This window comes from Cellulomonas sp. ICMP 17802, from assembly GCF_041295535.1.
Taxonomy (GTDB): domain Bacteria; phylum Actinomycetota; class Actinomycetes; order Actinomycetales; family Cellulomonadaceae; genus Cellulomonas.
This window is the reverse complement of the sequence record NZ_JBGFQZ010000005.1, coordinates 52,229-107,077: the sequence shown is the minus strand read 5'-3', so window position 1 is coordinate 107,077 and position 54,849 is coordinate 52,229. Positions and strand designations below refer to the sequence as shown.

The following is a 54,849-nucleotide window of genomic DNA, read 5'->3' as shown; positions in this document are numbered from 1 at the left end:
GTCTCGACGGCGAGCCGTGGATCGCGCCCGTCGTCGACGGCCTGGACGGGACCGAGCCGTCGGCCCTGGTCACGGTGGTCGGCGTGGTGGTCGCGCTGCTCGGGCTCTGGCTCGTGGTGCTCGCCCTGGGCCGCCGGGTCCGGACGCGCCTGGCCGTGACGTCGTCCACCGGGACGACCATCGGGATCGCCGACGCCGCGCGCCTGGCGGCCTCCGCCGCCGACGACGTCGACCTGGTGCTCTCGGCCAGAGCGTCGGCCAGCCGGCGCTCGGTCACCGTGACCGTCACGACGCTCGAGGGCGACGACGTCGCCGACGACGTGCGCGCGGCCGTGACCGACCGCCTCGCGCCGCTGGTGCAGCCGCTGACCGTGAAGGTGGTCACCCGCGTGACCTCCGGCCTGCACTCGGGCGGTGACGGGCGATGAGGCGCTCGATCCTCGCGTTCGACCGCGTGCTCGTGCTGCTGCTCGGCCTGGTGCTGGTCGTGGCGGGCGTCGCCGCGGTCGGCTGGCAGGTGGGCTTCCTCGCCGACGTGTGGCCGGACGTCCCGTCGTCGGTCGACGTCGACACCTCCCGCGTGGCCGACGCGCCGAACTTCGCCGTCCTCGCGGGTGTCGTCGGGGTCGCGCTCGTGGTCATCGGCCTGTGGTGGTTGCTCGCGCACCTGCCCCGGCGTGCCGTCGGCTCGCTGCGGCTGCCGTCCGGGTCGGTGCCCGGCCGCGTGGTCGTCGAGCCAGGTCCCGCGGTGGCCACGGCCGCCGAGGTGCTCGCCGACGACCCCCTGATCCGGTCGGCCAGCGGCGCCGTCCTGTCCGACCGCGGCGAGCTCGTGGTCCGGCTGCGGGCGACCGTCGACCCGGACTCCGACCTCGACGCCGTCGTCGCCGCGTGCGACGGGGTGCTCGCCGACCTCGCCCGGGTGCTGCCCGCGGACCAGCTGCGGTCGCGCGTGGAGCTGTCGGTGCTGCGGCGCGGGGAGGCCGGACCCCGCGTGCGCTGACCGGTGCCGGGTGGAGACTTGGTGCATGGGCAGGGACGCGGTCACCGGCTGGGTCGAGCGGTACGAGCAGGCGTGGCGCGCGCAGGACGTGGACGGGCTGGACCGGCTGTTCCACGAGGACGCGCGCTACCTGCGCTCGCCGTACGACGCCGAGCCGCTGGAAGGCCTCGACGCGATCAGGTCCTTCTGGAAGGACGACACCCCGTTCGAGATGACCGCGAGCGTGATCGCCGCCGACGGGCCCGACGCCGTGGTGCGGGTCGAGGTCCGGTACGGCGGGGACAAGCCCCAGGAGTACCGCGACCTGTGGGTGCTGCGGTTCGGGCCCGACGGGCGCGCGGAGCTCTTCGAGGAGTGGGCGTACTGGCCGGACAAGCCGTACACGGCATCGGGCGTCGGCTGACCGAAGGCGTCCTCGGCGATTCGGCCCTCGCGTGAAGAGTCCGTTGCGCTGGGCGCAAACAACCCTGCACACGAGCCCTTCGACAACCCGACGTCCTCGGCCGTCAGCCGTTGCGGCGGTTCGGGGGCTCGAAGTGGATGCCGTCGTGCCCCGCGCTCTCCTCGGCGCGGATGACGTGCATGACCGCGTTGATGAGCGCCAGGTGGGTGAAGGCCTGCGGGAAGTTGCCCAGGTGCCGGCCCGAGCGCGGGTCGATCTCCTCGGCGTAGAGGCTCAGGGTGCCGGCGAACGAGAGCAGCCGCTCGCACAGGGCGCGGCCGCGGGCCAGCTCGCCGATCTCGACCAGGGCGGAGACCAGCCAGAACGAGCAGATGGTGAAGGTGCCCTCCTCGCCGGCCAGGCCGTCGTCGGTCTCCTCGACGCGGTAGCGCAGCACCAGGCCGTCGGTGGTGAGCTCGTCGGCGATCGCGAGGACGGTGGCGCGCACGCGGGGGTCGTCGGCCGGCAGGAACCGCAGCAGGGGCACCAGCAGCAGCGAGGCGTCGAGGGCGTCGGACCCGTAGCGCTGGACGAAGACGCCGCGCTCGTCGACGCCGTTGGCGCAGATGTCGGCGTGGATCTCGGCCGCGAGCTTGCTCCACTGGGTCGCGAAGTCGTGCTCGTCGTGCATGCGCGCCAGGCGGGCGCCGCGGTCGAGGGCCACCCAGCACATGAGCTTGCTCGACGTGAAGTGCTGGGGCTCGCCCCGGACCTCCCAGATCCCCCGGTCGGGCTCGTGCCAGTGCCGGATCGCCGCCTCGACCTGGCGCTTCAGCACGGGCCACAAGGACTCGGGCAGCTGCTCGCGCGAGCGGGTGTGCAGGTAGACGGAGTCGAGCACCGCGCCCCACACGTCGTGCTGCGCCTGGTCGTAGGCCGCGTTGCCCACGCGCACCGGCGACGCGCCCTCGTACCCGGAGAGGTGGCCCAGCTCCTGCTCCTCCAGCCGCTCCTCCCCGCCGACGCCGTACATGATCTGCAGGTCCTTGTTGTCCCGGCAGACGTCGTGGATGAACGCGAAGAAGTCGTTGGCCTCGCGGTCCAGCCCGAGCGTGTAGAGCCCCCAGAGCGCGAAGGTCGAGTCGCGGATCCACGCGTACCGGTAGTCCCAGTTGCGCTCCCCGCCGGGGGTCTCGGGCAGGGACGTGGTCGCCGCGGCGAGCAGGGCGCCGGTCGGCGCGTAGGTGAGACCCTTGAGGGTCAGGGCGCTGCTCTGCAGGTAGGTGCGCCACGGGTGGTCGGGGAAGACGCCCTGCGTGATCCACTCGCGCCAGAACTCCTGGGTTCGCCACAGCTGGTCGGCGGCGGCCTCCCACGTGGTCGGCGCCGGCAGGGTCGACCACGACAGCGCGACGTAGGCCTTGTCGCCGTTGACCATCCGCGTCCGCGCCGACGCCGTGCGGCCGTCGATGCCCATCCGCAGGCTCGAGGTGAGGCGCAGGGTCGGGCACCGGCTGCCCTCCGGAGGGGTCGCGTGCACGGCGTTGTAGCCGGCGCCGTCGTACTCCCAGTGCGCGTCGCTGCGGCCGTAGTCCGGCGACGGGTCGCACTCGATCTGCAGGTCGACCGTGCCGCTCACGCAGGTGACGGTGCGCAGGAGGATGTGCTCGGCGTCGTCGTCGGTCGGGGTACGCCGGTGGGTGGCGGAACGCTCCTCCTGGTTGTGCCACGGGCCCATGACCATCGCGTCGCGCACGATGAGCCAGCCGGTCGGGGTCTGCCAGGTGGTCTCGAGGACGAGGGTGCCCGGCAGGTAGCGGCGGGCCGTCGGCACGCGGATGCCGTGCGGCCCCACGCGGAACGTGCCGGCACCGCGGTCGAGCACGGCGGCGAAGATGCTCGGGGAGTCGGGCCGGGGGACGCACATCCACTCGACGGCGCCGGAGGGGGAGATCAGGCAGTTCGACTCGCAGTCGGACAGGAACGCGTAGCTCGCGATGGGCGGGAACGCGGACCGGTGGGAGCCGTCCCCGTCCGGGACGGCGCGCACGACCGAGGCGTGGTGGCCGGCGGGTGACGAGAGCGCCATGCTCCAGCGTGACCGATCCGGCCCCGCCTGTCAGTACAGGAGGCTGACGATCTCGTAGGTCTCGGGGTCGGGCTGGGCGTCGATGCGCGCGCGGGCGAGCTCGAACGCCTCGGCGGGCGTCGCAACCACCTCGCTCGCATGGAGCTCAGGCGCGCAGCTCAGCACGCTGTACAGCGGGCCGAGCGGGTTGCCGTCGTCGTCGCACTTGCCGACGGCGACGACGAACACCTGGTGCAGGACGTCGGGGGCGGAGTCGGTGATGAGCGTCACACCGTAGACATCGGCACGTCGCCGACGATCCTGCAACGAATGCGCGCGGCAAGTGCCTGCGGACCCGTGAGATGGTCGTGCTCATGCCCGCTGTCATCCGGCCGTACCACCCGTCCGACCTGCCCTCGATCTACCGGATCTGCCTGCTCACGGGCGAGGTGGGCGGCGACGCGACGTCGCTCTACCGGGACCCCGACCTGCTGTCGCACCTCTACGCCGGGCCGTACCCGGTGGCCGATCCGGGCCTCACGTTCGTCGCCGTCGACGAGCTCGGGCTCGTGGGCTACATCGTCGCGACCGCCGACACCGCCCGCTTCGAGCAGTGGCTCGAGGAGGCCTGGTGGCCCACCCTGCGGGCGCGCTACCCGCTGCGCGAGGATCCTCGGGACGGCACCGAGGACCACGCGCTGGTGCAGCGCATCCACGACTGGCCGCGCGCCGACCCGGCGCTCGCCGAGCGGTTCCCGGCGCACATGCACATCGACCTGCTGCCCCGCGCGCAGGGCCAGGGGCTCGGGCGCCAATTGGTCGAGACCCTGTCGGCCGCCCTGCGCGAGCGGGGCGTGCCGGGCGTGCACCTGGGCGTCGACGACCGCAACCAGGGGGCGATCGCCTTCTACCACCGCGTCGGGTTCACCCTGGGCGTCCAGCACCAGTGGGGCCGGACCCTCACGCTCGACCTCAGCTGACGGGACCGTCGCCCTCCGACGGCGTGTCGCGCTGCAGCCCGAGGACCCGGTCGACGTCCGCGAGGCTGGCGCCCGGGAGCGCGAGGAGGGCGCGCAACCGCTCGATCGGCGCGGCGGCCTCGTCGTCGGGCTGCTTCGCCGTCTTGCGGGGCGCCAGGAAGAGGTTGGCCAGGTAGCCGGTGAACGTCCCGAAGATGCCGACGCCGACGACGATGATCATCGCGCCGATCACCCGCCCCCCGTTGGTCACCGGGTAGCGGTCGCCGTACCCGACGGTCGAGATCGTCACGATGGTGTACCAGAGGGCGTCGGACGCGTCGGTGATGTTCGCGTCGGGGGCGTCGGCCTCGACGCTCAGCATCGCCATGCTGCCGAACTGGAGCACGAGGATGCCCGTGAACAGCAGCGTGTACAGCGCGCTCCCCGCGCGGTCCCGCACCAGCCTCCGCAGCACGGCGCGGCCGCCGACCTCGCGCAGCAGCCGGAACACGCGGACCAGCCGGAAGATGCGCAGGAACTTGAGCTGCGGGAACGGCAGGCTCGCCAGCAGGTCGGCCCAGCCGAAGTGCCGGAAGAAGTAGGCGCTGCGCGACGGGGCCGTCGCGAGCCGGTAGCTGAAGTCGAGGAGGAACACGGCGCTGAAGATCGCGTTCATGACCAGCAGGACCTGGTCGAGGTCGCCGCCCCGACGGGCGAAGCCGATCAGGATCAGGTTGAAGATCGACAGCAGCGACAGCGCACCGATGAAGATCTCGTAGCCGGTGCTCTTCAGCTCGCTGCGCGGCGCGCTCACGATTCGGAGTCTTGCAGTCCGGGGCCGGTTCGTCGTCGACCGACGCGGCGAGACCGCGACGGTCAGAAGAGCGATGTGACGAGTGTCAACCACTCCTTGACTCCTCGCAGTCACAGGCGCACGCTAGGGGAGACGTCGCAGGGCCGGATCCCCAGGAGGGTGGGGATCCGGCCCTGCGCGGGCGTCCGGCGTCAGCTCGTATCAGGCGGTCAGCGGTACGTACGGAAGTAGCCGAATGCGTCCACGACGAGGTGCGTGTCGGAGCTTCGGGCGTACAGCGTGACCCGGCCTGCGTCGCCGACGCGAACGATGGCCAGGTTGGACTCGTCCCGACCAGGTGCGAGATTGATCGTGGCGATGTCGGGCAGCGTGGCGGGCACAGTGGTCGGGAAGACTCGCACGTGCGTCTGGAGCGGCGGTCGGACCCCGGCGATGTTCAGGACGACCGCGGTCGCGTCGGGCTCGAAGGGTGCCTGCGACACCTCGAGATCGACCGGCACACCCGCGCGCAGGATTCCGGGCAGGTGCAAGGAGGTTCGGGTGTCCGCGATCCGGGTCGGGGTCACCGCAACGAAGCCGTTGTCGCCTGTGGCCGAGTAGTAGCCCGCGAGGTCCGCCACGAGGTTGGTGGAGGAGGTGTTCACCCAGAACCGGATCCGGCCTCCGTCGCCGACCTTGACGGTGACCAGGTTCGACTGGTCGCGGCCCGGGTACAAGTTCAGGTTGGACGTTCCCCCCGACCTGTCGGGGTAGCCGGCGTCGGGGCTCGGGTAGACAGCGACGAACAACCGTCCGGCCACACCGGTCCCCGCGACGTTGAGCACGACGGCCGATGCGTCCGCGGGCACCATCCCGGTCCCAGCGACCTTCAGGTCCACCCAGTGGCCACCCGTGATCCGGGCCTGCGGGACGCCCGTCCCGGTGCGCGTGTCGAGCACACGGGTCGGGTCGAGCGGCTCGAAGGCCGTGCCGCCACCGGGGCTGTAGTAGCCGAACAGATCGACGACAAGGTGGGTCGTGGGTCCCTCCGGCATGAGGCTGACCAGGCGATCGTCACCGATCCCGACTGTCACGAGGTTCGGCTGGTCGACGCCGGCGACGAGGTTGAGGTTGGCGACGGTCGGCGCGGGCAGTCCGTGCCGCGTCGGGAAGACCCGGACGTTGCCCACCGACGCGTGCGCGGTCGCGGCCACTGACAGGACGACCGAGGTGGCGTCGGCTGGGAGCGGGCTCAGGTCGAGCTGCAGCTCCTCGCCCGACGCCACGGGGCCGAACCCGTCGATCCGGGTGTCCGCGATGCGCACGGGATCGACGGGTGTGAACCTGTCACCGCCTGCCGCGACCGTGAACCACGACCGCACCGGCTCGTCCTGCGTCTGCCCGGTGGTGTCTGTGAGCCCGTCGACGACGATCTCGTAGTGGCCGCCGAGCGAGAGGTCGGCCGTGGGGTTGATCAGGATTCGGCGCGGCCCGTTGAGCGACGTGTACGTGACGGTCGCCGGGACGGTGGCACCTGCGGCGTCGACGATGCGCACCGTGGCGGGGAGCGGCTCGCGCAGGTCGCGATCCACGGACACGGTGACCACGGGGCGCGGCTGCGCGCCGGAGAAGTGCGTCAGGGGCGTGATGCCGGTGACAAAGCCCGGAGCGCCACCCGCGCTGTCGCTCGGGCGCTGGAGCAGGCCCACGATCCACCCGGCAGACACGACCGCGTCGAGCCGGCCGTCGCCGTCCAGGTCGCCGACCTGCAGTCCTGCGCGCGGATACCAGCTCATGTTCGGGATGGTCTCCGGCTCGCACTGGCGGAGCGTCCCGTCCGGCAGCTGCCGGTGCACGCAGAGTCGTCCCCAGCCGTTGTCGAGGACCAGCACGTCGAGACGTCCGTCGCCGTCGACATCGCCGAGCACGGGGGACCCCGTATTCGGGTGGCTCGGGTATCGCTGGGTGGCAGCGAATCCGCCCGACGCCAGCTGGGCGTTCACCAGGACGTCGCTGTCGGCGGTCCGCACCACGTCCGCCCGGCCGTCACCGGTGACGTCGCCGACCCTGACCCCGAGCCACGTCGTCCCGGCGTCGGGCAGGGTGACCAGCGGTCCGAAGCCGCCGCCGGCCAGCTGGAGGTACAGCGAGTCCTGCCCGACGACGTCCGGCCTGCCGTCGCCGTTCACGTCGTCGAGCGTCGGTGCCAGCAAGGTCGTCGGCACCGGTGTGCTGGCAACGAAGCCGCCCGTGCCGTTCCCCAGGAGGAGCGGCATGGTCGTGCCCGACTGCCCGCCTAGCAGGAGGTCGACGTGGCCGTCACCGTCGACGTCTCCGGCCGCGACGTAGCAGCCGCCACCGGTCAACGGCAGAGCCGTCGTCAGCACGAGAGCGCCGCCCTGCTGGGCAAGGATCTGGTAGCCCGTGCTCGTCGGCACGACGACGTCGTCGTCGCCGTCTCCATCGAGGTCGGACACGGCCACGTCGCAGGCCGCCGTCAGCCCGCCGAGCACGGTGCCCGCGGGGACGGCGGTCGTCTGTGCGGCGCCGAATCCGCCGCCGGCCACACCCGGGAGCACAGCGACCCCGGACGCGACGACGGTGACGGCGTCGGGGCGACCGTCGGAGTTGACGTCGCCCAGCGCGAGGGCACCAGGCGCCGCACCGACCGACGAGAGGCTCGAGGCGAACCTGGACGGGCCGGTCTCGGTGTATGTGACGGTGTACTGCTCGTCGGAAGCCGACCCGTTCGCGTTCGAGACCCGGATCCAGACGGGGCGAAGGGCGCCGCCCCAGGTCGAGAACGACACGCGGGCGTCCGGCCCGTCGGCGCTCGTCGGGACGGACCGGGCGAGGATCTGGCCGCTCTCGTCGCGGACCTCGATGGCTGCGTCCAGCGCCGTTGGGTCGCCCTGCGGTTCGAGGACGTCCACCCGGACCTCCGCCCAGGTCTGGCTGAGGACCGCCACGCGGTACCAGTCGACGTCACCCTCGGGGGAGATGGTGCCCGAGCTGGTGCGCCACGACTCGATGGTTCCGGCCCCCGACGGGGTGTCGTCCGCACCACCGTCGCCGGGCGCCCGGTCGAGGGGGACCGCGGCGGCGGCCCGGAACGAGTCGCCCTCGGTCACGGCCGCAGCGGCGTCGACGACGCCGAAACCGTAGTACGGGTCCATCCCACGCGGGCCGGCGTCGCGGGCGGTCCGCTCGAGGCGCTCCTCCACCGCCGCGGGCGTCAGACCGCCTGCCTTGGACCGGACGAGCGCGGCCACGCCGGCGACGAACGGGGCTGCGAGCGAGGTGCCGGACGCATACACGTAGCCGCCCGCGTGCGACGGGCCGACGATCTGGAAGCCCGGAGCGGCGAGCGAGATCCAGTCGCCCCAGGTCGAGAAGCTTGTCAACGCTCCGTCGTCGTCGGTCGCCGAGACCGCGAGCAGGCCGGCGACCTGCGGCGCGTAGGCCGCGGGGTACTGCGGGGCGTCCGTGCCGTCGTTGCCGGCGGCGGCCACGACGACCGCGCCCGCGGCGACGGCGGACTGGATGGCATCCAGCAGGAGGGGTGACTCGTCGGGCCCCGCCAGGGAGAGGTTGAGCACCTTCGCGCCATGGGCTACGGCCCAGGCGATACCGGCGGCGATGGTGGAGTCCGTCCCCTCGCCGTTCGAGTCAAGAACCCGCACGGGCAGGATCGACGCGCCGTAGGCGGCGCCGACCGAGCCCTTGGTGTTGGCGTGGGCGGCGATGATGCCCGCGACGAGGGTGCCGTGGCCTTCCGGGTCCGACGCGTCGAGGTCGTCGGAGACGAGGTCCCGGCCCGGGAGGACGGCGCCCACCAGGTCCTCGTGGGTGGCCGAGACGCCGGTGTCGAGGACAGCGACCGTGACTCCGCTACCGGTGCTCGCGTCCCACGCGCGGGGCAGCCGCACGAGGTCGATGTAGGGCCAGGCAACCTCGAGCGCGGGGTCGGACGTCCACTGCGTGGCATGACGGACGTGGTCGAGCTGGACGTGGGCGACCCGCGGGTCGTCGGCGAGCCGGGCGACGACTGCCGTGGGGTCCTCGTCCCCGACCGCGAGCTGCGCGTAGGTGGTACCGGGGATGGCGCCCGCGGGCGTCACGCCGGCGTCAGTCATAGCGGACCGCTGTTGCGCGCTCGACGTGCGCGGAGCCCAGCTCACCAGGACGTGGTCGTCCGCGTACCCACCGGCCGCCGACGGAGCCGGCTCCGCGAGCGGCGTCAGGTCCCCGCGGTCGGTCGGCCGGTCGGTCGTCCTCGGGTCCGGGCCCTGCGTGCTCGTCGTCGAGCCGGTGCCTGCGGGGGCGACGGGCGCGGCAACGGCGGGGGCCACGGTGGAGAACAGGGCCGCGGACGCGGCGAGGGCGGCGATGGTGCGCGCGAGCTTCACGGGGCTCCCAGGACGACGGGCTGATGCTCGCGCATCGGGTGAAGAAGGCCACGACTTGAGTCGGCTTGCCGGAATGATGGCAGATCAGCGCGTCGTGGTGGGCGGTTCCGCGGGGTCGTCCTCACGGAACTAGTGACGAGAGTCGAACTCGCGCGATCAGTTGCGGCGGAGGCACAGGAACGTCAGCAGCGTGAACGGCAATCTCGTCAACAGAGAGGGCGCTGCGCGACGCCGCGTCCGCCAGAAGCCTCGATGGACCGAACGATGACTTTCGGCCCTGTCGTGGCGCCGGAGGCCGGGCGAAGCCTGGAGGCGGATGCGGCCGCGCGGCCGCGTCGGCTCATCGGGAGTTGAAGGCCATGTCCACGCAACGAGATGCTCGTCCGGGGAGGTACCTCGGCGCAGCCTTCGTCTTCCAGTTCGTCACGAGCCTCACCGCGGGGCTGCTGTCCGCGGGGATGCTCACGGGGAGTCCCGTCGATGTCGTCCGGAACATCGCGAGCAACGTCGGCCAGATGCGCGCGAGCATCGTGCTGATGCTCCTGACGAGTGCCGGGATCATCGTCCTCGCCTCGCTCCTCTACGCCGTCCTGAGCGACCAGGGCACTGCTGTCGCGCGCATCGCCCTCGGGTTGTGGATGGCTGAGGCCGTGATGCTCGCGGTCAAGACGCTGGGTCTCTACGCCCTGGTGGACCTGAGCCTCGGAGCGGTCGACGGCGGTGCGGTCGGCGGCATCGCGCTGGACTTCAGCCGGCACGCGGCGCAGATCGACATGCTGTTCTTCTGTCTCGGCGCCCTGCTCTGGTACGGGCTGCTCTTCCGGTCGCGGATCGTGCCGCGGCTGCTCGCCCTGTGGGGTCTCGTGGCGGTGCCCCTGGTCCTGCTCGCCACCGCGCTGCTCGTGTGGGACAGCGACCGCGATCTCGGCATGGCGCTGTACGCGCTGTACATCCCGTTCGAGCTGGTCATCGGTGTGTGGCTGCTCGTCGTGGGCGCGAGCGCCCCGACCTCGGGCCTGGGAGCGGGTGACGAGAATCGAACTCGCGCTATCAGCTTGGGAAGCTGAAGTTCTGCCACTGAACTACACCCGCGCGACCGACAGGATCGGTCCGGCAGAGAGCATACCCGGACCGGCAGGCGCGGCGAACTCTCCCCGGACAAACCGGGACAAGGCCACACTGGCCCCATGACGACGGCGGCTCCGCGCTCGATCCTCCCGTCCGCGTTGCGCGGCTACCAGCGGTCGTGGCTGGCGCCCGACGTCGTCGCCGGCGTGACGCTCGCGGCCGTCGCGATCCCCGAGACGATGGGCTACACGTCGATCGCCCAGACGCCCGTGGTCACCGGGATCTACACGATCATCTTCCCGACGGTCATGTTCGCTCTGCTCGGCTCGTCGCGGCTGCTGGTGGTCGGGGCGGACTCGGCGACGGCCGCGATCCTGGCCGCCGGGCTGGCGGGGCTCGGGATCGCCGGGCTGGAGCCGAACAGCGCGGAGTGGCTGGCGTGGAGCGGCCTGGTGGCGCTGGTCTGCGGCGGGCTGCTCGTCGTCGCGCGGCTGCTGCGGCTCGGGTTCCTGGGCGACTTCCTCAGCTCGGCGGTGCTCGTCGGGTTCCTCACCGGCGTCGGGATCCAGGTGTTCGCCGGGCAGCTCCCCGACATGCTCGGCATCCCCAAGGGTTCGGGCGGCTGGTTCCAGCAGCAGTGGTACCTGCTCACGCACCTCGGCGACGCCAACCTCTGGACCGTGGGGTTCGCCGCCGGGACGCTGCTGATCATCCTCGGCTGCAAGCGGTTCGCACCGCGGGTGCCGGGGGCGGTGATCGCCGTCATCGCGTCGATCGCGATCTCCGCCAGCCTCGGCGCCACGAACCACGGGGTGGCCGTCATCGGCGCCGTGCAGGGTGGCTTCCCGCCGATCGGGCTGCCGCAGGGGATCGACTGGGCGGACGTGCCCAAGGTGCTCGGCATCGCGTTCTCGTGCTTCGTCCTGATCATCGCCCAGAGCGCGGCGACGTCCCGCAGCTTCGCCATGAAGCACGACCAGCGCGTCGACGTGAACCGCGACATCCTCGGGCTCAGCGCGGCCAACGTCGCCGCCGGGCTGACCGGCACGTTCGTCGTGAACGGCAGCCCCACCAAGACGCAGATCCTCGACGAGGAGCGCGGTCGCACGCAGGTGGCCAACATGAGCATGGCGCTCGTCGCGCTCGCGGTGGTGCTGTTCCTGACCGGGTTGCTTACGGACATGCCGAAGGCCGTGCTCGGGGCGATCGTGTTCCTCATCGGGATCGGGCTGATCGACGTCCGAGGTCTGCGCCGCATCCAGGCCGCCCGCGTGAGCGAGTTCGTGATCGCCCTGCTCACCGCGGTGGTCGTCTTCTCGGTCGGCGTCCAGGAGGGCATCGTCCTCGCGGTGGTGCTCTCGATCCTCGAGATCATCCGGCGCGCGTACTCGCCGAAGGGCTTCCTCGTCGGGGTGAGCGAGGACGGCGTCCCGTCGTACACGGAGGCGGTCCCCGGCACGCAGAGCTACCCGGGCCTGCTCGTGTTCCGGTACGACGCCGAGCTGTTCTACGCCAACGCCAACCGGTTCTCCGACGATGTCCAGGCGCTCATCGACGCCGCCCCGGACAAGGTGCGCTGGCTGGTGCTCGACTGCTCGTCGCTGACGGACGTCGACTACTCCGCCAGCCTCGCGCTCGCCGGGCTGATCACCGCGGTCCACGCCAAGGACGGGGTGTTCGCGCTGGCCGCGGCCGACCCGGCGCTGCTCGCGGACCTCACGCGGTACGGCACGCTCGCGGACTTCGACAACGCGCACATCTTCGCCACGGTCGAGGCGGCCGTCGAGGCGTTCCGGGAGTCGTTGCGCTAGCTGCTCAACGTCATGGTGAACGCCCCGCAGCGCTCCTCGCCCGGGTCGAGGACGAAGACGCCCGTGCCCGGGACGCCCGCGGCGTGCAGCGAGAAGCCGTTGTTCACGTTGGTGACGGGCTCGACGGCGAAGTACGGCCGGCGTCGCGGCGCGTAGACGACGAGGTGCGCGTACACGGGGTCGGCGTGCAGGTCGAGGTTCACGCCGAGCTCGTCGTAGCTGATCCGGACGGGTGCGCCGGGCTCCCAGGCGGTGAGGACGTCGTCGACGAACGCCGACCCGAGCGGCCGGGCGACCCGGAAGTCGGCCCGCGGCGGGACCGACCCCGCCGGGCCGTTGGCCAGCGCGTTGACCAGCGAGTACCCCTTCTGCGCGGGCACGTGGAGCACGGGCTGGCCCGGCGTGAGCGGCGCCGGGGACCCGACCGGCGACAGGGTGCGCTGCAGGTACGGGTGGTGGCCGAAGCCGGCGGGGAACGGCTCGACGTCGATGTTGCGCAGCGAGGTGCCGACGGTGAGCTTGTCGCCGGTCAGCGCGTAGGTGATCTGCGCGCGGAACCGCCAGGGGAAGTTCACGCCCACCAGCTCGGTGGTGTCGAGCTCGAGCACCACACGAGCCTCGGTCCGGTCGACCACCGTCCAGGCCGTGTGCCGGGCGGCGCCGTGGATCGCGGTGCCGTCGGCCCCGTTGCGCTGCAGCTGCCAGGTGCGCCCGCCGAACGGCAGCACGCCGTCGCTGATCCGGTTGGACCAGGGGACCATCGGAAAGCTCGAGCACTTCTCGGCCTCGCCCAGCACGGTCCGGCGGGTCGGGCGCAGCAGGTCGCGCCAGACGCCGTCGCTCGTGCGGATGCGGCCGCCGGCGAGCGCCGCGCCCGTGGCGGGCAGCACGTCGAGCTCCCACGAGCCGTTGCGGATGGTGACCATCCGCTCGCCCCCCGCGAGCGGTCGCGCGCGGACGTCGATCTCCTGGACAGCCGTCATGACAGCACCCGTCGCAACCCCGGGCGGGGTCAGACGGTGACCTCGACCCGGACGACCTGACCCGGGGCGGCGTACGGGACGAGGTTGCCCTCGACCGGCGCGCCGTCGACGGTCAGGCGCCCGCGGGCGCCCTCGGTGCCGGAGTTGGTCACGTGGATCTCGTACGTGGCGCCGCGGGCGACGCGCGTCACCGTGAACGACGGGACGTCCGGGCCGATCTGCGGGTCGACCACGAGGCCGTCGTAGTCCGGGCGCACGCCGAGCAGGTACTGCGACACCGCGACGAAGTTCCACGCCGCCGTGCCGGTCAGCCACGAGTTCTTGGCCTCACCGGCGCGCGACGCCTCCTTGCCCGCGATCATCTGCGCGTACACGTACGGCTCGAGCTTGTGCGTGTCCGAGATCGCCTCGCGGTACGCCGGCGTGATCCGCTTGTAGTAGTCGAACGCCTTGGCGCCGCGGCCCACCACGGTCTCGCCGATGATCACCCACGGGTTGTTGTGGCAGAAGATGCCGCCGTTCTCCTTGTACCCGGGCGGGTAGGTGGAGACCTCGCCGAGCTCGATCTGGTACGTGGTGTACGCGGGGTACTGGAGCACCAGGCCGTGCGGGGTGCCGAGCATCTCGCCGACGGAGTCGAGCGCCTTGATGGCCGGGGAGTCCTGCGAGAGCCCGTCGACCCCGATTCCCGCCATGACGGCGAAGCCCTGCGGCTCGATCCAGATCTTGCCCTCGGGCTTGGCGTCGGTGCCCACGGGGTTGCCGTAGAAGTCGTACGCGCGCAGGAACCACTCGCCGTCCCAGCCGTGCTCGAGGACGGCCTCGCGGACCTCGTCGACCACCTTGCGGGCCTGCGACGCGACCTCCGGGAGGCCGCGACGCGACGCGAGCTCGGCGAACTCGGCGCCGTAGAGCACGAACTGCGCGGCGATGAACACCGACTCGGCGTGCCCGCCGGCCTGGTTCTCCGTCGTCTGGAACGACTCGCCCGGCGTGGTCGAGAAGCAGTTGAGGTTGAGGCAGTCGTTCCAGTCGGCGCGGCCGATGAGCGGCAAGCCGTGGGGGCCGCGGTTGTCGACCGTGAACTGGAACGAGCGGACCAGGTGCTCGAACAGCGGCACCTCGGAGCCGGGCTCGTTGTCGAACGGCACGGGCTCGTCGAGGATCCCGACGTCCCCGGTCTCCTTGACGTACGCGGCCACGCCGGCGATGAGCCACAGCGGGTCGTCGTTGAAGCCGGAGCCGATGTCGTTGTTCCCGCGCTTGGTCAGCGGCTGGTACTGGTGGTACGCCGAGCCGTCCTCGAACTGCGTCGAGGCGATGTCGATGATCCGCTCGCGCGCCCGCTCGGGGATGAGGTGCACGAAGCCCAGCAGGTCCTGGTTGGAGTCGCGGAAGCCCATGCCGCGGCCGATGCCGGTCTCGAAGAACGAGGCCGAGCGCGACATGTTGAACGTGACCATGCACTGGTACTGGTTCCAGATGTTGACCATCCGGTCGAGCTTCTCGTCGTCGCTCTTCACCGAGTACGTCGACAGCAGGCCGGTCCAGTGCGCGCGCAGCTGCTCGAAGGCGGCGTCGGTCTGCTCGGTCGTCGCGAAGCGGCCCAGCAGCGCGTGCGCCGGCTCCTTGTTGATGACCTGGTGGGCGTCGTCGGCCCACTTCTGCTCGTCCGGGTTCTCGATGTAGCCGAGCACGTAGGTCAGCGCGCGGGACTCGCCCGGCTCCAGCGTCAGCTCGACCGAGTGCGAGCCGATGGGGTACCAGCCGGAGGCCACGGAGTTCGCCGAGGCGCCGGAACGGGGGACGGCCGCCTCGCCCAGGCCGTTGTAGGCGCCGACGAACGTGTCGCGGTCCGTGTCGAAGCCGGTCGCGTGCGTGTTCACGCCGTAGACGGCGTAGTGGTCGCGGCGCTCGCGGTACTCGGTCTTGTGGAACACGGCGGACCCGTACGGCCCGTCCTGCTCGACCTCGACCTCGCCGATCGACAGGTTGCGCTGGTAGTTGGTCTGGTCGTCCTGCGCGTTCCAGAGGCAGAACTCGACGAACGAGAAGAGCGAGATCGTCTTCGTGGCGTCCGAGGTGTTGGTGACCGTGACCTTCTGGATCTCGGCGGTCTCGCCGATCGGCACGAAGAACAACGTCTCGACGGAGATCCCGCGGCGCTCGCCCGTGATGCGCGTGTAGCCGAGGCCGTGGCGGGTCTCGAAGTGGTCGAGGTCCGCCTTGACCGGCAGCCACGACGGGGTCCACACGTCGCCGCCGTCGTTCACGTAGAAGTACCGGCCGCCCGCGTCCGCGGGGATGTTGTTGTAGCGGTACCGCGTCAGGCGGCGCATCTTGGCGTCGCGGTAGAACGAGTACCCGCCGGACTGGTGCGAGATCAGCGAGAAGAACTGCTCGGACCCGAGGTAGTTGATCCACGGATAAGGCGTGTGAGGCGTCTCGATGACGTACTCGCGTGCCTCGTCGTCAAAATGGCCGTACTGCATGGACTTGCCCCTCGAGTGCTCGGCAGTGGCGCCTGCTCCTCCCGACATCCTCCCGCTGCAGTGCGGTCGGCGCGTCGTGACCAAGGCGCGATATCAGTGTGCGAGAGCGCTCCCACGCATCTCTCGGACGAGAGCATAGCCGCCAGGATCGGATGGTGGAACGGGCCGGGGGTCGTCGGCGCGAAAACGCTCGTCCGAGCACCTGCCGGTCCACGACCCGGACCTGCCCGGGGGACCGTGCGAACCGGACTACCGTGGCCCCCGTGCTGCTCTCCGACCGTGACATCAGGGCCGAGCTCGAGTCGGGCCGCGTGGCCCTCGACCCGTACGAGCCGGCCATGCTCCAGCCCTCCAGCATCGACGTGCGGCTCGACCGGTACTTCCGGTTGTTCGACAACCACAAGTACCCGTTCATCGACCCGTCGGTGGACCAGCCCGAGCTGACGCGCCTGGTCGAGGTCGGGGCCGGCGAGTCGTTCGTGCTGCACCCCGGCGAGTTCGTCCTGGGCTCGACGTACGAGGCCGTGACGCTTCCCGACGACATCGCCGCGCGGCTCGAGGGCAAGTCGTCGCTCGGGCGCCTCGGCCTGCTCACGCACTCAACCGCGGGCTTCATCGACCCGGGCTTCTCCGGGCACGTGACGCTCGAGCTGTCCAACGTCGCGACCCTGCCCATCCTGCTCTGGCCCGGCATGAAGATCGGCCAGATGTGCTTCTTCCGGCTGTCGTCGGCGTCCGAGCACCCGTACGGGTCGTCGGAGTACGGCTCGCGGTACCAGGGCCAGCGCGGGCCGACGGCGTCGCGGTCGTGGCAGAACTTCCACCGGACGGACGTCTGAGCCATGGCGAGCCTGCCTCGTCTCCGGGCCGAGGACCCGACGATCCGCCGCCGCCACCTGCTGGCGCTGCCGGAGGACGTGGGTCCCGACGAGGTCGAGGTGCTGGCGATCAGCCGCTTCGCCCAGGCGCGCTGGGAGGACGGCGAGCTGCCGCAGCCCCGCGGGATCATGGGGCCGATGACGGCGGCGCTGGGCATCCGGGCCGTCGGGTCGTCCGTCGCCCCGGCCCGCGCTCTGCGCCTCGCACGGCTGTCGACGCTGACCGGCCCGTACCGGGTCGAGGCCGACGACGCGGTGAGCCTCGGCCTGCCGGCCACGTCGACCTTGGCCTACGTGCTGGCCTGCCCCCGCGAGCGCGGCGAGAAGCCGTACCCGGGCGGCGACCGTGACGGCCTCAAGCGCGCGTTCCCCGAGGGCATGCCGATCCGCGAGGAGGAGCGCGTGCTGCAGTGGCTGGTCGCCGCGGCGCGCCGGCTGGGCGGCTCCGTGCGGACCGGCGAGCACGGCACCGTGCTGACCCCCGACGTCGACAGCGCGATCGACCTCACCGTGCTCTCGGACTCGTGGCTGGAGCCCGACGAGGCGCTCGCCGTGGTCCAGTCGGTCCTGCCGCGCGCCCGGCTCAGCGAGCCGACCGGCACGTGGACCGGCCCGCAGCCCGGCGTGGGCCGCGACGCGGGCGGGCGGCCGGGCTGGGTGGCCGAGGCCGGCGGGCGCGGGCTGTCGGCCGCCCTGGAGCAGCACGGCGTCGAGGACGAGGCCGAGCGGCAGCGGCTCCTGGACGAGGCCGCGGCCTACGACGAGCTCATGATCGCCGTGCCGCCGGTGCCCGAGGCGTACGGGGTGCTGGTCGACCTGGGCCACGACGGGACGCTCTCGGTCGAGGCCGGCGCCGAGACCACGCTGCCGCCCCTGATGCGCACCCTGCCGTGGACGGCGAACGGCGTCGTCGCGTACCGCGTGCACTGGGAGCCCCCGTTCATCGAGGAGCTCGAGGCCGAGCGGCCGTCGTTCGAGCACCGCGTCGCCCGGTCCCGCGCCGCCCCGCTCGTGCAGTCCGTCGCGCGGGCCGTGCACGGGGCGATCGGTGGCGAGATCGCCGACGAGGCCGACTTCCTGGTCGACCCCGAGGACGTGTGAGCGTGCGGACCAGCGCCGGGATCCTGCTGTTCCGGCGGTCGGCGGGGCTCGAGGTGCTGCTCGGGCACATGGGCGGGCCGTTCTGGGCGCGCAAGGACGCGGGCGCGTGGACGATCCCGAAGGGCGAGCCCGCCCCTGGCGAGGACCCGTGGACCACCGCCGTGCGGGAGTTCGCCGAGGAGCTCGGGACGCCGGCGCCCTCGTCGGCGCCCCTCCCGCTCGGCGACGTGACGCAGAGCGGCGGCAAGGTGGTGACGGCGTGGGCGGTCGAGGGGGACCTCGACGTGTCGACCGTCGCGAGCAACCTGGTGGAGATCGCCTGGCCGCCGCGGTCCGGGCGGACGCTGCTGGTGCCCGAGCTGGACCGGGCCGGCTGGTTCGCGCCCGACGAGGCGCGGCGGCTCGTCGTGACGGCTCAGGCGGCGTTCGTCGACCGGCTGGAGGACGCGCTCAGGTGAGGTGGTCGAACGCGCCGTCGACCCAGCCGATGTGGCGGTCGGCGGAGCGGCGGACCACCCCCTTGGCGTCCTCGGCGATGACGTTCGCGAAGTTGCCGTAGAGCCGGTCGAACTCGAGCGTGTCGAGGTGGTCGGCGACGCGGCGGGCGACCGCGCCGGACAGCGGCAGGTGGTTCGGGTAGCTGCGCATGAAGGCGACCGACCTGCGGTCCGGGTTGGCGAAGACCGTGTCGCCGGCGAGAACCACGCCGCGACCGTCGGCGCCGCCCGACCAGTGCGCGATCGCGCTGCCGGGGAAGTGGCCGCCGGGCTGGCTCAGCGTCACGCCGGGCAGCACGTCGAGCGACCCCGACCAGGTGCGGATGGCCGGGTCGGGCCGGTTGACCCAGCGGGCGTCGGCCTCGGCCACCAGCACCTGCGCCCCGCCCAGCGCGCGGCTCCACTCCACCTGGACGCCGAACATGTGGGGGTGGCTGGCGGCGACGTAGCGCACGGGCCCCAGTGCCGTGATGGCCTCGACGACGTCGTCGTCGAGGAAGCCGATGGGGTCCCACAGCAGGCTGCCCTGCGCCGTCACCAGCAGCTTCGACTGCTGCCCGATGCCGGCGCCGGGGGTGCTGCTGACCGCGAACAGGTCGGGCTCGAGCAGCTCGATCGAGGCCCGGTACCCCTCCGAGCGCAGCTCCTCGAGCGTGGTCCAGCGCTGCCCGGCGGCGGGGACCCACTGGCGCTCGTCGTCACAGATCGGGCAGACGTCGAGCTGGTCGGCACTCTCGACGGCGCACGTGGCGCAGATCCAGAAGGACATGCGCGTCACGCTAGCCGGAGGTAGAGGTCCCTGAGGAGGGCGATCTCGGCGCCGTGGTGGACGACCTCCTGGTTCATCCACCAGACGACGTCGAGGAACGTCTCCTCGGCGTCCGACCCGTTCGGGTAGGTGCTGTAGCCGACCGTGTCGAGCGCGGCGTCGTCGGCGCCCAGCAGCGTCGCGCGCCACGCCGCGATCGCCGCGGTGAGGCCCGCGACGGCGCCCGCGGCCGTGCCCTGCGGCTCGTCGGCCGCCTCCATGTGGGTGTGGGTGCCGTCGGTGTGGTCGGCCCGGCCGGCCAGCGTCTTGGCCACGTGGTTGATGCGCCAGCCGATGCTGGTGACGGGCGGCGGCCACGGGTGGGGGCGGCCCCCGTCGTGCCCCCACTCGCCCGACCCCACGAGGCGTGTCGCGCCGAGCCCGCCCGGCCCGTCCGACTGCCGCCGGATGGTCCAGGCGCCGGGGACCGGCTCCCAGAGGAGCTCGGCGTCGGTGAGCGGCGGGACCTCGACCTGCAGGCCGTCGCCGCTGTCCACGGTCGGGCCGGTGAGGCGCTGCAGCAGGCGGGTGCCGGCGAAGTCGTACTCGGCCAGCAGGGGAGCCAGGCGTGGGGGGACGGGCATCCCCCGACCGTTCCCCTCGGTGGCGGTCGGCGCAACAGAATTCACGAGCCGCCGGCCCTGCCGTCCGCCGCGGTGCGCAGCCCTACGCGGGCTTCACCACGCACCACTCGTTGCCCTCGGGGTCGAGCAGCACCTGGAACGAGCCGGCCGTGTCGGCGTGCACGTCGCCCAGCCGCGTCGCCCCCAGGGCCTCGGCCTGCGCCGTGGCCAGGGCGATGTCCGCGACCTCGACGTCGAGGTGCACGCGGTTCTTGACCGCCTTGCCCTCGGGCACGCGCTGGAAGGCCACGCGGGTCCACCCGGGCGGGTCGACGTAGTGCCAGTCGTCGTCCCGGCCGGCGGGCTCGCCGCCCAGCACGTCCGCCCAGAAGCGCGCGAGCGCCGGCGGGTTCGCGCAGTCGAAGACCACCTCGTCGATGCGTCCGATCATGCGGCGACGGTAGTGGTCTCCTCGAACTGCGTGCGGTACAGCTCGGCGTACACGCCGCCGCGGGCGAGCAGCTCCGCGTGCGTGCCCTGGTCGACCACGCGGCCGGCCTCGATCACGACGATCGAGTCGGCCTGCCGGATGGTGGACAGGCGGTGGGCGATCACGATGCTCGTGCGGCCGGTGAGGGCCTCGTCGAGCGCCGCCTGCACCGCGGACTCCGACTCGGAGTCGAGGTGGGCCGTCGCCTCGTCGAGCACCACGACGTCGGGGGCCTTGAGCAGCAGGCGGGCGATCGCGAGGCGCTGCCGCTCCCCGCCCGACAGCCGGTAGCCGCGGTCGCCGACCACGGTGTGGATGCCGTCGGGCAGGCTGGCGACGAGGTCCGCGATGTGGGCCTGGCGCAGCGCGCGCTCGATGTCCGCGTCGGTGGCCTCGGGCCGCGCGTAGCGCAGGTTCTCCGCGATGGTGTCGTGGAAGAGGTGGGCCTCCTGGCTCACGACGCCGACCGTGGCGCGCAGCGAGGCGTGGGTGACGTCCCGCAGGTCGGCGCCGGCGATCCGCACCGCGCCGCGCGTCGGGTCGTACATGCGCGTGACCAGCTGAGAGATCGTCGTCTTGCCCGCGCCCGAGTGGCCGACGAGCGCGACCATGTGGCCGGCCGGTACCGAGAAGCTGACGTCGCGCAGCGTGTCCTCGATGGGCTCGTGGCGCAGGGTGGCCAGCGACTCGAGGGACGCCAGCGAGACCTCGTCGGCACCTGGGTAGCGGAAGCCGACCGCGTCGAGCTCGACGCTCGCGCCGTGGCGGGCGACGTCGTCGCGAAGGTCGTGCGCGTCGGGCTTCTCCGCGACCGTGGGCTCGAGGTCCAGGACCTCCAGCACGCGCTCGAAGCTGACCAGCGCGGTCATGACGTCGACCTGGACGTTCGACATCGCCGTGAGCGGCCCGTACAGGCGGCCGAGGTAGGCGGTGAGGGCGACCACGACGCCGACCGTCAGCTGGCCGCGGATCGCCATGACCCCGCCGAGGCCGTAGACGATGGCGACGGCGACGGACGCGAGCGTGGTCAGCCCGACGCGGAACCATGTGGAGTACAGGGCGCGCGTGACGCCGATGTCGCGGACCCGGCCCACCTGCTCGGCGTAGCCGGTGGACTCGCGCTCGGGGTCGCCGAAGATCTTCACCAGGTGGGCGCCGGCCACGTTGAACCGCTCGTTCATGATCTGCGCGGCGTCGGCGTTGAGCTGGTAGCTCTCCCGCGTGATGGCCGCGATCTTCTTGCCGAACCAGCGGGCGGGGAAGATGAACGCCGGCAGCAGGACCAGGGAGAGCAGGGTCAGCTGCCACGACATGCTCAGCATCGCGGCGAGCACGAACACGATGGTCAGCGAGTTGCTCACCACGTTCTGCAACGTCGACGTGAACGCCTGCTGGGCGCCCAGCACGTCGCCGTTGAGCCGCTGCACCAGCGCACCGGTCTTGGCGCGGCTGAAGAACGCGAGCGGCATGCGCTGCACGTGGTCGAACACGGCGGTCCGCAGGTCGAGGATCAGTCCCTCGCCCACCTGCGCCGAGACCCAGCGGTCGGCCACGGACAGGCCGGCGCCGACGATCGCGAGCACGGCCACCACGGCCGCGATGCCGAGCACGACGCGGGTGTCGCCCGGGGTGATGCCGTCGTCGATGAGGGTCTTGAACAGCAGCGGGGTGACCGCGCCCGCAGCCGCCTCGAGGGCGATGAGGACCACGAAGACCGCCAGCTTCGCCCGGTACGGGCGCGCGAACGTGAGGATGCGCTTGAGGGTGTCGCGCGTGAGCTTGTGGTCCGCGACCGTGCGGTCCTTGGCGAAGCTGCGCATGTTGGGGCTGCCGGTGGCCATCGACACGGGCCCACCTCCTGGTTCTGGGGATCACCTGGACAACTGGCCACGGTGGCGGCCGATTCCCTGCCCGGTGCGATGCTGAGGTTAACTCACTATGTGCCTGGTTCACAAGATGGGGTAGCCTCTGCGCCGTGGACGACGAGGCATCGGGCGAGCTGCTGGAGCTGCTCTACGGGGTGCTCCGGGGCGTGCGGCGCGATGCCGCGGCCCGGCTTGAGCTCCAGGGCACCACGCCCGGGCAGCTGCGGCTGCTGCGCACGCTCGAGCGCTGCGACGGGCCGCGCCGGCTGGGCGAGCTCGCCGCAGCGCTGGACGTGGCGCCGCGGTCGGTGACGTCGAAGGTGGACCTGGCCGAGCAGCACGGGTTGGTCCGGCGGCTGCCCGACCCCACCGACCGGCGCGCGACGCTGCTGGAGCTCACGCCCGAGGGCCGTGCGCTGCTCGCCGCGATCTCCGCGCAGCGGCACGAGGGGGCCGCGCAGCGGCTGGGACGGCTGTCGCCCGCCGAGCAGGCGGAGCTGCTGCGGCTGCTGCGCGTGGTGGGCGACGGGCCGGCGACGGACGCGTAGCCGGCAGGACGATCGGCCCGCCGGGGCGCGCCCGCACCCGTCATCATGGGTCCGTGCCCACGACCCCGGACGACGACGAGCTCGAGCTGATCCGGCGCTCGGGCGTCGTGCTGCGGGTCGGTCGGCTCAGCCTGTCGGCCGGCACCGGCTCGTACCGGGTCAAGGCGTCGATGCTGCGCGTGGCGCACGCGCTCGGCATCGACCGGCACGAGGCGCACGTGACCCTGACGGAGATCACCACCACCTCGCACCGCGGGCCCAGCTTCCGCACCGAGGTGGCCGAGGTGCGCACGATCGGCGTGAACGTCGACCGGCTCGCGGGGCTGGAGCACCTGGCGGGCCGCCTCGACGCGGCCGGGCAGGCGACGGTCGAGGACGTCACCGCCGAGCTGGACCGCATCGCCGCCAAGCCACCGCTCTACCCCGTGGTGCTCAACGCTCTATGGGCCGCGCTCGCGTGTGCCGCGTTCTCGTTCCTCAACAGCGGCGGGGTGGTCGAGGTCGTCGGCGTGTTCGTCGGCGCGTTCCTGGGCCAGGCGCTGCGGCGCTCGATGCTCCACCGGGGCTTCAACCAGTTCGGCGTCACCATGCTCAGCGCCACCGTGGCGTGCCTGGCCTACGTCGGGCTGGTCGGGCTGCTGCAGGCGACGGGCGCCACGGGCGGTGGTCACGAGGCGGGGTACATCTCGGCCGTCCTCTTCCTCATCCCCGGGTTCCCGCTGGTGACGGGCTTCCTCGACCTGGCCAAGCTGGACTTCTCCGCGGGCGTCGCGCGCCTGGCGTACGCGCTCATGATCCTCACGTCCGCCGCGCTCGCCGTCTGGGCGCTGTCGCTCGTCGTCGGCCTCAGCCCGGACCCGGCGCCGCGGACCGCCCTCGACCCCGGCCTGCTGCTCACGCTGCGCTTCGTCGCCAGCTTCCTCGGGGTGCTCGGCTTCGCCCTCATGTTCAACAGCCCCTGGCGCATCGCCCTGGCGGCGGCCGTCATCGGCATGGTGGCCAACGTGCCGCGGATCGCCCTGGTCGAGGGCGGGGTGCCCCCGCAGGCGGCCGCCGCGACGGCCGCCCTGGTGGTCGGGTTGCTCGCCGCCGTCGTCGCGCCGCGGCTCGACGTCCCGCGGATCACGGTCTACGTCCCGGCGGTCACGATCATGGTGCCGGGCGTGCTCGCCTACCGGGCGGTCTTCCACATCTCGAACGGGGAGACCGTCGAGGCGCTGTCCTCCGGGGTGCAGGCCGCGCTGGTGGTCGCGGCGCTGGCCATCGGGCTGGCCATCGCTCGCATGCTCACCGACCGCACGTGGGCGTACGAGCGCTGAGCCTCACACCTGCTGCGCGCGCTGCAGCCGGGCGTACCGGCCGTCGGCGGCGAGCAGGTCGTCGTGCGTGCCCACCTCCACCACGCGGGCGTCGTCGAGCACGACGATCCGGTCGGCGGAGCGGATGGTCGACAGGCGGTGGGCGACGACGAGGGTGGTCCGGCCGCGCATGAGCCGCGCGAGCGCCTCCTTGACGGCCGCCTCGGACTCCGGGTCCAGGGCGGACGTCGCCTCGTCGAGGAGCAGGATGCGCGGGTCGCGCACCAGCGCCCGGGCGATCGCGATGCGCTGGCGCTGCCCGCCGGACAGCCGGGCGCCGCGTTCCCCGACCACGGTGTCCCAGCCGTCGGGCAGGGCGTCGACGATCTCGGCCGCGTTGGCATCGATGAGGGCCGCGCGCACGCGCTCGTCGGACACGCGCGGCAGGCCGTAGGCCACGTTGTCGCGGATGGACCCCTCGAACAGCACGGACTCCTGCGGCACCACCGAGACGTGCCGCCGCACCGTGCGCAGGTCGAGCAGAGCGGTGTCGACGCCGTCCAGCAGCAGCCGCCCGCCGGTGGGCCGCAGGAACCCGAGGGCCAGGTTCAGCACGGTCGACTTGCCCGAGCCCGACGGCCCGACGAACGCGACCGTCTGCCCCGCCTCGATGGTCAGGTCGATGCCGTCCAGCGCGTCGGTGCCCGCGTCCGGGTACCGGAAGTGCACGTGCTCGAGCGTCAGCCGGCCCTCGACGCGCTCGACCCGCCGCTTGCCGGCGTTCTCCTCGAGGTCCGGCTCCTGCATGACCTCGGCGATGGACCGCACCGACTCGAGGCCCTTGGCGCCGATCGGCAGGAGCATCAGCAGGTTGGTCACGGCGCCGGTGATCAGCGCGAAGTACGAGCTGAGCAGCACCACCTGGCCGGCCGTGATCGCGATGACGCCCGTGATCGACATCCACGCGGCGAGCACCAGGCAGAGCACCCCGAGCAGCTGCAGGCTGACCCAGCTGAGCGACGCGAACCGGCCGTTGAGCACGTCGAGCCGGTAGCCGGCGGACCGGACGCCCTCCGCGCCGACGGCCACGCGCTCCTCGGCGGTGGCCTCCAGGCCGTGCGCGCGGGTGATCGGCATGAGCGTGGCCATCTCGCCGACGCGCGCCGAGAAGAGTTCGACCTCGCGCCGGAACGACTCGTTGCGCTCGCGGGAGCGCTGCGCCAGCACCGTCCGCAGCAGGACCGCGAGCGGGATGGTCAGCGCGTAGACCGGCAGGAACTCGGGCACGGCGATCGCGGTCATCACGATGGCGCCGAGCATGACCATCGTCGCGGAGAGCAGCGGGTGGGCGATCTGCTGCAGCATCACCTCGACGTTCTCGACGTCGCGCACCACCTTGGTCTGCACGATCGAGGCGCTGACCCTGCTGTGGAAGCCGATCGAGAGGCTCTGCAGCCGAGCGGTCAGCCCGTTGCGCAGGTCGGCGCCGATCTGCCGCACCGCGCCCATGAAGAGCTTGGTCCACTGCACGTGGTTGGGGTAGTTCTGCAGCAGCGCGGCGACCGCGACGGCCGCCCAGAGCCACAGCTCGCTGGTCGGGCCGCCGGCGACGACGACGTCGATCACCTTGCCGGTGATCACCGGCATGAGCCAGAGCGGGACGTCCTTCATGGTGAAGAACGCGACGGCCGTCAGCACGCGGCGGCGGTGGGCGCCGAGCAGCCGGAACACCGACCGGACCGGGTGGGCGCCGTCGATGTCGACGACCGCGAGGCTCGTGGGGGCGCTGTCGGTCACGGGCTCCATCGTGACATCCGGAGGCGCGGACGGATAGCGCATTCCGTCATCGGGATGGCTCGCGTGAAGACATCGTTGCGCTGAGCGCAACGGACTCTTCACGCGAAGGCGGCGGGGCCCCTAGAGCCAGGTGCCGTCCCGCATGACCCAGCGGCCGGCCAGCTCGTCCTCCTCGCGCCACACCTGGATGGTGCGTGGGGTGAGCCGGAAGTACGGGTAGGCGGTCGAGAGCGTGCGCGGGTCGAAGCCGGCCTTGGCGGCGAAAGAGTCGCCCAGCTGCTGCGGCACGGTGATCAGCACCTCGACGGCCCCCTGCACCAGGACGACGTCCCGGGTCAGCCCGATGCCCACCTGCACGCTCGGGTTGGCGGCCAGGTTCCGGGCAGTCGGGCTGCTCGCGGTCGTCGAGAAGAGCAGGGCGTCGTCGTGCCAGAGGAACGACAGCGGGGTCAGGCGGGGCGCGCCCGTGTCGGTGTCGGTCGTCGCCACCCACGCGTCGACGTCGTGGCCGAGCCGGTAGAGGGCGTCCTGCCGGCGCTGCTCGGTGCTCCGCGGGCCGATCACTCGCGCACCCGGTCGAGCAGGAGCACGGCGATGTCCGCGACCTCGGGGACCCCGACGCCGTGGCTCGCCGCGACGCCGTCGGAGAGCATGACGGTGCAGAACGGGCAGGCGGTCGCGACGACGTCGGCGCCGGTGGCGATCGCCTCGTCGGCCCGGACCGTGCCGATGCGCGTGCCGATCGACTCCTCCATCCACACCCGCGCCCCGCCGGCGCCGCAGCAGAACGACTGCTCCCGGTTCCGCGGCATCTCTGTCAGCTGCAGGCCCGGGATCGCGCCGAGCAGCTCGCGCGGCGGGGCGTACACCTGGTTGTGCCGGCCGAGGTAGCAGGGGTCGTGGTAGGTCACGGTGCGCTCGTCGGTCGACTCCAGGGGCGTCAGCCGGCCGTCCGCCACCAGCGTGTTGAGCAGCTCGGTGTGGTGGACCACCTCGTACCGGCCGCCCAGCTGCGGGTACTCGCGGGCGATGGTGTTGAAGCAGTGCGCGCAGGTCACCACGATCCGCTGGGCACCGACCTCGTTCAGCGTCTCGACGTTGGCGCTGGCGAGCATCTGGAACAGCAGCTCATTGCCCGCCCGCCGCGCCGGGTCGCCCGTGCAGGACTCCCCGTCGCCCAGCACGGCGAAGCCGACGCCGGCCGTGTGCAGCAGCTCCGCGACGGCCCTCGTCGTGCGGATCGCCCGGTCCTCGTACGCACCCGCGCAGCCGACCCAGAACAGGTACTCGACCTCGGCCGCCGACTCCACGTCGACACCGACCACCGGCACGTCGAACTCGAGACCCTTGGCCCAGTTGAGCCGGTTCCGGGCGGGCAGGCCCCACGGGTTGCCCTGCCGCTCCAGCTTGCTGAACGTGCCGCCCAGCTCCTTGGGGAACGCCGACTCCATGAGCACCTGGTAGCGCCGCATGTCGACGATCGCGTCCACGTGCTCGATGTCGACCGGGCACTGCTGCACGCACGCGCCGCAGGTCGTGCAGGCCCACAGGGCGTCGGGGTCGATCACGCCGGAGCCCAGCAGGTCGAGGCCCGCGTGGCTCTCGGAACCCGCCTGCAGGTACGGCGCCGTGGCCGCGGCGTGGTCGCGCAGCGCGAGCGTCACCAGCTTCGGCGAGAGCGGCTTGCCGGTGGCCCACGCCGGGCACTGGTCCTGGCAGCGTCCGCACTCGGTGCAGGTGGAGAAGTCGAGCAGGCCCTTCCACGTGAAGTCCTCGATGGCGCCGACCCCGAGGCGGGCGTCGTCGGGCAGGTCCTCGAGCGCGGCGAGGTCGACGGGCGCGCCGGCGAGCGTCAGCGGCTGCAGCGGACCCAGCGCGGCGCCGCCGGTGGGCTCGCGGCGGGCGTACACGTTGACGATCGCGAGGAACCGGTGCCACGCGACCCCCATGGTCGGCTGCAGCCCGACCACCACGAACCACGACATCGACACGACGATCTTCACGGTCGCGACGACGACGACCGCGGCCTCCAGCGTCGTCGTCGCGACCCCGGACCACGACGCGCCGAACCAGGCGGTCAGCGGGAAGTGCCACGCGCTCGCCGAGCCGAGCGCGTACTCCAGGCCGCGCAGCACGAGCACGCAGAGCACGACCACGAGCACGGTGGCCTCGACGAAGAACGCCTGGGCCTGGTTCGACCCGAAGAACCGCGAGCCGCGGTCGGTCGACCCGAGCCGGATCCGCAGGGTGATCAGGGCGAGGATGCCGACCAGCGAGAGCCAGGCGATCGCCTCGATGGCCCACTCGAGCGGTGGGAGGTGGCCGATGACGGGCAGCGCGAAGTGCGGGTCGACCACCTGCCCGTACCCGGTGACCAGCGTGAGGAACAGCAGCGCGAACGACACCATGACCACCCAGTGCGCCGCCTTGACGACGGGCCGGTGCTGGAACCGTCCGTGCCCCAGCACCTCGCGCGTCAGGGTCGCCAGCCGCGGGCCCACGGGCCGCCACCGACCGGTGGTGGGCCGCCCGATCCGGACGGTCCGCACGATCGCGCCCGCCCCGCGCGCGAAGATCCCGACTCCGACGACGGTCGCGACGAGCACGAGGACCAGGCACACCACCTGCAGAACGGTCACGCGGCCACGCTAGCGGCGCGGATGCGCGCGGGCCCGGGACTTCCACCGCGCGGTCGGTGGTGTGACGAACCGCAGGCACCCGTGGGAAGAGGCGTGGGAATCGGGTTGGTAGAGTCTTGACCAAATCTTCAGTGCATCGCGGGGGCGCAGACGACGGCCGCCGCGCATGCTCGGACCTGCGCCTCACACAACAGACCCACCCCGAACGACCCGACCGACCACCCGCCCTACAGGACGGAGCCGGACGTGCTGCTGCTGCTCGCCGTTCACCTGGCCGCAGCCGTCGTCGCGCCCCTGCTCGTCCGCTGGTGGGGTCGCAGGGCGTTCTGGGTGCTGGCGCTCGCACCGGCCGCCGCGGCCGCCTGGGCGCTCAGCTGGACCACGCAGGTGCAGGCCGGCAACGGGCCGGTCGAGCAGGTCGAGTGGATCCCCGCGCTCGGGCTGGAGCTGACGTTCCGGCTCGACACCCTGTCGTGGCTGATGACCCTGGTGGTCGGCGGCGTCGGCGCCCTGGTGCTCGTCTACTGCGCGGCGTACTTCAAGACGAGCGCGTCGGGGCTGGGGCGGTTCGGCGGCGTGTTCGTGGCGTTCAGCGGCTCGATGCTGGGCCTGGTCACGGCCGACGACATGCTCCTCATGTTCGTGTTCTGGGAGCTCACCACCGTCACGTCGTACCTGCTCATCGGCCACTACGCCGAGCGCAAGGCGAGCCGCCGCGCGGCCATGCAGGCCATCGTGATCACCACGGCGGGCGGCCTGGCCATGCTGGTCGGCCTCGTGCTGCTGGGTGAGGCCGCGGGGACGTACCGGCTGTCGGAGGTGATCGCGCACCCGCCGCAGGGCACGCCCACGGTCACCGTCGCGATCGTCTGCCTGCTGGCCGGCGCGGTGACCAAGTCGGCGCTGATCCCGTTCCACTTCTGGCTGCCCGCCGCCATGGCCGCGCCGACCCCGGTGAGCGCGTACCTGCACGCCGCGGCGATGGTGAAGGCCGGCGTCTACCTGGTCGCGCGGTTCGCGCCGGCGTACTCGACCGACCCGACCTGGTACTGGATCGTCGTCGTGCTCGGCTGCGGCACCCTGCTGCTCGGGGGGTACCGGGCGCTGCGCCAGCACGACCTCAAGCTCGTCCTCGCGTTCGGCACGGTCAGCCAGCTCGGGCTCATCGTGCTGCTGGTCGGGCTGGGCACGCGGGCGACGGCGCTCGCGGGCCTGGCGATGCTCGGCGCGCACGCGATGTTCAAGGCGGCGCTGTTCCTCGTCGTCGGCGTGGTCGACGCCGCGACCGGCACGCGTGACCTGCGGCGGCTGTCGGGGGTGGGCCGCGAGCTCAAGCTGACCGCGCTCGCGGGCGCCCTGGCGACGGCGTCGATGATCGGGCTGCCGCCGTTCGCGGGGTACGTGGCCAAGGAGGCAGGGCTCGAGGCGCTCCACGGCGAGCCGGTGATCCTGACCGCGGTCGCGGTGGGCTCGGTGCTGACCGTCGCGTACGGGCTCCGGCTGTGGTGGGGTGCCTTCGCGACGAAGCCGGCCGTCGTACCCGAGGCCCTCGAGGAGTCGACCGGGCCCGGCACGTCGCTGGGCGAGGCCGCGCACGACGACGCCCACCCCGCCGCCATCACGCACCCGTCGCTGCTGCTCGTGTGGCCGGCGATGATCCTCGCGGTGCTCGGCCTGGCGGTCGCCCTGCTGCCGCAGCTGGGCGAGCACCTGCTGCGCCCGTACGCGGACACCTATCCCGAGGGGCCGCCCGGCCACCTGGTGCTCTGGGCCGGGGTCACGCCGACCTTCGTGCTCACCCTCGGGATCCTGCTGGCCGGCGCGCTGCTGTTCGTGGTCCGCGACCGCGTCGAGCGTCTGCAGACCGCCGCGTACCGCGGGCCCGAGGCGGACAAGGTCTACCGGCGGTTCATGCGGCGGCTCGACGACGTGGCGGCCGACGTCACGGCGGTCACGCAGCGCGGTTCCCTGCCCCTCTACCTGGGCCTGATCCTCGTGGTGTTCGTGCTGGCCGTCGGCACCACGGCGCTGCTCAGCACCACGTTCCCCCGCAGCTTCACGGTCTGGGACAACCCCGCGCAGCTGGTGTTCGCGGGCGGCACGATCGCCTCCGCGCTGCTGGTCACCCGGGCCCGGCGACGGCTCAAGGCCGTGATCCTGCTGGGCATCGGCGGCTACTCGGTGGCGGGCCTCTACCTGCTGCACGGCGCGCCCGACCTCGCCCTCACGCAGGTGCTGGTGGAGACCGTGACGCTCGTGGTGTTTGTGCTGGTGCTCCGGCGGCTGCCCCCGTACTTCTCCGACCGGCCGCTCGCCGCGAGCCGGTGGGTGCGCCTGGCGCTCGGGCTCGCGGTCGGCCTGACCGTGGCCGGCGTGGCCCTGGTGGCCCCCGGCGCGCGCATGCACCTGCCGGTGTCCACGGACTTCGCGGAGGAGGCCGTCCGGTTCGGCGGCGGGAAGAACATCGTCAACGTCACGCTCGTCGACATCCGCGCCTGGGACACCATGGGCGAGATCTCGGTGCTGCTGGTGGCCGCGACCGGCGTCGCGTCCCTGGTCTTCCTGTCCCGGCGGAGCGGCGCCATCTACCGCGCGCAGGACGCCCGCCGCGACCGGGCCGTGTGGGGCGGCACGGCCGACCCCATGGCCGAGCTGCGCCGCCCGGGCGGCGACGCCGCGGAGGTCGACGCCGGCGGCATGGTGGCCGACCGGGACGAGTCGGCCGTGCCGTCCAGCGCGTCCCGCGGCAGCGAGTGGCTGCAGGCCGGCCGGACGCTCGCGCCGCAGCGGCGGTCGGTGATCTTCGAGGTCGTGGTCCGGCTGCTGTTCCACACGATGATCGTCTACTCGGTGTTCCTGCTGTTCAGCGGCCACAACGCCCCGGGCGGCGGCTTCGCGGCGGGCCTGGTCACCGGCATCGCGCTCATCGTCCGCTACCTGGCGGGCGGCCGGTACGAGCTCGGGGAGGCCGCGCCGGTGCAGCCGGGTGTGCTCCTCGGCCTCGGGCTCTTCCTCTCCGCCGGCGTGGGCCTGCTCGCGCTGCTGGCCGGCGGCGAGGTGCTGCAGTCGTGGATCCTCGACCTCCACCTGCCGCTGATCGGCGACCTGCACCTCGTGACGTCGCTGTTCTTCGACATCGGCGTGTACCTGGTCGTGGTCGGCCTGGTGCTCGACATCCTGCGCAGCCTCGGGGCCGAGATCGACCGCCGCGCCGAGACCGGCGAGGACCCGGTGGCGGTGGACGCGGCCGGCGGTGCGGTGGACAGCGACCGGGACGTGCCCTCGCAGGTGCGGGCCGGGGCCAAGCCCGCCGGCTGGGACGGGGGCGTGCCGTGATCGACATGAGCCCCAACATCGTCCTCGTCGTCACCATCGGCGTGCTCTTCGCGGCCGGCGTCTACCTGCTGCTCGAGCGGAGCCTGTCGCGCGTGCTCATCGGCGTCATCCTCATCGGCAACGGCGCGAACCTGCTCTTCCTGGTCGCCGGCGGCGCCGCGGGCCGGCCGCCCATCGTCGGCGTCGAGCCCGAGGGGCAGATGAGCGACCCGCTGCCGCAGGCCATGGTGCTCACCGCCATCGTCATCACGCTCGGCATGACCGCGTTCCTGCTGGCCATGGCCTACCGCTCCTGGCAGCTGCACCGGCACGACGAGGTGCAGGACGACGTCGAGGACCGCCGCATCGCCCGGCTCGCGGCGCGCGACGAGCTCGCCGTGGCCGACGCCGACATGGCGGAGGCCGCCGAGACGCTGGACGAGGAGGCCGCCGAGGCCCGCGACGAGACCGACGAGGGCGCGCCGGCCCGGGTGCCGGAGGTGTCGTCGTGAGCGACTTCTCCTGGGTGGTCCCGCTGCCGGTCGTCATCCCGCTGTCCGCGGCCGGCCTGGCGCTGGCCCTGTACCGCCGCCCGAACCTCCAGCGGCTCGTCTCGGTGGTGGCCCTCAGCCTGGTGCTGCTGGCCAGCGTGACGCTGCTGGTCCTGGCCGACGACGGCCCGCTCGTGGTGGACGTCGGCGGCTGGGCCGCGCCCGTGGGCATCGACCTGGTGGCCGACCGGCTGTCCGCGCTCATGCTCACCATCTCGAGCGCGGTCACCCTCTGCGTCCTGCTGTACTCGCTGGCGCAGGGTGGTGAGGACGACGAGGAGTCCGCGCCGGTCTCCATCTACCACCCGACCTACCTGGTGCTGACGGCGGGCGTGGCCAACGCGTTCCTGTCGGGCGACCTGTTCAACATCTACGTCGGGTTCGAGATCCTGCTGGCCGCCAGCTACGTGCTCATCACCCTGGGCGGCACCGGCGAGCGGATCCGCGCGGGGACCATCTACATCGTGGTCGCGCTGCTGTCCTCGGTGCTGTTCCTCGTGGCGATCGCGATGATCTACGCCGCGTGCGGCACCGTGAACCTGGCGCAGCTGGCCATCCGGCTGCCCGAGATCGACCCCGGCGTGCGGCTGGTCCTGCAGGTGCTCCTGCTGCTCGCGTTCGCCATCAAGGCGGCCATCTTCCCGCTGTCCGCGTGGCTCCCCGACTCCTACCCGACCGCTCCCGCACCCGTGACCGCGGTGTTCGCGGGCCTGCTGACCAAGGTCGGCGTCTACGCGATCATCCGCACCCAGACGCTCCTGTTCCCCGACGGCCGGCTGGACGACGCCCTGCTCTGGGCGGCGCTGGCGACGATGGTGGTCGGCATCCTCGGCGCGGTCGCGCAGGACGACATCAAGCGACTCCTGTCGTTCACGCTGGTCAGCCACATCGGGTTCATGGTGTTCGGCGTCGCGCTGGCCACCGACCTCGGCTACACCTCCGCCATCTACTACGTCGCGCACCACATCACGGTGCAGACCGCCCTGTTCCTCGTGGTGGGCCTGGTCGAGCGCGCGGGAGGCTCGACGTCGCTGACCAAGCTGGGCGGCCTGGCCAAGCTCACGCCGGTGCTGGCCATCCTCTTCTTCGTGCCCGCCATGAACCTGGCCGGGATCCCGCCCCTGTCCGGGTTCCTGGGCAAGGTCGGGCTGCTCGAGGCCGGTGTACAAGTGGGCACACCCCTGGCGTACGTGCTGGTGGGCGGCAGCGTCCTGACCTCGCTGCTGACGCTCTACGCGCTGGTCAAGGCGTGGAACAAGGCGTTCTGGCAGACCCCCGAGGTGCCCCGCCCGCCCGTGCGCCTGCCGTTCGGCATGGTCGCCCCCACGGCCGCCCTGGTCGGGGTCGGCCTCCTGCTCACGGTCGCGGCCGGTCCCCTGTACGCCTACACCGAGCGCGCGGCCGTCGCGCTCACCGAGCGCAGCCCCTACGTCGACGCCGTGCTGCCCGACGGCGAGCGCGGCCAGGGCGTGTCCGCCGACGTCGCGGAGACCCACCCATGAGCCTGCACACGCGCCGGCGCACGTGGCGCACCCAGTGGGCGACGATCGCCTGGCTGACCGTGGTCTGGGTGTTCCTCTGGGGCGACCTGTCCGTGGGCAACGTGCTCGCGGGCCTGCTCATCGCGCTGGCCGTGACCACCGGCCTGCGCATGGCCCCCATCGAGTTCCACGGCCGGATCCGACCGGTCGGCCTGGTCCGGCTGCTGGTGCGCTTCGCCGCCGACCTGGTCCGGGCCTCGTTCGAGGTCAGCCTCATCGCCCTGCGCCCCCGGTACGTGCCGCGCGGGGCCGTGATGGGCGTCCAGCTGCGCAGCCACTCGGACCTGTACCTGACCATGACGGCCGAGCTGGCGTCCCTGGTGCCGGGGTCGCTGGTGGTCGAGGCGCACCGGCTCACCGGCATGCTGTACCTGCACGTGCTCGACGTGCGGCAGAGCGGCGGGATCGAGGCCGCGCGGCGGGCCGTGCTGGCGCAGGAGGAGCGGGTGCTGAGGGCGTTCGCGTCGGACGAGGAGCTGGCCGCGGCCGGGCTGGGGGTGCGCGCGTGACCGGGGTCGTGGTGGTCTGCGGGGTGCTGCTGACCGTCGGCTTCGTGCTGGCCGTGATCCGTGCCGAGAAGGGTCCGTCGATGCTCGACCGGACCATCGCGCTCGACATCGTGGTCACCACCATGATCGCCGCGGTCGCCCTCTACGCGGCCGTCAACCGCCGCACCGACGTGGTGCCCGTGCTCGTGGTGCTCTCGCTGGTGGGCTTCGTCGGCTCGGTGACCATCGCGCGGTTCGCCTCCGTCGAGCCGGAGGGCGAGGGCCGGGTGCGCACGCGCGAGGAGATCGCCGCGCAGGAGGCCGAGCGGATGGATGCTGAGGACGTGGCCGAGGAGGGCCGCCGCTCCGGTCGCCGCGAGGGCACCGACGAGCACCACGGCGGCGGGGCGGAGGGGGAGGTGCGATGACCCAGGACCAGTGGACGACGGTGGCCGACGTGGCCTCCGCGGTGTGCCTGCTGGGCGGCGCGTTCCTCGCGTTCGCCGCGGGGGTCGGCGTGCTGCGGTTCCCCGACCTGCTGGCGCGCATGCACGCGGGGACCAAGCCGCAGGTGCTCGGCCTGATCCTCGTGCTCATCGGCCTGGCGCTCCGGCTGCGGTCCGGCGGCGCGGTGTGGGCCCTGGTGCTGGTGGCCGTCTTCCAGATGCTCACGGCGCCGGTCGCCGCGCACATGGTCGGCCGGGCGGGGTACCGCACCGGCAAGGTCCGGCGCGACCTGCTGGTGGTGGACGAGCTGACGGACGACGTGGAGCGCGCGCAGGGCGACGAGAACGAGCGCACGCGGTCATGACCCGGCCGGACGTCGTCGTCGTCGGCTCCGGGCCCAACGGGCTCGCGGCGGCGGTGACGCTCGCCCGCGCGGGCCTGGGCGTCCAGGTGCTCGAGGCGCAGCCGACCGTGGGCGGCGGCGCCCGGACCCTCGACCTGGGGCTGGCCGACGGGATCGTGCACGACGTCTGCTCGGCGGTGCACCCGATGGCCTGGGCGTCGCCGTTCTTCCGGGCGTTCGGCCTGGCGGCCCGCGGCGTCGAGCTGTTGGTCCCCGAGGTGTCGTACGCGCACCCGCTGCCGGACGGCCGCGCGGGGATCGCCTACCGCGACCTGGCGCGCACGGTCGGGGCGCTCGGCGTCGACGGGGCCGCGTGGCGCGCGCTCGTCGGGGGCGCGCCCGCGGACGTGGTGAAGGTCGCGCTCGGCGACAAGCGCTCGATCCCCCGGGTGGACCCCCGGTCGGCGGTCCGGTTCGGGCTCGGGGTGCTGGAGCAGGGCACCCGCGCGTGGGACCGGCGGTTCGTCGACGACGTCGCGCCGGCCCTGCTCACCGGCGTCGGGGCGCACGCCATCAGCCGGTTGCCGTCGCTCGCCGCCGCCGGCACGGCGCTGCTGCTGGCCACGCTCGCCCACGGCGACGGCGGGTGGCCCCTGCCGCGCGGCGGGTCCGGCGCGATCACCGCGGCGCTGGTCGCGGACCTCGAGGCCCACGGCGGCACGGTCCGCACCGACCACCGGGTCCGCGGCCACCGGGACCTGCCGATCGCGCACTGCTACGTCTTCGACACCACGCCGCGGACGCTCGTCGAGGTGCTGGGCGAGCGGTTGCCCCCGCGCACCCGGGCCGCGCTGGAGGCGTTCCGATACGGGGACGCGGCCGCGAAGGTGGACTTCGTGCTCGACGGCCCGGTGCCGTGGGCCGCGCCCGACGTCGGGCGGGCCGGCACCGTGCACGTCGGCGGCACCCGCGCCGAGATGGTGCGGGCCGAGGACGCGGTCGCGCGGGGCGACCACGCCGACCTGCCGATGACGCTGGTCAGCGACCCGACCGTCGTGGACGACTCCCGGCAGGTGCACGGCCGCCGGCCGCTGTGGACGTACGCGCACGTGCCGAAGGGTTCGTCCGTGGACGTCACGGAGGCGGTGACCCGGCACATCGAGCGCTACGCGCCGGGGTTCCGGGACGTCGTCGTGACGTCCCGCTGCACGCCGGCCGCGCACCTGAGCCACCACGACGAGAACTACGTCGACGGCGACATCTCGGCGGGTGCGGCCACCATCGGGCAGCTCTTCGCGCGCCCGACCCGGCGGCTCGACCCGTACTTCTCCGGGCGCGCCGGCGTCTACCTCTGCTCGGCCTCGACCCCTCCCGGCCCGGGCGTGCACGGCCTGGGCGGGTGGTTCGCGGCCCGGCGCGTGCTGCGGGAGTTCGGCATCTCGACCATGCCGAGGCTGGCTCCCTGACGCGTCAGCGCTCGCCGTACCGCGCCAGCGCCGCGAGCACGCCGGTGTCGACGCCTGCGAAGAACGACGCGTCGGTGGCCTCGACCGCCTCGATCGCCTGCCGCGCCAGCTCGGCACCGGCCTCGGTGACGCGGACGACCTTCGCGCGGGCGTCGTCGGGGGAGGCCTCGCGCCGCACCAGGCCCTTGGCCTCGAGCCGGGCGACGACGTCCGAGGTCATCTTCGGGTCGGTGCCCGCCTGCGCCGCCACGCCGGCCTGGTTCGCGGCGCCCTCGTGGCTCTCGAGCCACCACGCGCACGCCAGCAGCACGAACTGCACGTGCGTGAGGCCGAGCGGCGCCAGGGTGGCGGTCATCTCGCGCTGCCAGCGCAGGGTGGCGTGCCAGAGCAGGAACCCGGGGCTCTGCGCGGGACCGCCGGCGAACCGCGTCACACGCGCGAGCCGGCGGCGTCGAACAGCGCAGCCATCGCGGTGCCGAAGTCGTCGCTGATCTGCGGCCCCAGCTCGGGCCCGACCTCGTCGCCGGCGGGGCCGTCGATCTCGAGCCGGTGCGTCACCCGCGTGCCGCCCTCGACCGGGACCAGGGTGTGCCGGAACAGGAGCGTGACGTCCCCGTAGACCGTGCGGTCCGCGTACGTCTCGGGCTCGACCAGGTCGACGATCGTCGACTCGAAGGTGTCCTGCCCGACCGGTGTGACCGAGACGGTGCTGCCGACGGCGAACTCGCCTTGCAGCTCGAACGAGTCGGCCCCGTCGTAGGTCAGGGTGCCGCGGTGCAGGTCGCGCAGCGCGGCCCACACGGTCTCGCGCGGCAGGGTGGTCTCCGCGGTGTGCTCGGTGCTCCACATGGCGCGCCTCCTCATTTAGTCCGTGCACCGACTATAGGCGCACGGACTAAATGATCGTAAGAGCCTGCGTCCTGTGCGTCGGGGCGCTCAGTCCGTCGGGTCGAGATCGGGCCTGGCGTCGACCTTCGCCGCGAACCGCGCGGTCCCGCGCGTGGCCAGCACGCGCGCCATCGCGACGAGGGCGCCGGTGAGCGCGGCGGCCGCGATCACCTCGGCCAGCCCGGCGTCGCCCTGGTCGTCGGCCTTCGGCGGCTTGTGCCCGGTCTTCGCCTTCCAGGCCTGGCTCAGCACCTGGTTGACGACGAACGCCGCGGCGAGGGCGGCGCCGGCGCCGATGAGCTTGGCGACGATGGACGTCGACTGGGTGTGGTCCGACATGGGTGATCCTCCGGAGGTGCTGGACGGGACTGAGACGACCGTAGCCCGGCGCGCGTCGGTGTGCCGCTCGGGTCGGCGTAGGATCGCGGACGAACGACAGGGGAGCGTCGGACCCACGGGTCTGGACGCTGAGAGTGCGGACCACCGCAGACCCTCGAACCTGATCCGGTTGATACCGGCGTAGGGAGTCGGGCTTCTCAGTCTCCGTCGCTGCCGCGAGGCTGCGCCGGCGGCCCCCTCCTTTCCATCCGAGGAGGAGCATCACCCATGGCGAGGATCCACTCGCTCACCGCACTGGTCGCCGTCGCGGCGCTGGCCGGCTGCTCGGCCATCGGTTCCGACGAACCGGCCCCCAGCGGGTCGTCCGGCACCGTCACGCTGGTCACGCACGACTCGTTCGCCCTGTCCGACGGCATCCTGGCCGACTTCGAGAAGCAGACGGGCCTGCACGTCGCCGTCGTGCAGCCGGGCGACGGAGGCACGCTGGCCAACCAGCTGGTGCTGACCAAGGACGCGCCGCTGGGCGACCTGATGTACGGCGTCGACAACACGTTCGCATCCCGCGTCGTGTCCGAGAAGGTCGTGGCCCCGACCGACACGCCCGACGCCTACGACGGCGCGCTGGTCCCCGTCGACTACGGCGACGTCTGCATCAACGTCGACCACACGTGGTTCTCCGAGCACGGCCTCGCGGAGCCCGTGACGCTCGAGGACCTCACCAAGCCCGAGTACAAGGACCTGCTCGTGGTGCCCGACGCGGTGACGTCGTCGCCCGGCCTGGCGTTCCTGCTGGCCACGATCGGGGCGTTCGGCGAGGACGGGTGGCAGGCCTACTGGGCTGCGCTCAAGGCCAACGGGCTCAAGGTGGCCGACGGCTGGTCGGACGCGTACACGACCGACTTCTCCGGGGGCGGCGGCGGTGGCCCGCGCCCGATCGTCCTGTCCTACGCGTCGTCCCCGCCGTACACCGTCCCGAAGGGCGGCACGGAGCCGACCACCGGCGCGCTGCTGGACACATGCTTCCGGCAGACCGAGTACGCGGGCGTGCTGGCCGGCGCGGCGAACCCCGCGGGCGCCCAGAAGCTGCTCGACTTCCTGCTCTCCGACGAGGTCCAGGACGACATCCCCGTGTCGATGTACATGTACCCGGTGAGCACCACGGCCACGCTGCCGGACGACTGGGCGGCGTTCGCCCCGCTGGCGACCCACCCGTTCGAGGTCGCTCCGGACGACATCACGAAGAACCGCGAGACGTGGCTGTCGCAGTGGTCGGACACGGTGATCGGCTGACCCATGAGTGCGACCGTGCTCGCCCGTCCCGACGCCCCGTCCGCGGTGGCGTCGGGACGGGCGCGCCTGGTCGCGTTCTGGTCGCTGGCCGTCGCGGTGCCGCTCGTCTTCCTCGGGCTGTTCTTCGCGTGGCCGGTCGCGGTGATGATCGCCAAGGGGTTCGTCGTCGACGGGCACCTCGACCTCGGCGGGTTCGCCGACGTGTTCTCGCGCCCGCGCACCTGGCGGATCATCGGGCTGACGATCGGGCAGGCGACCCTGGGCACCGCGATCTCGCTCGCGCTCGGCGTGCCCGGCGCGTACGTGCTCTACCGGCACTCGTTCCGGGGGCGGTCGCTGGTGCGGGCCCTGGTCACCGTGCCGTTCGTGCTGCCGACCGTCGTGGTCGGCGTCGCGTTCCGGTCGCTGCTGGTCAGCGGGGGCCCGCTCGGGTTCCTGCACCTCGACGGCACGTTCGCCGCCATCGTCGCGGCGCTGGTGTTCTTCAACTACGCGGTCGTCGTGCGGGCGGTGGGCGGCCTGTGGGAGCGGCTGGACCCGCGGGCCGAGCAGGCGGCCCGCGCGCTGGGCGCCTCGCCGTGGCGGGCGTTCCGCACGGTGACCCTCCCGGCGCTCGCCCCGGCGATCGCGTCCGCCGCGTCGCTGACGTTCCTCTTCTGCGCGACCGCGTTCGGCACGGTCCTGGTGCTCGGCGGGCTGCAGTTCGGCACCATCGAGACCGAGATCTGGGTGCAGACCACCCAGTTCCTGGACCTGCGGGCGGCGGCGGTGCTGTCGGTCGTCCAGCTGGTGGTCGTCGCCGGCGTGCTCGTCGTGGCCGGCCGCGCGCGGTCGACGCGCGAGCGGGCGCTCGCGCTCACCGTGCCGGAGTCCTCGGTGCGACCGCTGCGCCTGCGCCGGCCCGCCGGCATGCCGCCCGGCGACGGGCACGCGCTGACGCTCGCCGCGGCCGCGGTCACCGCCGTCGTCGTGCTGCTCCTGGCGCTGCCGCTGGTCAACCTGCTGGTCCGCTCGCTGCAGACGCGCGACGGGCTCGGGCTCGACAACTACACGGCGCTGGGCACCACGGGCGGCGCGCTGACCGTGACCGTCTGGCAGGCGACGATCAACTCGCTGCGGGTCGCGCTCGACGCCACGGTGCTCGCGCTGGTGGTCGGCGGGCTGGTGGCGCTGGTGGTCTCGCGGCGTCCGCGCCGCGCGGTCGGGCGCCGCGCGGTGGCCGGGCTCGACGCCCTGTTCATGCTGCCGCTCGGGGTGTCCGCCGTGACGGTCGGGTTCGGGTTCCTGCTGTCGATGCACCACCCGTTCGGGCTGCCCGTCGACCTGCGGACCAGCCCGGTGCTGGTGCCGATCGCCCAGGCCGTCGTGGCCGTGCCGCTCGTGGTGCGGACCGTGCTGCCGGTGCTGCGCGCTATCGACCCGCGCCTGCGCGAGGCCGCCGCGACCCTGGGTGCCGGGCCCGGCCGCGTGCTGCGCACGGTCGACCTCTCGATCGCCGCCCGGTCCCTCGGCCTGGCCGTCGGGTTCGCGTTCGCGGCGTCGCTGGGGGAGTTCGGCGCCACGTCGTTCCTCGCCCGCCCCGACCGCCCCACCCTGCCCGTCGTCATCTTCCGGCTCATCGGGCGGCCGGGTCCCGAGTCGTACGGCATGGCGCTGGCCGCGTCCGTGGTCCTCGCGGTGCTCACCGCGGGGATCGTCGCGGCCTGCGAACGACTGCGCGCCCCCGGCGCCGGAGGTGAGTGGTGACCGGTCTGTCCCTGCGCGACGTCGTCGTGCGCTACGGCCCCTCCGTGGCCGTCGACGGCGTCTCGCTCGACGTCGCCCCCGGGTCGGTCGTCGCCCTCCTCGGGCCGTCCGGCTGCGGCAAGTCGTCGCTGCTGCGCGCGGTCGCCGGCCTCGAGCCGCTGGCGGCCGGCTCGGTCTCGTGGGACGGCACGTCGCTGGCCGGCGTCCCGGTGCACCGGCGCGGGTTCGGCCTGATGTTCCAGGACGGGCAGCTGTTCGCGCACCGGTCCGTGGGTGGGAACGTCGCCTACGGGCTGCCGCGGGGGTCGTCGGTGTCCCCGCTGCTCGAGCTGGTGGGCCTCGCGGGCTACGAGGATCGGGCCGTCGCCACCCTGTCCGGCGGCGAGCGCCAGCGCGTCGCCCTGGCCCGCGCGCTCGCCCCGTCGCCGCGCCTGCTCCTGCTCGACGAGCCGCTCTCCGCGCTCGACCGGGCGCTGCGCGAGCGCCTCGCGGTCGACCTGCGCGCCGCCCTCGTCGCCACGGGCACCACCGCCGTGTTCGTCACGCACGACCAGGACGAGGCGTTCGCGGTCGCCGACCGGGTGGCCGTCATGGCCGCGGGCCGGTTGCTCCAGGTCGACGCGCCCGCCGACCTCTGGTCCCGCCCGGCCACGCGCGAGGTCGCCGCGTTTCTCGGGTACGAGGCGTTCGTGCCGCTCGACAGCCCCGCGGCGGCGCCGCTGCGCGAGGCGCTCGACGTCGCGCCGTCGGCCGCCACGCTCGCGCTCGCCGAGGGGGCGTTCGTCGTCGGCCGGTCCGGCGTGGCCAAGGGCACCGTCCGTGGGGTGGCGTCGCGGCGGGGGCGCTCCGAGGTCCGGGTCGACGTCGACGGCATCGGCGCGGTGACCGCGCTCGGGCCCGTGGGCGGCCGGTGGGCGGTCGGCGACGTCGTCGTGCTCGGGGTCGAGCCCGACGCGCTCGCGGTGCTGCCGCTCGACTGATCGCGCGCACGGCCCCCGCGGGGATACGGTCGGAAGATCAGGTTGGCGGCCGAGTACCGAGGTGATGGCGATGACGCTGGAGCTCCGACAGATCGTGTCGATCGACATCGCGGCCCCGCTGGGCACGGTCTGGCAGCACCTGCGTGAGCCCGAGCTGGTGCACCGCTGGTACAGCTGGGACCACGACGGCCTCAACGCCGAGATCCAGCAGGTGTTCGTCGACGGTCCCACCGAGACGCAGGACGTCGTCGGCGACGAGACCATCCACGAGCTGCACTGGCCGCACCACGACACGCTCACGCTGCGCTCCGCGGTGCACGAGCCCCAGCACACGCACCTGACCGTCACGCGGCGCAGCCACCAGGGCACGTCGACCTTCGACGGCATCCGCGACGAGGTGGACGAGGGCTGGATCGCGTTCGCCCACCAGCTGCGGTTCGCGGTCACCGTGCACCCCGACCAGGAACGCCGCACGCTCAGCAGCTTCGGGCTGCCCGCGGGCGACCGCGACGACCGGCTGCTCGACCGCGCCGGCCTGGTGGGCGTCCGCGGGGTACCCATCGGGGGCCACGTGCAGGCCCGCCGGCCCGACGGGACCCTGCTCGGCGGCACGCTCGACTACGTCACGCCGCTGCAGATCGGGCTGCGGCTGCACGGGATCTCCGAGATGTACCTCGTGCTCATGGAGACTCCCGCGGCCCACACCCCGCCGCACGGCACCGTCGACGCGATCCTCTCGACCTACGGCCTCGACGACATCACGTTCGGTCAGGTGCAGGAGCGGTGGGGCCGGTGGTGGGCGCAGGCCGTCCCTCGTCAGGCCCGCGTCACCTCAGCTTGAGCTGCCACTCGCCGGAGCCGCCCGCCGGCTGGAACCCGAGCGCGACGTTGATGGCGAGCATGTAGGAGTTCTCCTCGGCGTTCCACGTGCCGATGCGCCGGACGCTCGGCCGCTCGGCGGCCAGGCGCTGCAGGTTCGCCGTCTTGACCAGCATGCCGAGGCGCTTGCCGCGGTGCTCCTTGAGCACGAGCGTGTCGTGCTGGTGCACGAACTCGTCGGTGTTGGGCACCGCCATGAACGCCGTGAACGCGGCGAGCGTGTGCGTCGGCAGGTGCTCCGCGGCCAGCACGAGCAGCTCGATCCCGCGCTCCTCGAACTGCTTCTCGGTGCTGCGGATCCGCGCCGCGTCCCAGACGTCCTCCTCGAAGTCCAGCCCGCCCAGGGGTGCGTCGGTGCTCATCCGGGTGTTGAGCAGCGCGAACTCGTCGACCCACTCCTCCGGCGCCGCGCCCCGCCAGCTGACGATCCCGTAGTCGGGGCCGGACTTCGCCTCGGCCTGCGCCCGGTGCTCGGCGATGATGGCGGGGTCGAACGGGAGGTCGAACCGCGAGTACCGCGCGACCTGCTCGAGCGCGAAGCCGCGCGCCAGCGCGAAGCGCACCCCCGCGTCGGTCGTCGACACCCGGCCCGTGCCGGTCGTGGGAGCCAGGGTGTCCGGCCCCTCCGGGGGCTCGACCTGCTGGTCCGACGACATCGTCATCTGGGTGCGGCCGTCCGCGCGGACCATCGCCTCCGCGGCGTCGAAAAGGCTGCTGCCGATGCCCCGCCCCCGGTGCTCCGGCAGCACGCCGACGTCGAGGTGCGCGGTGTGCGTGTTGTCCTGCAGCGGCATGAGCAGCGCGGCGAAGCCGAGCACGCGCGTCGGGTCGGGAGCGTCCGCCTCGTCGTCCCGCACGGCCACCAGCCGAGGCTTCCGGTCGTAGCGCTGGTCGTGCATCGAGCCCAGGATCTCCCGGGCGGTGCGCTCGAAGTCGCGGGTCCCCCAGGAGTCGACGAGCACCTGGTTCATCGCCGCGGTGTAGCCGTGCAGCAGCCACGCGCTCTCGTCGGCGGTCTCGGAGACCGGCACCTCGCGGATCGACCACGTCGTCATGCCGTCCACGATCCGCCCGTCGGCACCGGGTGGCCACCCCTTTTTCGACGCCGTCGGTACGCTCGCCGGATGGTGTGGTTGGAGATCGTCGGGTGGGTCGGCTCGCTGCTGGTCATCGTCTCGCTCACGCAGGCGCGCGTGATGCGCTTCCGCGTGCTCAACCTGCTCGGGGCCGTGATAGCCACGGCGTACAACGCGATCGTCGGCATCTGGCCGTTCGCCGTGATGAACGGGGTCATCGCCGTCATCGACGTCTACTGGCTGGTCCGGCTCCAGCGCGAGCGGCACGACGAGCAGGTCTACGGCGTGCTCGAGGTGCCCTCCGACGACGCCGTCCTGCACCACCTGCTCGACGAGCACGCCTCCGACATCGCCCGGTTCCACCCGGCGTTCCTCGTCGACGACCCCGCTCCCTCCGCGGCCTTCGTGGTCGTCCGCGGCGACGAGCTGGTGGGTGCCGTGGTGGTCCGGTCCGCCGGCGCCGGGGTGGGCCGGGTGGACCTCGACTACGTGACCCCGCGGTACCGCGACTTCACGCCCGGCGAGTTCGTGTACCGCGACAGCGGCGTGTTCGCCGCCCACGGGTTCCGGCGGCTGGTGGTCGGCGGCGCGCCCGCCACCGAGTCGCGCGACTACCTGGCCCGGGTCGGGTTCCACCAGACCGCCGACGGCTGGGAGCGCGAGGTCGCGGCGGCGGCCTGACCCGCGCCGGTGGGCGCTGGGCGAGCTGCGCGCGTTGCGAGCGACCCGTGCGCTCGCTCCGCCCTCGGCCCCTCGTGCGCTCGCTCCGCCCTCGCGCCGCCTGTACGCGCGTCGGCGCTCGCGCGGTTCCGCCTCTCCGGTAGCATGAGTTCGGGTTACCGAACTTTCCGGGGTGGACGATGCCAGACAGCGTGACCGAGAGCCCGGTCCGGCCTGCGCCGAGCCTCGCGCGCCGTCGCCGCGCCCCGCTGCTGCTCGGCCCGGCGTTCGTCGCGGCCATCGCGTACGTCGACCCGGGCAACGTCGCGGCCAACCTCACCGCGGGGGCGCGCTACGGCTACCTGCTGCTCTGGGTGCTCGTGGTCGCCAACGCCATGGCGGTCCTGGTCCAGTACCAGTCCGCCAAGCTCGGGCTGGTCACCGGGGAGTCGCTGCCGGGCGTGCTCGGGCGGCGGATGCGTCGCGGCCCGCGGCTGGCGTTCTGGATGCAGGCCGAGCTGGTGGCAGCGGCCACCGACATCGCCGAGGTCGTCGGCGGGGCGATCGCGCTGCAGCTGCTGTTTGGGGTCCCACTGCCGGTGGGCGGGCTGATCGTCGGGGTGGTCTCGATCCTGCTGCTGGCCACCCAGAACCGGTACGGGCAGCGGCGGTTCGAGCTCATCGTCGTGGCCCTGCTCGCCGTCATCTCGGTCGGGTTCCTGGCCGGGCTGTTCGTGTCGCCGCCGTCGGCCCGCGGCATCCTGTCCGGCCTGGTCCCGCACTTCGACGGCACCGACTCGGTCCTGCTCGCGGCCTCGATGCTGGGCGCGACCGTGATGCCGCACGCGATCTACGTGCACTCGGCGCTGGTGCGGGACCGGCACGGCCGTGCGTCCGGGCCGGCGCTCGCCCGGCTGCTGCGGGCCACGCGCTGGGACGTCGGCGCGGCGCTGGTGGTCGCGGGCATCGTCAACATCGGGCTGCTGCTGCTCGCCGCCTCGGGCCTGCGCGACGTGTCCGGCACCGACTCGATCCCCGGCGCCTACGACGCGATCGTCGCCGCACTCGGCATCGGCATCGGCATCGCGTTCGCGGTGGGGCTGCTGGCCTCGGGCCTCGCCTCCACGTCGGTCGGCGCGTACGCGGGCGCCACGATCATGGAGGGCCTGATCCACCGCCGGATCCCCCTCCTCGTGCGCCGCGTGGTCACCCTCATCCCCGCGATCGTGCTCCTGGCCCTCGGGGCCGACGCCACCTGGACCCTCGTGCTCTCGCAGGTGGTGCTGAGCTTCGGCATCCCGTTCGCGGTGATCCCCCTGGTCCGCCTGACCCGCTCCCACGCGGTGATGGGCCCCCACCGCAACGGCCCGTGGCTGCACGCGACCCTCCTGCTGGTGGTGACCCTGGTGGTCGCCCTGAACCTGACCCTGATCGCCCTGCTCATCTGGGGCTGACGAGGCCGCAGCGGCTGGCCCGGCCGGCTCGGGTAGAGCACGTGGCGGCCAAGTCGTGAGTTTCCGACGAGGTCGTCAGTTGCAACCCACGATCTCGTCGGGAACTCACGACCTCGCGGACGGGGGTGTCATCAGCTCGCGTCTCGGGCGGAGCTGAGCGGCGACAGCCCCAGGCGCCTGCTCCAGGATGCGGCGGGTCAGGATGCTCCCGGAGAGGTCCTCCTTGGTCACGCGCAGGATCCGCCGTCCCGTTTCGAGCACGGCGTCGTGCCGTCTCTTCTCCTCCATGAAGCGCTCGAGCTCCCTGCCGACGTACTTCGTCCGGCCGTCGTACTCGAGCAGCAGGCGCCAGCCCTCCCAGCCGAGGTCGGCCCAGAAGGTGCCGAGGCGCGTCTCGATCGAGATCTGGGTGTCCGGCACAGGCAGCCCGTCGCGGAGCACGACGAATCGAGCGGCGGACTCCCCAGGTGACTCGGCGCCGGCGTCGGCGAGTGCCAGGATCGCGCGCGCCCGTGCACTGCCTCGCCGGCCGGTTCGCGCGGCGAGCAGGCGATCGACCGTGTCGACGTCGGCGGGGAGACGAGCCGCGGAGTCGGCGAGGACCAAGGTGCGCAGGGGTGGCAGCGTGACGGCGCAGTCGACGATCGTGCGCTCGAGCGACGTCACCGGGAGGCCGCTGACCATGCACCGCTCGGCGTCGGCCGGAACGCCGACGTGGTGCGTGACCAGCGGGTCCGCATGGGCACCGGCTCGATGCGGCTGGTAGAGGTGCGTCGTGTCAGGACTGCTCCAGAGGGCGAGGCCCCAGATGAGCGCGGCGCTCTCGTGGCTGAACCAGTGGTCCGTCCGGAGGCGTCGGTGCACTCCGGCGATGCGGCCGAGGGCGACTTCCCGTCGGCGCTCGGGTCCCGGCAGCTCGTTCGTGGGCAGGTACACGCCGCGACCGATGCGCTCCCACGCGCCCGAGCGGAGAAGGTCGCGCACCACCTCGTCCGGGTGGTCTCGCGCCAGGTGCACCGCGGGGACGGGCGGACGTCCCGGGCGCACGGAGGAGTGCGGGCGCATGGGCATCCCCGAACTGTCCTGGGTCAGCCCTCCGTTCGGGGCGCGCAGCACGGATCTGTGCGGGCTGGACCCCGCGGACGGGCTGTGGTCGGTTCGGCGGTGCGCGCCCGGTCGTGAGTTTCCGACGAGGTCGTGAGTTCCAACTGACGACCTCGTCGGAAACACACGACCTCAGCGCCGTTGACGCCGCAGGCGGGGCGGGCCCGGCGCCGGTGCGGCCGCGCACCCGCGGGCCGGTCGGGGCCCCGACCAACGCGTCAGCCGTCCAGGGAGGCCAGGCGGGACTCCAGGTGGGTGCGTTCCGTCGGGTTGGTGACCAGGGTCAGCGCCGCCCGGTACGCCGCCGCCGCCGCGTCCGCGTGGCCGGCCCGGGCGAGGAGCTCGGCGCGGACCGCCGGGACGCGGTGGTGGCGCGGGAGCGCGTCGTCCAGGCCGTCGAGCAGGGCCAGGCCCGCCTCGGGTCCGGCTGCCTCGGCGACCGCGACCGCGCGTGCCAGGCGCACCACGGGGGAGCCCGTGAGTGCCTCGAGCTGCGCGTACAGGCCGGCGATCACGGACCAGCGGGTGTCCTCGGCGGTCGGCGCGGTGGCGTGCTCGGCCGCGATCAGCGCCTGGAGCCGGTACTCCTGGGCGAGTCGGGTCTGGTGGCGGCCGGCGTCGTCGGCAGGCGCGGCCGCCGCCGGCAGGGACTCCAGCAGGGCGACCCCCTCGGCGATCTCGTCGCGGTGCCACCGGGAGCGGTCCTGGTCGGGCAGCAGGACCAGCGCGCCCGTGGCGTCGAGGCGGGTGTCCCGGCGGGAGTGCTGCAGCAGCAGGAGGGCGAGCAGGGAGCGGACCACGGCGCGCCCGGGCAGCAGGCCGTCGAGCACGCGGAGCAGCCGGATCGCCTCGTCGCCCAGGTCCACGCGCAGCACGGCGGGCCCCTCGCCCGGGTGGTAGCCGGAGGTGAAGGCGAGGTAGACGACGGTCGCGACGACATCGAGCCGCTCGTCCAGCAGCGCCGGCGCGGGCGTCGCGAAGGGGATGCCGGAGGACGCCAGCCGCTTCTTCGCGCGGGTCAGCCGGGCGGCCATCGTCGACTCCTGGACGAGCAGGAGCCGCCCGATCTCGGCGGTGGTCAGGCCGACGACGAACCGCAGCGTCAGCGCCACGCGGTCGTCGGGGGCGATCGCGGGGTGGCAGCAGGAGAAGATCAGGCGCAGCTGGTCGTCGGCCACGTGGGCGCCGGGGTCGACGGCGGCCGCGGCGGCGGCCCGCATCTCGTCGTCGACCACCATCAGGGGCTCCTTCCGGCGCTGCACCGCCTCCGAGCGGAGCCGGTCCAGCACCCGCCGGCGCGCCGCGGTGAGCAGCCAGGCGCCGGTGTTCGTCGGGACGCCGTCGACGGGCCAGTGCCGCGCGGCGGCCTCGAAGGCGTCGGAGACGGCGTCCTCGGCGAGGTCGGGCCGGGCGTACTGCCCGATGAGCAGGCCGATCAGCCGGGACCAGTGGGCGCGCCACGCGTCGGCGAGGGCGTCGTCGGAGGCGAGAGCGGTCACGTGACGGGCCGGACCTCGTACGTGCCGGCCCGCGGCAGCAGGCCGACCACCACGTCGAGGTCGGACGCCTCGACCACCTGGACGCCGGTGAGGTCGGACGTCGCGCCCTCGAACGTGCCGTCGCGCAGCACGTGGTCCTGCACCGAGGTCGCCGTGTCCACGGACCCCAGTGTGAGGCCACCGACCGGCAGCGGCGAGGACCCGAACGCGAGGACGACGAACCTCACGAGGCGGTCAGCGCGTCGCCGCTCTCCACCGCCATGCCGTCGACGAACCGCACGGTGCGCCGGATCTCGACCGTCTCGCCGTTGAGGACGAGCGCGCTCGCGGCCTCGGTCAGCGCCTCGAGGTCCGTGCGGGCCACGAGGTAGAAGCCGGCCACCTGCTCGGCGGTCTCGGCGAACGGGCCGTCGCTGACGACGATCCCCGCGCGCCCGTCGGACCGCAGCCCGCGTGCGCGACCGGCGTGCCCGAGCGCGCGGGTCGCGACGAGCTCCCACCCGCTGTCGGCGCAGTGCTGCTGGAACGCGCTGTGGGCGGCCCACGCGCGCGCCCGCTCGTCGTCGGTCAGTGCGGCGTCGCGCGCCTCGTCGCGGTACAGGACCACGGTGAACTCGGCCATGTCTGCTCCTGGTGGTTCGGGGGCGCCCGGTGCGTCCCGCTGCCCCCATGACGTGTGGGCCGCGGGTCGATCGACAGACTCACACCTGCATGATCTCGCGGACCTCGATCGAGTACTCGGGCAGCAGCAGCGCGTGGGCGAGCACCGACTCGCGGTCCGGCGCCGTGACCAGGTAGAACCCGCCCAGCTGCTCGACCGTCTCGGCGAACGGCCCCTCGGTCACCGTCGCGTCGGCGCCCGAGCGGCGCAGCGTGACCGCGGTGGCCACCGGCTGCAGCGCCTCGCTGGCCAGGAAGGTGACGCCGAACTCGGGCGCGCGGTCGGCGTAGTCGCCGTGCTCGCGGTAGTACCGGTCCTTGGTGGCCTCGTCGGCGACCTCCCAGTAGCCCTCCGTCGCGTACAGGAGCACGAGGAACGTCGTCACGACTCGTGCACCACGACCGGACGCAGCTCGGCGCCGCCGCCGTCGGAGAGCAGCAGGTGCTCGCCGGTCAGCCGCGCGAGGCCCTGCACGTCGTCGGTCTCGATCACGTAGTAGCCGCCCACCTGCTCGGCCAGCTCGACGTACGGTCCGTCGGTGACGGTCAGCGTGCCCTCGTCGGTCCGCTGCACGGTCACGGCGTTCTTGCTGAAGCCGAGCTCCTCGCCGCCGAGGATCTTGTGTCCCTGCTCGGCGCACGCGGCGGCATAGCCGCGGTGCTCGGCCATGACCCGCTCGGTGATCTCGGGCGTCGCGTTCTGCCAGAAGTCCTCGTCCCCGTACAGCAGCACCATCCACGTGTCGCTCATGGCCGGCCTCCCTCGTCGTGGGCACCCACTGTGCCCGTCGGGGTGATGACGCGCGAGGGGTCCGCAGATCGACAGGACCTTGACAGGCAAGTGTTTGCTTGCCTATACAGGACGGGTGGCAGCTGACGTCTTCAAGGCCCTTGCCGACGCCACACGCCGCGCGATCCTCGACGAGCTCCAGGACCGGGACGGGCAGTCGCTGTTCGAGCTGTGCACGCGGCTGACCATGCGGCACGGGCTGGGGTCCAGCCGGCAGGCCGTCTCCCAGCACCTGGACATCCTCGAGGAGGCCGGTCTGGTGACCGTCCGCCGCGAGGGTCGCTACAAGTTCCACCACCTCGACACCGGGCCGCTGCGGGAGATCGCCTCCCGGTGGCCGGTCCCCGACGAAGGAGAAGCCCGATGATCTTCCTCACCGTGACCAGCGTGTTCGTCGACGACCAGCAGAAGGCGCTCGACTTCTACACCGGCGTGCTCGGCTTCCTGCCCAAGAACGACGTGCCGCTCGGCCCCGAGGCCCGCTGGCTGACCGTGGTGTCGACGAGGTCCCCGGACGGGGTCGAGCTGCTGCTCGAGCCCAGCAGCCACCCCGCGGTCGGCCCGTTCAAGGAGGCGCTGGTCGAGGACGGCATCCCGTTCGCGTCGTTCGGGGTCGACGACGTGCAGGCCGAGTTCGAGCGGCTGTCCGCCGCGGGGGTGGGGTTCGTGCAGCCGCCGACGGCCATGGGCCCGGTGACCACCGCGATCTTCGACGACACCTGCGGCAACCTCATCCAGCTGGCGGGCTGACGACTAGACGCCGACGGGCTCCTCGAGCACCTCGCGCAGCACGGCGACCTCGCCGGTGACGCGCAGCAGGTCCGCGACGAGCAGCGCGAGCCCGTCGACGTCGTCGGTCGAGATCCGGTAGAAGCCGGCGATCACCTCCGTGCCCTCGGCGAAGGGGCCGTCGGCGAGCGGGACGTCCGCGATCGCGACGCGGCCGCCCTCGACCCGCACGACCAGCGCGCGCGTGTGGTGGAGCTCGGCGTCGTCGTGGATCGTGTGGCCGGCGTCGGCGCAGGCCTGCGCGAACACCGCGTGGGCCCGGTACCCCGTGAGCCGGTCGGCGGTCGTGTCGGGCCGCCGGCGGCTCGCGGCGTCGCCCTGCAGCGTGAGGACGTACTCGGTCATCTGGCTCTCCTCGGTCGGTTTCCCCCATGACGTCAGGGCCCGGCAGCGATCGACACATCACCGCCGCGGTGTTGCGGTGGACCGATGAGGTCAGCGGTGGTCACGGGTGGCGGGACGGGCATCGGGCGCGCGGTGGCGGTGCTCGCGCGCCTCTGAGGACATGTATCGCTAGGGGTTGTCAAAGATCTATCGACGATATATCGTTACGTCGTCCGGTCGAGATCGCGAGACCTCCCGGACCCGCGGCGGGCCACCTCGGCCCCGCGGCCCACACCGTCAAGGAGACATCTCATGCGACACCCCCACACCCACTCCCACGGCCGCTTCGTCGGCCCCCAGCTGGACACCACCGACCCGACCGCCCAGCGCGGCCGCATGCGCCGCCGTCGCGGCGACTTCCCCGAGGCCCCCTACGAGGAGGGCTTCGACCCCCGGCGCGGCGGCCCCCGCGGCGCCTTCCCGCACGAGCATCACGAGCACGGCGAGCACGGCGGGCACCGCGGCTTCGGCCCCGGCGGTCCGCGGGGCTTCGGCGGTCCGCGCGGGTTCGGCGGACCGGGCTTCGGCGGCGGACCCGGTGGCCGCGGCCCCGGCCGGCGCGCCGGGCGAGGGGACATCCGCGCCGCGATCCTGCTGCTCCTCGCCGAGGAGCCGATGCACGGCTACCAGCTGATCCAGCAGATCGGCGAGCGGTCGGGCGGCACGTGGCGGCCCAGCCCCGGCGCCATCTACCCGGCGCTCAACCTGCTCGAGGACGAGGGCCTCATCGCCATCACGTCCGAGTCGGGCCGCAAGATGGCCACGCTCACCGAGGCGGGCGGCACCTACGTCACCGAGAACGCCGAGCAGCTGGGCACCCCGTGGGAGGACGCCGCGAGCCGGCCGACCTCGCCCGGCCGTGCCCTGCGTGGCGCCCTCGAGGCGCTCGCCGCGGCGGCCCACCAGGTCGCCCGCACGGGCACCGACCAGCAGGCGACCCAGGCGCTCGAGGTTCTCGACCGCGCGCGCCGGGACCTCTACCTGATCCTGGCCGGCGACCCGACGCCGGAGTCCACCCCGGAGGCCTGACCCCCGGTCGGAGCGCCGCGCGGCTCGTGCCGCGGGGCGCTTCGTCGTCAGCGTCCGGTGCCGTGCTCCGCGACGGCCCACGCGTACGCCACGAGCACCACCAGGCCGAGCGCCGTGAGCGCGGGGACGCGCGCGAGCACCGGGACGAGAGCGACCGTCGCCGCCGTGCCGGCGAGCCGCCACCAGGCCCAGGCGCCGCCTGCGGAGCGCCGGAGCACGGCGGTCCCGACGAGGTACGCCGCCACCCCGCCCGCGAGCGCCGACGCGCCGAACAGCCCGTAGGGCTCGGCGCCGTCGACGTGCGCCATGGCCTCCTCGACGCCGAGCGCCGCGAGCACCACCCCGGCGATGAGCACGTAGTGCAGGTAGGTGTACGCGACCGTGGCGTACCCCGCGCGCTCGACCCCGTCGAGCCGCGCGAGCCGGTGCTCGGCCTCGTCGGCGGACCGCAGGAAGTATGCCCACCAGAGCACGAGGGCGAGCGCGATCGAGAGCACGGACCCGCCGACGACCGGCCAGCTGACGGGCAGGTGCGACGCGCCGACGCCGATCGCGACGACCGACTCGCCGAGGGCCAGGATCACCACGAGCCCGTACCGCTCGGCCCAGTGGGCGGGCGAGTGCAGCCGCCAGTCGCCGCCGCGCGAGGTGAGCCAGGTGAGCACGACGTCCCACGCGAACGCGCCGAGCCAGACCCAGGTCTGCGCGGGTTCGCCCACGAGCGCCCCGACCACCAGCAGCGCGAGCGCGGGCAGCAGCGCGAAGACCTGGGTCCGCAGCACCTGGCGCCGCAGGGCGGCGTCGTCGCCGGCGGCGAGGACGTAGAGCGTGGTGTGGACCAGCCGGACGATCGCGTAGGCGACCACCAGCACCAGGGAGCCGACCAGGCCGCCGGGCAGGTCGTCGAACGCCTCGGGGATGGCCAGGGTCGCGACGAACACCGCGGCCATGGCCACGCTCATGCCGGCACGGAGCACGCCCTGGTCCGCGGGCGACTGGTTGGCCAGCCAGCTGTACGCGCACCACGTCCACCAGAGGAACCCCAGGACGACGAGCGCCTGCAGCACGCCCAGCGCCGAGTGCGTCTCGGCCATCAGGTGGCTGACCTGCGTGAACGCGAACACGTAGACCAGGTCGAAGAACAGCTCGAAGGTGGTGACCCGGTGCCCCTCGTCGGAGGTGCGCAGCCCGGGCACCCAGGGGCGTCGCGGCGTCGGCTCGCTCACGCGGTGAACACTGCCCGAGGTCCGCGCCCGCATGTCCGGTTTTCGCGCGCAGCGGACAGGCACCGCGCAGCGGACCGGGTCAGACGGGCATCGCGAACCGGGCGTGCACGCCCGGCGAGTACAGCACCGAGTCGGGCGGCCGCTGCGTGACGCCGGGCAGCCCGCCGGCGGCGACCAGCTCGTCGTCGAGCGACACCAGCGACGCCCGCCGCAGCGGCCAGGGCTCGTGCTCGTTGGGCACGAACCGGGTGCGGCCCCGGAGCACGGTGTGCATGCCCCAGCGCGCGGTGAGGAAGTCGGCCAGCGGGTCGTCGGTCACCGGCTCGCGCGACGGCCGGACCACGAGGTGCGACGACGGCCGGGTGCCCGTGAGCCGGGTCGAGCGGTAGTCGATCGCGGAGCCGTCGTCGGACCGCCGGATCGACATCCGCGCCCACTGGTACGGCACGTTCATCACGGTCCGCGCACCGAGCACGGTCAGCGCCCGCGACGCCTCGAGCGACCGGAACAGCACCCCGCGCCGGCCGTCGTCGTCGACCGTGTACAGCCGCACGTTGATCTCGGGGAAGTCGCCGATGTACGGCAGCGCGGGCCCGGGCACCAGCGTGAACCGGGCCATCCGGAACGCGATCAGGCCGACCCACGAACTGCCGTCGTGCTCGTCGGGACGCGTGCCGGGCGGCAGGAGCGGGGCGACGGCGTCGGACGGCACCCGCCAGTGCAGAAAGCTGACCTTGAGCCAGTCCTGCGACAGGATCACGCGCCCGGTCAGCGGAGGTGCGACGGCCCGGATCGGATCCACGGGCCCACGGTAGGCGCGGGCGCACCCGCGCGCAGGTCACCGGCGCACGCCCCGTGCGCACCACGTCGTGAGTTTCCGACGAGATCGTCAGTTGCAGCTCACGACCTCGTCGGAGACTCACGACCTCGCGGACCGGGTCCCGCCCGGCCGGCGGGCGCGGGTCAGCTCGCCGGGATCGTCGCCGTGTCGATCACGAAGCGGTACCGGACGTCGCTGTGGACCACGCGGTCGTAGGCCTTGTCCACGTCGTCGGCGGTGATGGTCTCGACCAGGGAGCCGATGCCCTCCGCCGCGCAGAAGTCGAGCATCTCCTGCGTCTCGCGGATGCCGCCGATGTTGGACCCGGACAGGTTGCGGCGCGCGCCGGTCAGCGAGAAGACGCGGAACGACTGCTTGTTCTCGGGCAGCCCGACGAACACGAGCGACCCCTCGAACCGCAGCAGCGAGAGGTACGCGTCGACGTCGATGTCCGCGCCGACCGTGCTGATGATCAGGTCGAACGACCTGCGCAGGTCGCGGAAGGTCTGGCGGTCGCTCGTCGCGAAGTAGTGGTCGGCGCCCAGCGCGAGGCCGTCGGCCTGCTTGGACAGCGACTGGCTGAGCACGGTGACCTCGGCGCCGAGCGCGTGCGCGAGCTGCACACCCATGTGC

At 73.0% G+C, this 54,849-nt stretch carries 54 protein-coding genes, 1 tRNA gene and 1 riboswitch (2 of these 56 only partly in view); of the genes, 27 read left to right on the top strand and 28 right to left on the bottom strand.

Annotated elements, in window-relative coordinates:
• The 3 genes in view from AB5970_RS07495 to AB5970_RS07485 are tightly spaced (at most 25 nt apart) and all read left to right on the top strand, a layout consistent with a single transcriptional unit that may run on beyond the window.
• A protein-coding gene (locus AB5970_RS07495; RefSeq protein WP_370503294.1) for a DUF6286 domain-containing protein crosses the window boundary here: on the top strand, positions 1-428 show its 3' portion. Its footprint begins 148 nt before the window's first position; 428 of the gene's 576 nt are visible here — the last part of the coding sequence; the start codon falls outside the window, past its left edge; it ends in the stop codon at positions 426-428.
• Positions 425-1,003, top strand: coding sequence for a hypothetical protein (locus AB5970_RS07490; RefSeq protein ID WP_370503293.1), 579 nt, complete (start codon positions 425-427; stop codon positions 1,001-1,003). The genes AB5970_RS07495 and AB5970_RS07490 overlap by 4 nt, the downstream gene beginning before the upstream one ends.
• Positions 1,004-1,028: 25 nt before the next feature.
• The gene (locus AB5970_RS07485) at positions 1,029-1,406 is read left to right on the top strand and encodes a nuclear transport factor 2 family protein (RefSeq protein WP_370503292.1); all 378 of its coding nucleotides are present in this window, start codon (positions 1,029-1,031) and stop codon (positions 1,404-1,406) included.
• A gap of 103 nt (positions 1,407-1,509) precedes the next feature.
• Here AB5970_RS07485 and AB5970_RS07480 read toward each other — a convergent pair whose 3' ends face one another.
• Together AB5970_RS07480 and AB5970_RS07475 are read right to left on the bottom strand one after the other, a co-directional pair.
• Positions 1,510-3,474 carry a glycoside hydrolase family 15 protein gene (locus AB5970_RS07480; protein WP_370503291.1) on the bottom strand — a complete coding sequence of 655 codons (1,965 nt, stop codon included), beginning with the start codon at positions 3,472-3,474 and terminating at the stop codon, positions 1,510-1,512.
• Between the two features lie 30 nt (positions 3,475-3,504).
• On the bottom strand, positions 3,505-3,744 hold the full coding sequence (locus AB5970_RS07475) for a hypothetical protein (RefSeq protein ID WP_370503290.1): 240 nt from the start codon (positions 3,742-3,744) through the stop codon (positions 3,505-3,507).
• An 83-nt stretch (positions 3,745-3,827) separates the two neighbouring features.
• Between AB5970_RS07475 and AB5970_RS07470 the strand changes: the two genes are divergently transcribed.
• On the top strand, positions 3,828-4,433 hold the full coding sequence (locus AB5970_RS07470) for a GNAT family N-acetyltransferase (protein WP_370503289.1): 606 nt from the start codon (positions 3,828-3,830) through the stop codon (positions 4,431-4,433).
• Here the strand turns inward: AB5970_RS07470 and AB5970_RS07465 are convergent.
• Positions 4,426-5,226 carry an ion transporter gene (locus AB5970_RS07465; RefSeq protein ID WP_370503288.1) on the bottom strand — a complete coding sequence of 267 codons (801 nt, stop codon included), beginning with the start codon at positions 5,224-5,226 and terminating at the stop codon, positions 4,426-4,428. The genes AB5970_RS07470 and AB5970_RS07465 overlap by 8 nt on opposite strands.
• A 209-nt stretch (positions 5,227-5,435) precedes the next feature.
• Positions 5,436-9,614 (bottom strand): S8 family serine peptidase, encoded by a 4,179-nt coding sequence (locus tag AB5970_RS07460; RefSeq protein WP_370503287.1) that lies wholly within the window; start codon positions 9,612-9,614, stop codon positions 5,436-5,438.
• A gap of 359 nt (positions 9,615-9,973) precedes the next feature.
• Between AB5970_RS07460 and AB5970_RS07455 the strand changes: the two genes are divergently transcribed.
• A complete protein-coding gene (locus AB5970_RS07455) occupies positions 9,974-10,681 on the top strand; it encodes a DUF4386 domain-containing protein (RefSeq protein ID WP_370503339.1) in 708 nt (235 codons plus the stop codon).
• On the opposite strand, the gene AB5970_RS07450 is transcribed toward AB5970_RS07455, so the two are convergent.
• Positions 10,636-10,706, bottom strand: a tRNA-Gly gene (locus tag AB5970_RS07450). The two genes, AB5970_RS07455 and AB5970_RS07450, sit on opposite strands and share 46 nt — an antisense overlap.
• A gap of 95 nt (positions 10,707-10,801) precedes the next feature.
• Here AB5970_RS07450 and AB5970_RS07445 point away from each other — a divergent pair.
• The gene (locus tag AB5970_RS07445) at positions 10,802-12,493 is read left to right on the top strand and encodes a SulP family inorganic anion transporter (protein WP_370503286.1); all 1,692 of its coding nucleotides are present in this window, start codon (positions 10,802-10,804) and stop codon (positions 12,491-12,493) included.
• On the opposite strand, the gene AB5970_RS07440 is transcribed toward AB5970_RS07445, so the two are convergent.
• Together AB5970_RS07440 and AB5970_RS07435 are read right to left on the bottom strand one after the other, a co-directional pair.
• Positions 12,490-13,476, bottom strand: a complete 987-nt coding sequence (locus tag AB5970_RS07440) for an aldose epimerase (RefSeq protein ID WP_370503285.1) — start codon at positions 13,474-13,476, stop codon at positions 12,490-12,492. The genes AB5970_RS07445 and AB5970_RS07440 overlap by 4 nt on opposite strands.
• Positions 13,477-13,505: 29 nt before the next feature.
• Complete coding sequence (locus AB5970_RS07435; RefSeq protein ID WP_370503338.1) at positions 13,506-15,968, bottom strand: GH36-type glycosyl hydrolase domain-containing protein; 2,463 nt, start codon at positions 15,966-15,968, stop codon at positions 13,506-13,508.
• 263 nt (positions 15,969-16,231) lie between these two features.
• Between AB5970_RS07435 and dcd the strand changes: the two genes are divergently transcribed.
• From dcd to AB5970_RS07420, 3 genes are read left to right on the top strand one after another with little or no spacing between them, the layout of a single operon-like run.
• Positions 16,232-16,807 (top strand): dCTP deaminase, encoded by a 576-nt coding sequence (gene dcd / locus AB5970_RS07430; RefSeq protein ID WP_370503284.1) that lies wholly within the window; start codon positions 16,232-16,234, stop codon positions 16,805-16,807.
• A gap of 3 nt (positions 16,808-16,810) precedes the next feature.
• A complete protein-coding gene (locus tag AB5970_RS07425) occupies positions 16,811-17,947 on the top strand; it encodes a hypothetical protein (protein ID WP_370503283.1) in 1,137 nt (378 codons plus the stop codon).
• Positions 17,944-18,405, top strand: a complete 462-nt coding sequence (locus tag AB5970_RS07420) for an NUDIX domain-containing protein (RefSeq protein ID WP_370503282.1) — start codon at positions 17,944-17,946, stop codon at positions 18,403-18,405. The genes AB5970_RS07425 and AB5970_RS07420 overlap by 4 nt, the downstream gene beginning before the upstream one ends.
• Here the strand turns inward: AB5970_RS07420 and AB5970_RS07415 are convergent.
• The 4 genes from AB5970_RS07415 to AB5970_RS07400 all read right to left on the bottom strand — a co-directional run bounded on the left by AB5970_RS07415 (position 18,398) and on the right by AB5970_RS07400 (position 22,146).
• Positions 18,398-19,213, bottom strand: a complete 816-nt coding sequence (locus tag AB5970_RS07415; RefSeq protein WP_370503281.1) for a hydrolase — start codon at positions 19,211-19,213, stop codon at positions 18,398-18,400. The genes AB5970_RS07420 and AB5970_RS07415 overlap by 8 nt on opposite strands.
• Positions 19,214-19,218: 5 nt before the next feature.
• Entirely contained in the window at positions 19,219-19,836 is a 618-nt protein-coding gene (locus AB5970_RS07410) for a DinB family protein (protein ID WP_370503280.1), read from the bottom strand.
• Positions 19,837-19,918: 82 nt separating this feature from the next.
• On the bottom strand, positions 19,919-20,266 hold the full coding sequence (locus AB5970_RS07405) for a VOC family protein (protein ID WP_370503279.1): 348 nt from the start codon (positions 20,264-20,266) through the stop codon (positions 19,919-19,921).
• Positions 20,263-22,146 carry an ABC transporter ATP-binding protein gene (locus AB5970_RS07400; RefSeq protein WP_370503337.1) on the bottom strand — a complete coding sequence of 628 codons (1,884 nt, stop codon included), beginning with the start codon at positions 22,144-22,146 and terminating at the stop codon, positions 20,263-20,265. Before AB5970_RS07400 ends, AB5970_RS07405 begins: the two co-directional genes overlap by 4 nt.
• 134 nt (positions 22,147-22,280) lie before the next feature.
• Between AB5970_RS07400 and AB5970_RS07395 the strand changes: the two genes are divergently transcribed.
• Both AB5970_RS07395 and AB5970_RS07390 read left to right on the top strand, forming a co-directional pair.
• On the top strand, positions 22,281-22,718 hold the full coding sequence (locus AB5970_RS07395; RefSeq protein ID WP_370503278.1) for a MarR family winged helix-turn-helix transcriptional regulator: 438 nt from the start codon (positions 22,281-22,283) through the stop codon (positions 22,716-22,718).
• A 53-nt stretch (positions 22,719-22,771) separates the two neighbouring features.
• A complete protein-coding gene (locus AB5970_RS07390; protein WP_370503277.1) occupies positions 22,772-24,037 on the top strand; it encodes a threonine/serine ThrE exporter family protein in 1,266 nt (421 codons plus the stop codon).
• A gap of 3 nt (positions 24,038-24,040) precedes the next feature.
• Here AB5970_RS07390 and AB5970_RS07385 read toward each other — a convergent pair whose 3' ends face one another.
• From AB5970_RS07385 to AB5970_RS07375, 3 genes are all read right to left on the bottom strand, one after another.
• Complete coding sequence (locus AB5970_RS07385) at positions 24,041-25,813, bottom strand: ABC transporter ATP-binding protein (protein WP_370503276.1); 1,773 nt, start codon at positions 25,811-25,813, stop codon at positions 24,041-24,043.
• A 120-nt stretch (positions 25,814-25,933) separates the two neighbouring features.
• On the bottom strand, positions 25,934-26,377 hold the full coding sequence (locus tag AB5970_RS07380) for a pyridoxamine 5'-phosphate oxidase family protein (protein WP_370503275.1): 444 nt from the start codon (positions 26,375-26,377) through the stop codon (positions 25,934-25,936).
• The gene (locus AB5970_RS07375) at positions 26,374-28,452 is read right to left on the bottom strand and encodes a (Fe-S)-binding protein (RefSeq protein WP_370503274.1); all 2,079 of its coding nucleotides are present in this window, start codon (positions 28,450-28,452) and stop codon (positions 26,374-26,376) included. Before AB5970_RS07375 ends, AB5970_RS07380 begins: the two co-directional genes overlap by 4 nt.
• A gap of 246 nt (positions 28,453-28,698) precedes the next feature.
• Here AB5970_RS07375 and AB5970_RS07370 point away from each other — a divergent pair, with 246 nt between their 5' ends.
• Genes AB5970_RS07370 through AB5970_RS07340 form a run of 7 tightly spaced genes read left to right on the top strand, consistent with a single transcriptional unit; the run spans position 28,699 to position 36,603 of the window.
• Positions 28,699-31,788, top strand: a complete 3,090-nt coding sequence (locus tag AB5970_RS07370) for a Na+/H+ antiporter subunit A (RefSeq protein WP_370503273.1) — start codon at positions 28,699-28,701, stop codon at positions 31,786-31,788.
• A gap of 5 nt (positions 31,789-31,793) precedes the next feature.
• The gene (locus AB5970_RS07365; RefSeq protein ID WP_370503272.1) at positions 31,794-32,279 is read left to right on the top strand and encodes a Na(+)/H(+) antiporter subunit C; all 486 of its coding nucleotides are present in this window, start codon (positions 31,794-31,796) and stop codon (positions 32,277-32,279) included.
• Positions 32,276-33,820 (top strand): Na+/H+ antiporter subunit D, encoded by a 1,545-nt coding sequence (locus tag AB5970_RS07360; protein ID WP_370503271.1) that lies wholly within the window; start codon positions 32,276-32,278, stop codon positions 33,818-33,820. The genes AB5970_RS07365 and AB5970_RS07360 overlap by 4 nt, the downstream gene beginning before the upstream one ends.
• Positions 33,817-34,368, top strand: coding sequence for a Na+/H+ antiporter subunit E (locus AB5970_RS07355; RefSeq protein WP_370503270.1), 552 nt, complete (start codon positions 33,817-33,819; stop codon positions 34,366-34,368). The genes AB5970_RS07360 and AB5970_RS07355 overlap by 4 nt, the downstream gene beginning before the upstream one ends.
• Entirely contained in the window at positions 34,365-34,775 is a 411-nt protein-coding gene (locus AB5970_RS07350) for a monovalent cation/H+ antiporter complex subunit F (RefSeq protein ID WP_370503269.1), read from the top strand. The genes AB5970_RS07355 and AB5970_RS07350 overlap by 4 nt, the downstream gene beginning before the upstream one ends.
• Positions 34,772-35,158 (top strand): monovalent cation/H(+) antiporter subunit G, encoded by a 387-nt coding sequence (gene mnhG, locus AB5970_RS07345; protein ID WP_370503268.1) that lies wholly within the window; start codon positions 34,772-34,774, stop codon positions 35,156-35,158. Before AB5970_RS07350 ends, mnhG begins: the two co-directional genes overlap by 4 nt.
• Positions 35,155-36,603, top strand: a complete 1,449-nt coding sequence (locus AB5970_RS07340; RefSeq protein WP_370503267.1) for a phytoene desaturase family protein — start codon at positions 35,155-35,157, stop codon at positions 36,601-36,603. Before mnhG ends, AB5970_RS07340 begins: the two co-directional genes overlap by 4 nt.
• A 4-nt stretch (positions 36,604-36,607) precedes the next feature.
• Here AB5970_RS07340 and AB5970_RS07335 read toward each other — a convergent pair whose 3' ends face one another.
• From AB5970_RS07335 to AB5970_RS07325, 3 genes are all read right to left on the bottom strand, one after another.
• Positions 36,608-37,036, bottom strand: a complete 429-nt coding sequence (locus AB5970_RS07335) for a MarR family winged helix-turn-helix transcriptional regulator (RefSeq protein WP_370503266.1) — start codon at positions 37,034-37,036, stop codon at positions 36,608-36,610.
• Entirely contained in the window at positions 37,033-37,452 is a 420-nt protein-coding gene (locus AB5970_RS07330; RefSeq protein WP_370503265.1) for an SRPBCC family protein, read from the bottom strand. The genes AB5970_RS07335 and AB5970_RS07330 overlap by 4 nt, the downstream gene beginning before the upstream one ends.
• 87 nt (positions 37,453-37,539) lie before the next feature.
• Positions 37,540-37,830: a DUF4235 domain-containing protein gene (locus AB5970_RS07325; RefSeq protein WP_370503264.1), complete on the bottom strand. Its 291-nt coding sequence runs from the start codon at positions 37,828-37,830 to the stop codon at positions 37,540-37,542.
• 88 nt (positions 37,831-37,918) lie between these two features.
• A riboswitch (TPP riboswitch) is annotated at positions 37,919-38,034 on the top strand.
• Between the two features lie 63 nt (positions 38,035-38,097).
• On the opposite strand from AB5970_RS07325, the gene AB5970_RS07320 reads away from it, so the two are divergent.
• The 4 genes from AB5970_RS07320 (at position 38,098) to AB5970_RS07305 (ending at position 42,687) form a co-directional block, all read left to right on the top strand.
• Complete coding sequence (locus tag AB5970_RS07320) at positions 38,098-39,120, top strand: thiamine ABC transporter substrate-binding protein (protein WP_370503263.1); 1,023 nt, start codon at positions 38,098-38,100, stop codon at positions 39,118-39,120.
• A 3-nt stretch (positions 39,121-39,123) separates the two neighbouring features.
• A complete protein-coding gene (locus AB5970_RS07315) occupies positions 39,124-40,866 on the top strand; it encodes an ABC transporter permease (protein ID WP_370503262.1) in 1,743 nt (580 codons plus the stop codon).
• Positions 40,863-41,846 (top strand): ABC transporter ATP-binding protein, encoded by a 984-nt coding sequence (locus AB5970_RS07310; RefSeq protein WP_370503261.1) that lies wholly within the window; start codon positions 40,863-40,865, stop codon positions 41,844-41,846. The genes AB5970_RS07315 and AB5970_RS07310 overlap by 4 nt, the downstream gene beginning before the upstream one ends.
• A gap of 70 nt (positions 41,847-41,916) precedes the next feature.
• Positions 41,917-42,687, top strand: a complete 771-nt coding sequence (locus tag AB5970_RS07305) for a hypothetical protein (protein ID WP_370503260.1) — start codon at positions 41,917-41,919, stop codon at positions 42,685-42,687.
• Here the strand turns inward: AB5970_RS07305 and AB5970_RS07300 are convergent.
• A complete protein-coding gene (locus tag AB5970_RS07300; RefSeq protein ID WP_370503259.1) occupies positions 42,674-43,780 on the bottom strand; it encodes a GNAT family N-acetyltransferase in 1,107 nt (368 codons plus the stop codon). The two genes, AB5970_RS07305 and AB5970_RS07300, sit on opposite strands and share 14 nt — an antisense overlap.
• Positions 43,781-43,849: 69 nt before the next feature.
• Between AB5970_RS07300 and AB5970_RS07295 the strand changes: the two genes are divergently transcribed.
• Both AB5970_RS07295 and AB5970_RS07290 read left to right on the top strand, forming a co-directional pair.
• Entirely contained in the window at positions 43,850-44,482 is a 633-nt protein-coding gene (locus tag AB5970_RS07295) for a hypothetical protein (RefSeq protein ID WP_370503258.1), read from the top strand.
• A gap of 179 nt (positions 44,483-44,661) precedes the next feature.
• Positions 44,662-45,915, top strand: coding sequence for an Nramp family divalent metal transporter (locus AB5970_RS07290; protein ID WP_370503257.1), 1,254 nt, complete (start codon positions 44,662-44,664; stop codon positions 45,913-45,915).
• A gap of 105 nt (positions 45,916-46,020) precedes the next feature.
• On the opposite strand, the gene AB5970_RS07285 is transcribed toward AB5970_RS07290, so the two are convergent.
• The 6 genes from AB5970_RS07285 to AB5970_RS07260 form a co-directional block, all read right to left on the bottom strand.
• Positions 46,021-46,986, bottom strand: coding sequence for a hypothetical protein (locus tag AB5970_RS07285; RefSeq protein WP_370503256.1), 966 nt, complete (start codon positions 46,984-46,986; stop codon positions 46,021-46,023).
• A gap of 251 nt (positions 46,987-47,237) precedes the next feature.
• Complete coding sequence (locus tag AB5970_RS07280) at positions 47,238-48,518, bottom strand: RNA polymerase sigma factor (RefSeq protein WP_370503255.1); 1,281 nt, start codon at positions 48,516-48,518, stop codon at positions 47,238-47,240.
• Positions 48,515-48,679, bottom strand: a complete 165-nt coding sequence (locus AB5970_RS07275) for a hypothetical protein (protein WP_370503254.1) — start codon at positions 48,677-48,679, stop codon at positions 48,515-48,517. Before AB5970_RS07275 ends, AB5970_RS07280 begins: the two co-directional genes overlap by 4 nt.
• 62 nt (positions 48,680-48,741) lie before the next feature.
• Entirely contained in the window at positions 48,742-49,140 is a 399-nt protein-coding gene (locus AB5970_RS07270; RefSeq protein ID WP_370503253.1) for a YciI family protein, read from the bottom strand.
• Between the two features lie 79 nt (positions 49,141-49,219).
• A complete protein-coding gene (locus AB5970_RS07265) occupies positions 49,220-49,564 on the bottom strand; it encodes a YciI family protein (protein ID WP_370503252.1) in 345 nt (114 codons plus the stop codon).
• Positions 49,561-49,929, bottom strand: coding sequence for a YciI family protein (locus AB5970_RS07260; protein ID WP_370503251.1), 369 nt, complete (start codon positions 49,927-49,929; stop codon positions 49,561-49,563). The genes AB5970_RS07265 and AB5970_RS07260 overlap by 4 nt, the downstream gene beginning before the upstream one ends.
• Positions 49,930-50,044: 115 nt before the next feature.
• On the opposite strand from AB5970_RS07260, the gene AB5970_RS07255 reads away from it, so the two are divergent.
• Together AB5970_RS07255 and AB5970_RS07250 are read left to right on the top strand one after the other, a co-directional pair.
• The gene (locus AB5970_RS07255; protein WP_370503250.1) at positions 50,045-50,335 is read left to right on the top strand and encodes an ArsR/SmtB family transcription factor; all 291 of its coding nucleotides are present in this window, start codon (positions 50,045-50,047) and stop codon (positions 50,333-50,335) included.
• Positions 50,332-50,718 (top strand): VOC family protein, encoded by a 387-nt coding sequence (locus AB5970_RS07250; RefSeq protein WP_370503249.1) that lies wholly within the window; start codon positions 50,332-50,334, stop codon positions 50,716-50,718. The genes AB5970_RS07255 and AB5970_RS07250 overlap by 4 nt, the downstream gene beginning before the upstream one ends.
• A 3-nt stretch (positions 50,719-50,721) precedes the next feature.
• Here AB5970_RS07250 and AB5970_RS07245 read toward each other — a convergent pair whose 3' ends face one another.
• Positions 50,722-51,102, bottom strand: a complete 381-nt coding sequence (locus tag AB5970_RS07245) for a hypothetical protein (protein WP_370503248.1) — start codon at positions 51,100-51,102, stop codon at positions 50,722-50,724.
• A gap of 291 nt (positions 51,103-51,393) precedes the next feature.
• On the opposite strand from AB5970_RS07245, the gene AB5970_RS07240 reads away from it, so the two are divergent.
• On the top strand, positions 51,394-52,170 hold the full coding sequence (locus tag AB5970_RS07240; protein ID WP_370503247.1) for a PadR family transcriptional regulator: 777 nt from the start codon (positions 51,394-51,396) through the stop codon (positions 52,168-52,170).
• Positions 52,171-52,217: 47 nt separating this feature from the next.
• Here AB5970_RS07240 and AB5970_RS07235 read toward each other — a convergent pair whose 3' ends face one another.
• The 3 genes from AB5970_RS07235 to AB5970_RS07225 all read right to left on the bottom strand — a co-directional run.
• Entirely contained in the window at positions 52,218-53,396 is a 1,179-nt protein-coding gene (locus AB5970_RS07235) for a low temperature requirement protein A (RefSeq protein WP_370503246.1), read from the bottom strand.
• Between the two features lie 79 nt (positions 53,397-53,475).
• A complete protein-coding gene (locus AB5970_RS07230; protein ID WP_370503245.1) occupies positions 53,476-54,198 on the bottom strand; it encodes a YqjF family protein in 723 nt (240 codons plus the stop codon).
• Between the two features lie 161 nt (positions 54,199-54,359).
• Positions 54,360-54,849, bottom strand: partial view of an NAD(P)-dependent alcohol dehydrogenase gene (locus AB5970_RS07225; RefSeq protein ID WP_370503244.1) — the 3' portion only. Its footprint extends 563 nt past the window's final position; the window shows 490 of its 1,053 coding nt (coding positions 564-1,053); its start codon lies off the right edge, out of view; it ends in the stop codon at positions 54,360-54,362.

Coding starts and splice junctions, on each gene's coding strand:
- AB5970_RS07300 (WP_370503259.1), bottom strand. CDS start 43,780: ATGACGACGTGGTCGATCCGCGAGGTGCCGGTCTCCGAGACCGCCGAC.
- AB5970_RS07340 (WP_370503267.1), top strand. CDS start 35,155: ATGACCCGGCCGGACGTCGTCGTCGTCGGCTCCGGGCCCAACGGGCTC.
- AB5970_RS07480 (WP_370503291.1), bottom strand. CDS start 3,474: ATGGCGCTCTCGTCACCCGCCGGCCACCACGCCTCGGTCGTGCGCGCC.
- AB5970_RS07445 (WP_370503286.1), top strand. CDS start 10,802: ATGACGACGGCGGCTCCGCGCTCGATCCTCCCGTCCGCGTTGCGCGGC.
- AB5970_RS07440 (WP_370503285.1), bottom strand. CDS start 13,476: ATGACGGCTGTCCAGGAGATCGACGTCCGCGCGCGACCGCTCGCGGGG.
- AB5970_RS07240 (WP_370503247.1), top strand. CDS start 51,394: ATGCGACACCCCCACACCCACTCCCACGGCCGCTTCGTCGGCCCCCAG.
- AB5970_RS07325 (WP_370503264.1), bottom strand. CDS start 37,830: ATGTCGGACCACACCCAGTCGACGTCCATCGTCGCCAAGCTCATCGGC.
- AB5970_RS07320 (WP_370503263.1), top strand. CDS start 38,098: ATGGCGAGGATCCACTCGCTCACCGCACTGGTCGCCGTCGCGGCGCTG.
- AB5970_RS07295 (WP_370503258.1), top strand. CDS start 43,850: ATGGTGTGGTTGGAGATCGTCGGGTGGGTCGGCTCGCTGCTGGTCATC.
- AB5970_RS07330 (WP_370503265.1), bottom strand. CDS start 37,452: ATGTGGAGCACCGAGCACACCGCGGAGACCACCCTGCCGCGCGAGACC.
- AB5970_RS07490 (WP_370503293.1), top strand. CDS start 425: ATGAGGCGCTCGATCCTCGCGTTCGACCGCGTGCTCGTGCTGCTGCTC.
- AB5970_RS07285 (WP_370503256.1), bottom strand. CDS start 46,986: ATGCCCATGCGCCCGCACTCCTCCGTGCGCCCGGGACGTCCGCCCGTC.
- AB5970_RS07425 (WP_370503283.1), top strand. CDS start 16,811: ATGGCGAGCCTGCCTCGTCTCCGGGCCGAGGACCCGACGATCCGCCGC.
- AB5970_RS07435 (WP_370503338.1), bottom strand. CDS start 15,968: ATGCAGTACGGCCATTTTGACGACGAGGCACGCGAGTACGTCATCGAG.
- AB5970_RS07260 (WP_370503251.1), bottom strand. CDS start 49,929: ATGAGCGACACGTGGATGGTGCTGCTGTACGGGGACGAGGACTTCTGG.
- AB5970_RS07410 (WP_370503280.1), bottom strand. CDS start 19,836: ATGCCCGTCCCCCCACGCCTGGCTCCCCTGCTGGCCGAGTACGACTTC.
- AB5970_RS07355 (WP_370503270.1), top strand. CDS start 33,817: ATGAGCCTGCACACGCGCCGGCGCACGTGGCGCACCCAGTGGGCGACG.
- AB5970_RS07455 (WP_370503339.1), top strand. CDS start 9,974: ATGTCCACGCAACGAGATGCTCGTCCGGGGAGGTACCTCGGCGCAGCC.
- AB5970_RS07470 (WP_370503289.1), top strand. CDS start 3,828: ATGCCCGCTGTCATCCGGCCGTACCACCCGTCCGACCTGCCCTCGATC.
- AB5970_RS07485 (WP_370503292.1), top strand. CDS start 1,029: ATGGGCAGGGACGCGGTCACCGGCTGGGTCGAGCGGTACGAGCAGGCG.
- AB5970_RS07250 (WP_370503249.1), top strand. CDS start 50,332: ATGATCTTCCTCACCGTGACCAGCGTGTTCGTCGACGACCAGCAGAAG.
- AB5970_RS07305 (WP_370503260.1), top strand. CDS start 41,917: ATGACGCTGGAGCTCCGACAGATCGTGTCGATCGACATCGCGGCCCCG.
- AB5970_RS07290 (WP_370503257.1), top strand. CDS start 44,662: ATGCCAGACAGCGTGACCGAGAGCCCGGTCCGGCCTGCGCCGAGCCTC.
- AB5970_RS07365 (WP_370503272.1), top strand. CDS start 31,794: ATGAGCCCCAACATCGTCCTCGTCGTCACCATCGGCGTGCTCTTCGCG.
- AB5970_RS07270 (WP_370503253.1), bottom strand. CDS start 49,140: ATGGCCGAGTTCACCGTGGTCCTGTACCGCGACGAGGCGCGCGACGCC.
- AB5970_RS07415 (WP_370503281.1), bottom strand. CDS start 19,213: ATGTCCTTCTGGATCTGCGCCACGTGCGCCGTCGAGAGTGCCGACCAG.
- AB5970_RS07245 (WP_370503248.1), bottom strand. CDS start 51,102: ATGACCGAGTACGTCCTCACGCTGCAGGGCGACGCCGCGAGCCGCCGG.
- AB5970_RS07315 (WP_370503262.1), top strand. CDS start 39,124: ATGAGTGCGACCGTGCTCGCCCGTCCCGACGCCCCGTCCGCGGTGGCG.
- AB5970_RS07405 (WP_370503279.1), bottom strand. CDS start 20,266: ATGATCGGACGCATCGACGAGGTGGTCTTCGACTGCGCGAACCCGCCG.
- mnhG (WP_370503268.1), top strand. CDS start 34,772: ATGACCCAGGACCAGTGGACGACGGTGGCCGACGTGGCCTCCGCGGTG.
- AB5970_RS07400 (WP_370503337.1), bottom strand. CDS start 22,146: ATGGCCACCGGCAGCCCCAACATGCGCAGCTTCGCCAAGGACCGCACG.